The organism is Pseudomonas sp. B7 (assembly GCF_016735645.1).
GTDB lineage: Bacteria > Pseudomonadota > Gammaproteobacteria > Pseudomonadales > Pseudomonadaceae > Aquipseudomonas > Aquipseudomonas glycinae.
In genome coordinates this window covers 909097-964698 of record NZ_JAERRE010000001.1, presented here as the reverse complement: position 1 = coordinate 964698, position 55602 = coordinate 909097, and the positions used below count along the sequence as shown (strand labels likewise).

The 55602-nt window shown below is 60.2% G+C and carries 55 protein-coding genes, 1 pseudogene and 1 riboswitch (2 of these 57 cut by a window edge); of the genes and pseudogenes, 28 read left to right on the top strand and 28 right to left on the bottom strand.

The annotated features are described in order from the left end of the window. The 6 genes from hemA to JKA62_RS04535 form a co-directional block, all read left to right on the top strand. Positions 1 to 168, top strand: the end of a protein-coding gene (gene hemA, locus JKA62_RS04560; protein WP_007951716.1) for a glutamyl-tRNA reductase. It extends 1119 nt beyond the left edge of the window; only the last 168 of its 1287 coding nucleotides appear in the window; the start codon falls outside the window, past its left edge; it ends in the stop codon at positions 166 to 168. After that, complete coding sequence (gene prfA / locus JKA62_RS04555) at positions 165 to 1247, top strand: peptide chain release factor 1 (RefSeq protein WP_011335923.1); 1083 nt, start codon at positions 165 to 167, stop codon at positions 1245 to 1247. Before hemA ends, prfA begins: the two co-directional genes overlap by 4 nt. Beyond that, entirely contained in the window at positions 1248 to 2078 is an 831-nt protein-coding gene (gene prmC / locus JKA62_RS04550; RefSeq protein ID WP_201816494.1) for a peptide chain release factor N(5)-glutamine methyltransferase, read from the top strand. Next, a complete protein-coding gene (locus JKA62_RS04545) occupies positions 2072 to 2827 on the top strand; it encodes a molybdopterin-synthase adenylyltransferase MoeB (RefSeq protein WP_011335921.1) in 756 nt (251 codons plus the stop codon). The genes prmC and JKA62_RS04545 overlap by 7 nt, the downstream gene beginning before the upstream one ends. Continuing rightward, positions 2820 to 3611 (top strand): glutamate racemase, encoded by a 792-nt coding sequence (gene murI / locus JKA62_RS04540; protein ID WP_011335920.1) that lies wholly within the window; start codon positions 2820 to 2822, stop codon positions 3609 to 3611. The genes JKA62_RS04545 and murI overlap by 8 nt, the downstream gene beginning before the upstream one ends. Before the next feature lie 112 nt (positions 3612 to 3723). Further along, positions 3724 to 4242: an acyloxyacyl hydrolase gene (locus tag JKA62_RS04535; protein ID WP_011335919.1), complete on the top strand. Its 519-nt coding sequence runs from the start codon at positions 3724 to 3726 to the stop codon at positions 4240 to 4242. Positions 4243 to 4282: 40 nt separating this feature from the next. On the opposite strand, the gene JKA62_RS04530 is transcribed toward JKA62_RS04535, so the two are convergent. The 12 genes from JKA62_RS04530 to JKA62_RS04475 form a co-directional block, all read right to left on the bottom strand. Then, positions 4283 to 4588, bottom strand: a complete 306-nt coding sequence (locus JKA62_RS04530) for a YkgJ family cysteine cluster protein (protein WP_011335918.1) — start codon at positions 4586 to 4588, stop codon at positions 4283 to 4285. 52 nt (positions 4589 to 4640) lie between these two features. Beyond that, positions 4641 to 5132 carry a DUF2878 domain-containing protein gene (locus JKA62_RS04525; protein ID WP_011335917.1) on the bottom strand — a complete coding sequence of 164 codons (492 nt, stop codon included), beginning with the start codon at positions 5130 to 5132 and terminating at the stop codon, positions 4641 to 4643. Beyond that, complete coding sequence (locus tag JKA62_RS04520; RefSeq protein ID WP_011335916.1) at positions 5125 to 6396, bottom strand: SAM-dependent methyltransferase; 1272 nt, start codon at positions 6394 to 6396, stop codon at positions 5125 to 5127. Before JKA62_RS04520 ends, JKA62_RS04525 begins: the two co-directional genes overlap by 8 nt. Further along, entirely contained in the window at positions 6383 to 7198 is an 816-nt protein-coding gene (locus tag JKA62_RS04515; RefSeq protein ID WP_201816491.1) for a DUF1365 domain-containing protein, read from the bottom strand. Before JKA62_RS04515 ends, JKA62_RS04520 begins: the two co-directional genes overlap by 14 nt. Then, positions 7195 to 8442: an NAD(P)/FAD-dependent oxidoreductase gene (locus JKA62_RS04510; protein WP_201816488.1), complete on the bottom strand. Its 1248-nt coding sequence runs from the start codon at positions 8440 to 8442 to the stop codon at positions 7195 to 7197. Before JKA62_RS04510 ends, JKA62_RS04515 begins: the two co-directional genes overlap by 4 nt. Beyond that, entirely contained in the window at positions 8439 to 9221 is a 783-nt protein-coding gene (locus tag JKA62_RS04505) for an SDR family NAD(P)-dependent oxidoreductase (protein WP_064384001.1), read from the bottom strand. Before JKA62_RS04505 ends, JKA62_RS04510 begins: the two co-directional genes overlap by 4 nt. Continuing rightward, positions 9218 to 9640, bottom strand: coding sequence for a nuclear transport factor 2 family protein (locus JKA62_RS04500; protein WP_011335912.1), 423 nt, complete (start codon positions 9638 to 9640; stop codon positions 9218 to 9220). Before JKA62_RS04500 ends, JKA62_RS04505 begins: the two co-directional genes overlap by 4 nt. Continuing rightward, the gene (phrB, locus tag JKA62_RS04495) at positions 9633 to 11078 is read right to left on the bottom strand and encodes a deoxyribodipyrimidine photo-lyase (protein WP_201816485.1); all 1446 of its coding nucleotides are present in this window, start codon (positions 11076 to 11078) and stop codon (positions 9633 to 9635) included. The genes JKA62_RS04500 and phrB overlap by 8 nt, the downstream gene beginning before the upstream one ends. Before the next feature lie 20 nt (positions 11079 to 11098). Then, the gene (locus JKA62_RS04490) at positions 11099 to 12040 is read right to left on the bottom strand and encodes a MerR family transcriptional regulator (RefSeq protein ID WP_011335910.1); all 942 of its coding nucleotides are present in this window, start codon (positions 12038 to 12040) and stop codon (positions 11099 to 11101) included. Further along, the gene (locus tag JKA62_RS04485; protein ID WP_011335909.1) at positions 12040 to 13002 is read right to left on the bottom strand and encodes a YbgA family protein; all 963 of its coding nucleotides are present in this window, start codon (positions 13000 to 13002) and stop codon (positions 12040 to 12042) included. Before JKA62_RS04485 ends, JKA62_RS04490 begins: the two co-directional genes overlap by 1 nt. A 111-nt stretch (positions 13003 to 13113) precedes the next feature. Continuing rightward, positions 13114 to 13329, bottom strand: a complete 216-nt coding sequence (locus JKA62_RS04480) for a TIGR02450 family Trp-rich protein (protein ID WP_064383996.1) — start codon at positions 13327 to 13329, stop codon at positions 13114 to 13116. After that, on the bottom strand, positions 13326 to 14312 hold the full coding sequence (locus tag JKA62_RS04475) for an NAD(P)/FAD-dependent oxidoreductase (protein WP_011335907.1): 987 nt from the start codon (positions 14310 to 14312) through the stop codon (positions 13326 to 13328). Before JKA62_RS04475 ends, JKA62_RS04480 begins: the two co-directional genes overlap by 4 nt. Positions 14313 to 14509: 197 nt before the next feature. On the opposite strand from JKA62_RS04475, the gene JKA62_RS04470 reads away from it, so the two are divergent. Then, positions 14510 to 15412, top strand: a complete 903-nt coding sequence (locus JKA62_RS04470) for a TIGR01777 family oxidoreductase (protein ID WP_011335906.1) — start codon at positions 14510 to 14512, stop codon at positions 15410 to 15412. 13 nt (positions 15413 to 15425) lie between these two features. After that, on the top strand, positions 15426 to 16451 hold the full coding sequence (gene hemH / locus JKA62_RS04465) for a ferrochelatase (RefSeq protein WP_011335905.1): 1026 nt from the start codon (positions 15426 to 15428) through the stop codon (positions 16449 to 16451). Between the two features lie 98 nt (positions 16452 to 16549). Here the strand turns inward: hemH and JKA62_RS04460 are convergent, their stop codons facing one another. Both JKA62_RS04460 and upp read right to left on the bottom strand, forming a co-directional pair. Further along, complete coding sequence (locus JKA62_RS04460; protein WP_011335904.1) at positions 16550 to 17824, bottom strand: uracil-xanthine permease family protein; 1275 nt, start codon at positions 17822 to 17824, stop codon at positions 16550 to 16552. A 2-nt stretch (positions 17825 to 17826) separates the two neighbouring features. Next, complete coding sequence (upp, locus tag JKA62_RS04455; RefSeq protein WP_011335903.1) at positions 17827 to 18465, bottom strand: uracil phosphoribosyltransferase; 639 nt, start codon at positions 18463 to 18465, stop codon at positions 17827 to 17829. A 165-nt stretch (positions 18466 to 18630) separates the two neighbouring features. Here upp and JKA62_RS04450 point away from each other — a divergent pair, with 165 nt between their 5' ends. The 3 genes from JKA62_RS04450 (at position 18631) to JKA62_RS04440 (ending at position 20104) form a co-directional block, all read left to right on the top strand. Continuing rightward, positions 18631 to 19188, top strand: a complete 558-nt coding sequence (locus tag JKA62_RS04450; protein WP_007951681.1) for a hypoxanthine-guanine phosphoribosyltransferase — start codon at positions 18631 to 18633, stop codon at positions 19186 to 19188. A gap of 85 nt (positions 19189 to 19273) precedes the next feature. Beyond that, complete coding sequence (locus JKA62_RS04445) at positions 19274 to 19753, top strand: hypothetical protein (RefSeq protein WP_007951680.1); 480 nt, start codon at positions 19274 to 19276, stop codon at positions 19751 to 19753. A 63-nt stretch (positions 19754 to 19816) separates the two neighbouring features. After that, on the top strand, positions 19817 to 20104 hold the full coding sequence (locus tag JKA62_RS04440) for a PA4642 family protein (protein WP_007951679.1): 288 nt from the start codon (positions 19817 to 19819) through the stop codon (positions 20102 to 20104). A 74-nt stretch (positions 20105 to 20178) separates the two neighbouring features. Here the strand turns inward: JKA62_RS04440 and mqo are convergent, their stop codons facing one another. Then, positions 20179 to 21687 carry a malate dehydrogenase (quinone) gene (mqo, locus tag JKA62_RS04435; RefSeq protein WP_201816482.1) on the bottom strand — a complete coding sequence of 503 codons (1509 nt, stop codon included), beginning with the start codon at positions 21685 to 21687 and terminating at the stop codon, positions 20179 to 20181. Positions 21688 to 22387: 700 nt separating this feature from the next. After that, positions 22388 to 22621: a hypothetical protein gene (locus JKA62_RS04430; protein WP_011335901.1), complete on the bottom strand. Its 234-nt coding sequence runs from the start codon at positions 22619 to 22621 to the stop codon at positions 22388 to 22390. Positions 22622 to 22811: 190 nt separating this feature from the next. Here JKA62_RS04430 and JKA62_RS04425 point away from each other — a divergent pair, with 190 nt between their 5' ends. Next, positions 22812 to 23396 carry a YajG family lipoprotein gene (locus JKA62_RS04425; RefSeq protein ID WP_011335900.1) on the top strand — a complete coding sequence of 195 codons (585 nt, stop codon included), beginning with the start codon at positions 22812 to 22814 and terminating at the stop codon, positions 23394 to 23396. A gap of 55 nt (positions 23397 to 23451) precedes the next feature. Here the strand turns inward: JKA62_RS04425 and JKA62_RS04420 are convergent, their stop codons facing one another. Further along, entirely contained in the window at positions 23452 to 23658 is a 207-nt protein-coding gene (locus JKA62_RS04420) for a hypothetical protein (protein WP_039766399.1), read from the bottom strand. Positions 23659 to 23851: 193 nt separating this feature from the next. On the opposite strand from JKA62_RS04420, the gene JKA62_RS04415 reads away from it, so the two are divergent. Beyond that, positions 23852 to 24130, top strand: a complete 279-nt coding sequence (locus JKA62_RS04415) for a hypothetical protein (protein ID WP_011335898.1) — start codon at positions 23852 to 23854, stop codon at positions 24128 to 24130. A 49-nt stretch (positions 24131 to 24179) separates the two neighbouring features. Here the strand turns inward: JKA62_RS04415 and JKA62_RS04410 are convergent, their stop codons facing one another. Then, complete coding sequence (locus JKA62_RS04410; RefSeq protein WP_170928982.1) at positions 24180 to 25343, bottom strand: 1-acyl-sn-glycerol-3-phosphate acyltransferase; 1164 nt, start codon at positions 25341 to 25343, stop codon at positions 24180 to 24182. 142 nt (positions 25344 to 25485) lie between these two features. Between JKA62_RS04410 and JKA62_RS04405 the strand changes: the two genes are divergently transcribed. Genes JKA62_RS04405 through JKA62_RS04395 form a run of 3 tightly spaced genes read left to right on the top strand, consistent with a single transcriptional unit; the run spans position 25486 to position 26598 of the window. Beyond that, positions 25486 to 25668 carry a CPXCG motif-containing cysteine-rich protein gene (locus JKA62_RS04405; RefSeq protein ID WP_011335896.1) on the top strand — a complete coding sequence of 61 codons (183 nt, stop codon included), beginning with the start codon at positions 25486 to 25488 and terminating at the stop codon, positions 25666 to 25668. A gap of 9 nt (positions 25669 to 25677) precedes the next feature. After that, positions 25678 to 25938, top strand: coding sequence for a putative signal transducing protein (locus tag JKA62_RS04400; RefSeq protein WP_011335895.1), 261 nt, complete (start codon positions 25678 to 25680; stop codon positions 25936 to 25938). A gap of 36 nt (positions 25939 to 25974) precedes the next feature. Beyond that, the gene (locus JKA62_RS04395; protein WP_011335894.1) at positions 25975 to 26598 is read left to right on the top strand and encodes an SOS response-associated peptidase; all 624 of its coding nucleotides are present in this window, start codon (positions 25975 to 25977) and stop codon (positions 26596 to 26598) included. 44 nt (positions 26599 to 26642) lie between these two features. Here JKA62_RS04395 and JKA62_RS29175 read toward each other — a convergent pair whose 3' ends face one another. Next, positions 26643 to 27386 (bottom strand): methyl-accepting chemotaxis protein, encoded by a 744-nt coding sequence (locus tag JKA62_RS29175; RefSeq protein ID WP_373423139.1) that lies wholly within the window; start codon positions 27384 to 27386, stop codon positions 26643 to 26645. Between the two features lie 114 nt (positions 27387 to 27500). Next, positions 27501 to 27695, bottom strand: a pseudogene (locus tag JKA62_RS29170) (HAMP domain-containing protein); the annotation flags it as partial. A 1352-nt stretch (positions 27696 to 29047) separates the two neighbouring features. Between JKA62_RS29170 and JKA62_RS04385 the strand changes: the two are divergent. Then, the gene (locus tag JKA62_RS04385; RefSeq protein ID WP_011335892.1) at positions 29048 to 29866 is read left to right on the top strand and encodes a M48 family metallopeptidase; all 819 of its coding nucleotides are present in this window, start codon (positions 29048 to 29050) and stop codon (positions 29864 to 29866) included. Between the two features lie 44 nt (positions 29867 to 29910). Here JKA62_RS04385 and JKA62_RS04380 read toward each other — a convergent pair whose 3' ends face one another. The 3 genes from JKA62_RS04380 to JKA62_RS04370 all read right to left on the bottom strand — a co-directional run bounded on the left by JKA62_RS04380 (position 29911) and on the right by JKA62_RS04370 (position 32744). Then, entirely contained in the window at positions 29911 to 30495 is a 585-nt protein-coding gene (locus JKA62_RS04380) for a TMEM165/GDT1 family protein (protein ID WP_007956837.1), read from the bottom strand. A gap of 87 nt (positions 30496 to 30582) precedes the next feature. Further along, positions 30583 to 30707: riboswitch (yybP-ykoY riboswitch) on the bottom strand. 39 nt (positions 30708 to 30746) lie between these two features. Beyond that, the gene (locus tag JKA62_RS04375) at positions 30747 to 31745 is read right to left on the bottom strand and encodes a class I SAM-dependent methyltransferase (RefSeq protein ID WP_011335891.1); all 999 of its coding nucleotides are present in this window, start codon (positions 31743 to 31745) and stop codon (positions 30747 to 30749) included. A gap of 33 nt (positions 31746 to 31778) precedes the next feature. After that, a complete protein-coding gene (locus JKA62_RS04370; protein ID WP_011335890.1) occupies positions 31779 to 32744 on the bottom strand; it encodes a 2-hydroxyacid dehydrogenase in 966 nt (321 codons plus the stop codon). A gap of 91 nt (positions 32745 to 32835) precedes the next feature. Between JKA62_RS04370 and JKA62_RS04365 the strand changes: the two genes are divergently transcribed. The 5 genes from JKA62_RS04365 to JKA62_RS04345 all read left to right on the top strand — a co-directional run bounded on the left by JKA62_RS04365 (position 32836) and on the right by JKA62_RS04345 (position 41844). Further along, positions 32836 to 33465, top strand: a complete 630-nt coding sequence (locus JKA62_RS04365; RefSeq protein ID WP_011335889.1) for a LysE family translocator — start codon at positions 32836 to 32838, stop codon at positions 33463 to 33465. 156 nt (positions 33466 to 33621) lie between these two features. Continuing rightward, positions 33622 to 35304, top strand: coding sequence for a fatty acid--CoA ligase (locus tag JKA62_RS04360; protein ID WP_201816476.1), 1683 nt, complete (start codon positions 33622 to 33624; stop codon positions 35302 to 35304). Positions 35305 to 35640: 336 nt separating this feature from the next. Beyond that, positions 35641 to 37530, top strand: a complete 1890-nt coding sequence (locus JKA62_RS04355; RefSeq protein ID WP_011335887.1) for a DUF1302 domain-containing protein — start codon at positions 35641 to 35643, stop codon at positions 37528 to 37530. A 27-nt stretch (positions 37531 to 37557) separates the two neighbouring features. Then, positions 37558 to 38922 (top strand): DUF1329 domain-containing protein, encoded by a 1365-nt coding sequence (locus JKA62_RS04350; protein ID WP_011335886.1) that lies wholly within the window; start codon positions 37558 to 37560, stop codon positions 38920 to 38922. A 186-nt stretch (positions 38923 to 39108) separates the two neighbouring features. Next, positions 39109 to 41844 (top strand): LuxR C-terminal-related transcriptional regulator, encoded by a 2736-nt coding sequence (locus JKA62_RS04345; protein ID WP_201816474.1) that lies wholly within the window; start codon positions 39109 to 39111, stop codon positions 41842 to 41844. A gap of 89 nt (positions 41845 to 41933) precedes the next feature. Here JKA62_RS04345 and JKA62_RS04340 read toward each other — a convergent pair whose 3' ends face one another. Further along, on the bottom strand, positions 41934 to 45335 hold the full coding sequence (locus JKA62_RS04340) for a M10 family metallopeptidase C-terminal domain-containing protein (RefSeq protein WP_011335884.1): 3402 nt from the start codon (positions 45333 to 45335) through the stop codon (positions 41934 to 41936). Between the two features lie 218 nt (positions 45336 to 45553). Between JKA62_RS04340 and JKA62_RS04335 the strand changes: the two genes are divergently transcribed. Continuing rightward, on the top strand, positions 45554 to 46198 hold the full coding sequence (locus JKA62_RS04335; RefSeq protein ID WP_011335883.1) for an MBL fold metallo-hydrolase: 645 nt from the start codon (positions 45554 to 45556) through the stop codon (positions 46196 to 46198). A 114-nt stretch (positions 46199 to 46312) separates the two neighbouring features. Then, positions 46313 to 47026 carry an OmpA family lipoprotein gene (locus JKA62_RS04330; RefSeq protein ID WP_011335882.1) on the top strand — a complete coding sequence of 238 codons (714 nt, stop codon included), beginning with the start codon at positions 46313 to 46315 and terminating at the stop codon, positions 47024 to 47026. A 71-nt stretch (positions 47027 to 47097) separates the two neighbouring features. Here JKA62_RS04330 and JKA62_RS04325 read toward each other — a convergent pair whose 3' ends face one another. Both JKA62_RS04325 and JKA62_RS04320 read right to left on the bottom strand, forming a co-directional pair. After that, positions 47098 to 48279 (bottom strand): acyltransferase family protein, encoded by a 1182-nt coding sequence (locus tag JKA62_RS04325; RefSeq protein WP_111539347.1) that lies wholly within the window; start codon positions 48277 to 48279, stop codon positions 47098 to 47100. Positions 48280 to 48460: 181 nt separating this feature from the next. Next, positions 48461 to 48895, bottom strand: coding sequence for a YhcB family protein (locus tag JKA62_RS04320; RefSeq protein ID WP_011335880.1), 435 nt, complete (start codon positions 48893 to 48895; stop codon positions 48461 to 48463). A 144-nt stretch (positions 48896 to 49039) separates the two neighbouring features. On the opposite strand from JKA62_RS04320, the gene JKA62_RS04315 reads away from it, so the two are divergent. The 3 genes from JKA62_RS04315 (at position 49040) to zapE (ending at position 52234) form a co-directional block, all read left to right on the top strand. Beyond that, on the top strand, positions 49040 to 49669 hold the full coding sequence (locus tag JKA62_RS04315; RefSeq protein WP_011335879.1) for an alpha/beta hydrolase: 630 nt from the start codon (positions 49040 to 49042) through the stop codon (positions 49667 to 49669). 24 nt (positions 49670 to 49693) lie between these two features. Further along, positions 49694 to 51049 (top strand): tryptophan--tRNA ligase, encoded by a 1356-nt coding sequence (locus tag JKA62_RS04310; RefSeq protein WP_011335878.1) that lies wholly within the window; start codon positions 49694 to 49696, stop codon positions 51047 to 51049. A gap of 90 nt (positions 51050 to 51139) precedes the next feature. Continuing rightward, positions 51140 to 52234 carry a cell division protein ZapE gene (gene zapE, locus JKA62_RS04305; protein ID WP_011335877.1) on the top strand — a complete coding sequence of 365 codons (1095 nt, stop codon included), beginning with the start codon at positions 51140 to 51142 and terminating at the stop codon, positions 52232 to 52234. 62 nt (positions 52235 to 52296) lie between these two features. Here the strand turns inward: zapE and JKA62_RS04300 are convergent, their stop codons facing one another. Then, positions 52297 to 53193, bottom strand: coding sequence for a GlxA family transcriptional regulator (locus JKA62_RS04300; protein WP_170929381.1), 897 nt, complete (start codon positions 53191 to 53193; stop codon positions 52297 to 52299). A 246-nt stretch (positions 53194 to 53439) separates the two neighbouring features. Here JKA62_RS04300 and JKA62_RS04295 point away from each other — a divergent pair, with 246 nt between their 5' ends. After that, complete coding sequence (locus JKA62_RS04295) at positions 53440 to 54576, top strand: acyl-CoA dehydrogenase family protein (protein WP_011335875.1); 1137 nt, start codon at positions 53440 to 53442, stop codon at positions 54574 to 54576. A gap of 104 nt (positions 54577 to 54680) precedes the next feature. On the opposite strand, the gene JKA62_RS04290 is transcribed toward JKA62_RS04295, so the two are convergent. Beyond that, positions 54681 to 55602, bottom strand: partial view of an NADP(H)-dependent aldo-keto reductase gene (locus JKA62_RS04290; protein ID WP_011335874.1) — the 3' portion only. It continues 119 nt past the right edge of the window; 922 of the gene's 1041 nt are visible here — the last part of the coding sequence; the start codon falls outside the window, past its right edge; its stop codon occupies positions 54681 to 54683.

The following is a 55602-nucleotide window of genomic DNA, read 5'->3' as shown; positions in this document are numbered from 1 at the left end:
GTGCTCGGGCAACTGGCCCGTGGCCTGACCAACAAACTCCTGCACGCCCCGAGCGTGCAGTTGAAAAAGCTTTCTGCCGAAGGCCGCCTCGATGCGCTGGCCATGGCTCAGGAACTCTTTGCCCTCGAGGGCTCACCGGATAGCTTTTCGGATAAAAAACCGCAATGAAAGCGTCACTGCTCAATAAGCTGGACATTCTCCAGGACCGTTTCGAGGAACTGACCGCGCTGCTCGGCGACGGCGAAGTCATTTCCGACCAGACCAAATTCCGCGCTTATTCCAAGGAATACGCCGAACTTGAGCCGGTGGTACAAGGCTATAAAAAGCTGCTCGGCGTACAAGGCGATCTTGAAGGCGCACAGGCGCTGCTCAAGGACAGCGACCCGGACATGCGTGAAATGGCCGTGGAAGAAGTCCGCGAAGCCAAGGAATTGCTGATCACGCTGGAATCCGACCTGCAACGCATGCTGCTGCCCAAGGATCCCAACGACGGGCGCAACGTGTTTCTCGAAATCCGCGCCGGCACCGGTGGTGACGAGGCGGCGATCTTCTCGGGTGACCTTTTCCGCATGTACTCGCGTTACGCCGAACGCCGTGGCTGGCGCGTGGAGATCCTCTCGGAAAACGAAGGCGAACACGGTGGCTATAAAGAAGTCATCGCCCGCATCGAAGGCGACAACGTTTACGGCAAGCTGAAATTCGAATCCGGCGCGCACCGCGTACAGCGTGTACCCGCCACCGAATCCCAGGGCCGTATCCATACCTCGGCCTGCACCGTGGCGGTATTGCCCGAGCCGGACGAGCGTGAAGCCATCGAGATCAACCCGGCGGATTTGCGCGTCGACACTTACCGCTCCTCCGGGGCCGGTGGTCAGCACGTCAACACCACCGATTCGGCGATCCGCATCACCCACATACCGACCGGCACCGTTGTCGAGTGCCAGGAAGAACGTTCCCAGCACAAGAACCGTGCCCGGGCGATGGCCTGGCTGTCGGCCAAGCTCAACGACCAGCAGACCGCAGCGGCGGCCAACGCCATCGCCAGCGAACGTAAATTGCTGGTGGGTTCCGGTGACCGCTCCGAGCGTATCCGCACCTATAACTTTGCCCAGGGACGGGTCACCGACCATCGCGTCAACCTGACCCTGTATTCCCTCGACGAAATCCTCGCCGGTGGCGTCGAAGCGGTGATCGAGCCGTTGCTGGCCGAATACCAGGCCGACCAGCTCGCAGCGATAGGTGAGTAAATGACCATCATCGCCAGCCTGTTGCGCGCCGCCGAACTGCCGGACTCGCCCACCGCGCGTCTGGACGCCGAATTGCTTCTGGCTGCCGCGCTGGGCAAATCCCGCAGTTTTCTCCACACCTGGCCCGAGCGCATCGTGCCCAGCGAAGCCGCTCTGGTTTTTGCCGAGTACCTGCAACGTCGCCGCGGCGGCGAGCCGGTCGCCTACATTCTGGGTCAGCAGGGTTTCTGGAAGCTCGATCTGGAAGTCGCGCCGCACACGCTGATCCCGCGCCCGGACACCGAACTGCTGGTGGAGGCCGCACTGGAATTGCTGCCGGCGACTCCGGCAAAAGTTCTCGATCTGGGCACCGGCAGCGGGGCGATTGCCCTGGCTCTGGCCAGCGAGCGCCCGGCGTGGAAAGTCACCGCCGTGGATCGCGTGCTGGAAGCCGTGGCCCTGGCCGAACGCAATCGCCAGCGCCTGCACCTGAACAACGCGACGGTGCTGAGCAGTCACTGGTTAAGCGCCCTCGAAGGCAAGCGTTTCGAGTTGATCATCAGCAATCCGCCGTACATTCGCGCCGCCGATCCGCATCTGATGGAAGGCGATGTGCGTTTCGAGCCGGAAAGCGCCTTGGTGGCCGGCATCGACGGGCTCGACGATCTGCGCCTGATCATCGCCCAGGCGCCGGCCCATCTGGAAGCCGGCGGCTGGCTGATGCTCGAACATGGCTATGATCAAGCCGAAGCCGTGCGCGATCTGCTGCTGACGCAAGGTTTCGACGAAGTCCACAGCCGCACCGATCTGGGCGGCCATCAACGGATCAGCCTGGGGCGCCTGCCGTGCTGAATGATCAGGAATTGTTGCGCTACAGTCGGCAGATCCTGCTGCAACACATCGACATCGATGGCCAGTTGAAGCTCAAGGACAGTCGGGTATTGATCGTCGGTCTCGGTGGTCTCGGTGCGCCGGTGGCCTTGTATCTGGCGGCGGCGGGTGTCGGTGAATTGCACCTGGCGGATTTCGACACGGTCGACCTGACCAACCTGCAACGCCAGATCATCCACGACACCGATAGCGTCGGCATGACCAAGGTCGACTCGGCGCTCAAGCGCCTGAGCGCGATCAACCCTGAAATCCGACTGGTGCCCCATCGTCAGGCGCTGGACGAGGATTCCCTCGCCGCAGCTGTGGCGGCGGTAGATGTGGTACTCGACTGCTCGGACAATTTCTCCACCCGCGAAGCGGTCAACGCCGCGTGCGTGGCGGCGCGCAAGCCCTTGGTCAGCGGCGCCGCGATCCGCCTTGAAGGACAGCTTTCGGTGTTCGACCCGCGTCGCGCCGAAAGCCCGTGCTACCACTGCCTGTACGGTCACGGCAGCGAAGCCGAACTGACTTGCAGCGAAGCCGGCGTGGTCGGGCCGCTGGTCGGTCTGGTCGGCAGCTTGCAAGCGCTGGAAGCCTTGAAGTTGCTGGCAGGTTTTGGCGAGCCACTGGTGGGTCGTCTGCTGTTGATCGATGCACTGGGCTCGCGTTTCCGTGAGCTGCGGGTCAAGCGCGACCCCGGTTGCAGCGTCTGTGGTTCGCAGCATGCGTGAAGCGCCGATTGCCGTCTTCGATTCCGGCGTCGGCGGTCTGTCGGTGCTGGCGGAAATCCAACAACTGCTGCCGAATGAATCGCTGCTGTACCTCGGCGATTGCGGCCATATTCCTTATGGCGAGAAAACCCCGGAATTCATCCGCCAGCGTTGCAGCGTGATGGCCGGTTTTTTCCGCGAGCAGGGCGCCAAGGCGCTGGTGATCGCGTGCAACACCGCGACCGTGGCCGGCGTCGCCGATCTGCGCCGGGATTTTCCCGAGTGGCCGATCGTCGGCATGGAGCCGGCGGTCAAACCGGCGGCCGCCGCCACCCGCAGCGGTGTTGTGGGCGTACTCGCCACTACCGGGACCTTGCAGAGCGCGAAATTTGCGGCGCTGCTCGATCGCTTCGCAACGGATGTGCGGGTCATCACGCAGCCATGCCCTGGACTGGTGGAGCTGATTGAAAGCGGCGACCTGCACAGTCCCCAGTTGCGTGCCTTGCTCAAGCACTATGTCGATCCGCTTCTGGCCAACGGTTGCGACACGATCATCCTCGGCTGCACCCACTACCCGTTTCTCAAGCCGATGCTCAAGTCGATGATCCCCGAGAGCATCAGCCTGATCGATACGGGCGCGGCCGTGGCTCGACAACTGCAGCGACTTCTGGCCGAGCGTGACCTGCTCGCCGAAGGGCCGAACCGCCCGGTCAGATTCTGGACCAGCGCCGATCCCGAGTCTTTGCGCAGTACCTTGGTCCTGCTGGGCCAAGTCGATGGCGACGTCGAAAAATTCACCTTGTAAAAAAAATGTGAAATATCTAAAAAGTCAGCTGAACTTCTGACCAAGCGCAGATTTCTATAGCGCAGAGTGACCTAGAAAACCAAACGATCGTTCCGGAAAAGGAAGTTTCAAAGTGAAGCGACTATTCTGCTTGGCCGCGATTGCGGCTGCACTGATGGGGCAAAGTTTTACCGCACAGGCTGCTGGCGTCGAGTTTGCAGTGGGTGCTACCAGCGATTCGACCATGACTTATCGCCTGGGCATGAATTTCGACTGGGACAAGAGTTGGCTGCAAAGTGACGTCGGTCGTCTGACCGGTTACTGGAGCGGCGCCTACACTTATTGGGAAGGCGACAAGACGTCGAGCAACAACAGCCTGTCGTTCTCGCCGGTGTTTGTTTACGAGTTCGCCGGTCAGTCGGTCAAACCGTATGTCGAGGCGGGGATCGGCGTGGCGCTGTTCTCCAACACCGAATACGAAGACAACAAGCTCGGCGGTTCCTTCCAGTTCGAAGACCGCCTTGGTTTCGGCCTGCGCTTCAATGGCGGGCATGAAGTCGGGATCCGTGCGACGCACTATTCCAACGCCGGCCTGAGCAGCGACAACGATGGGGTCGAAAGCTACTCGCTGCATTACACGATGCCGTTGTAACCCCCATGAAAAAGGAGCGCCTGGCGCTCCTTTTTTGTATTCAGCGATACGCCGTGGCAATCCCCTGGCGTTCGTCGATGCATTCCGGCGCGCCCATTTCGAACTCGCGGCAGATCAGCGGACGCTTCTCGTAGATCGTGCACATCATCGTGTCGCGATCCAGCGCCGCGCACCAGCCGTCATCCAGACGCAGCATCACCTCTCCACCCCAATCGTCGGTATCGATAAAACGCTCGGGCACGCCGGTATCGGTGATCAGCATCACTTCGAGCTGACAGCAGCAGGCTGCACAGGTCGAGCAGGTGACAACGGGCTCGGCGATCTGCCGATGGGGAATGGTTTTCATGGCGCCAGTGTACGGTAGTGGCCGATGACCGTGTGAAAGGCCTGACAGGCGTTTACCTTGCCAGCCGCCGGGACAATTGGTGCAACAGCGGAAACAGCAATCCCCACAGCAGCGCGATGCCGATCAGGGTCGCGAGCTCTCCGAAGGGAAATTGCACGCCAGCCAGTCGTCCGCCGGCGCCATAGGACAACGCGCCCCCTGCCGCCCCCAGCAGACTGGCCAGCCACCATGGCCTCGCGCTCCATTGCAGGCAATGACGTAATGTCGTGGCAAACAACGCCCACAACAACATCAGCCACAGCGGAATCAGCGGCGACAGATCCTTGAACTCGAAGACCCCGAGACCGCGCAGCGTACTGTCCACCGTCGTGCCGATAATCACAACGCAGAGCAACAGGCGACCTTCCTGCGCCCAGCTGCTGATCCAGCGCAGATGAATCACCAGCACCGCCAGCGCCAGTAGCAGCCAAAGGCTGTCGCCACCGAGCACGCAGGCCAGCCAGCCGATCTGGAACAGCACCGCGTTGGCCAACCGCTCAAGCATCGAACCGGCCCAGCAAAGGCTCGGTCATCGCCGCCGGTTTGGCCAGCACCAGTTGTGCGGTGCCGATGGTGCGCTCGAGGAATCCGCCCTCGCAGTAACACAGGTAGAACTCCCACAACCTGAGGAAGTAATCGTCATAGCCCAGTTCGGTCAGACGGCCGTGAGCATGGCGAAAGTTCTCGTGCCACAGACGCAGGGTGCGGGCGTAATGCAGGCCGAAATCTTCCATGTGCAGCAGGTTCATGTCGGTGTCGCGGCCGACGATTTCGAGCATTTTCTGCACGCAGGGCAGGGCGCCGCCGGGGAAAATGTAGCGCTGGATGAAGTCCACGCCACGGCGGGCCTGTTCGTAACGCTGTTCGCGGATGGTGATCGCTTGCAGCAGCATCAGGCCGTTGCTCTTGAGCAGCTGCGCGCATTGCTTGAAGTAGGTCGGCAGGAAGCGGTGGCCGACCGCCTCGATCATCTCGATCGATACCAGTTTGTCGTACTGGCCGGTGAGGTCGCGGTAGTCCTTGAGTAGCAGCGTCACTTGATCCTGCAAACCGAGACGTTCGATGCGCGCGGCAGTGAAGGCGAACTGCTCCTTCGACAGCGTGGTGGTAGTGACTTTGCAGCCATAATGCTGCGCCGCGTAGAGCGCCATGCTGCCCCAACCGGTGCCGATTTCCAGCAGATGGTCGCCAGGCTTGAGCGCGAGTTTCTGGCAGATCCGCTCCAGCTTGTTCAGTTGCGCCTGCTCCAGGCTGTCGTCAGGGCTGAGGAACTGCGCGGCTGAATACATCATGGTCGGGTCAAGAAACTGCTCGAACAGGTCATTGCCCAGATCGTAATGAGCGGCGATGTTTTTCTGCGAGCCCTTGCGCGTATTGCGGTTGAGCCAGTGCAGCCCGCGCACCAGCGGGCGACCGAGCCGGGCCAGGCCACCTTCCATTGCGTCGAGCACTTCAAGGTTGCTGACGAAGACCCGCACCACGGCCGTCAGGTCCGGCGAGCGCCAGTAGCCATGGATGAAAGCTTCACCCGCACCGATCGAACCATTGCCGGCGACCAGGCCCCAGACGGCCGGATCCAGAACTTGAATCTCGCCCACCAGGGCGCTGCCCGGCGTGCCGAAGACGTGGCGCTCGCCGTCCTCGATGACGATCAGTTGACCCTGCTTGAGCTGCTCCAGCTGGCGCAGTACTCCCCGGCGCAGCAGCGAACCGCTCAGGCCGTGAGGGCTGAACAGGCTGGCTTTGGCCGAGACGCTAGTGGATTTCATGGTGGCGTTCCTCGGTCGGTACAGTGGCGGTTCGAAAACGGTCGTCGGCGCGTTGGTGGTCATACACCGGGGTGCGCTTGAGCAACAGGCGCAGCGCCTGCCAATAGATCGCCAGCGCGGTCTTGGCAGTCATCCAGGGAAAGCGCCACAGGTGTCGGTGCAAGTGGCTTCGATCAAGGGGTTCGCGTTGCAGGTCGAGGGTGGCGTCGAACAGTTTTTGCTCACCCTGCCAGTCGGCCATGTGTACGCCCAAAGTCTGCGCGGCCGGGCTGAAGCTCATGCGGTATTCCAGGTCCGGCGGCAGGAACGGCGACACGTGAAAGGCCTTGGTCACGGCAAAGTGCTGATGAAAGTCCCGCAGATGAGTCGGCGTTCGAGCCGGCAGCACGTAGTGATAACGCTCGCGCCATGGCGTGTTGCGGACCTCGCAGAGAATCGCCGCCAGTTGGCCGTCGGCCTCGTGGCAATAGAAAAAGCTCACCGGGTTGAACGACAGGCCCCAGCTGCGCGGTTGGGTCAGCAGGCAGATCGAACCTTGCGGCGCATGGCCCAGGGCTTCGCCGACCAACTGGCGCACCGCATCGCTCAGGCGCACGCCCCGGTCGGTGAAGGTTTTCAGGTAATCGGTTTCGCGAAATGAAAACGGCGCAAAGCGGCTGGTGCCCGCCAGTCGGGACAGGCCCAGCACCGCTTCCTGTTCAGCCAGATCCAGATACAGCATGCCGATCCGGTAACGGAATTGATGACGGCGCGGTGCGAATCGCCGATGGGCAATCCAGCCACTGTAGAGCGCGCTGTTCACAGACTTTCTCCGAAGGCTGCGGCCACGCGCAGGGCGCTGACCACGCCGTCCTCGTGAAAACCGTTGGCCCAATAAGCGCCGCAATAATGCGTGTGTTGCGCGCCGTCGATTTCAACCCAGCGCTGCTGTGCCGCCACGGCCGCGAGGCTGAATTGCGGGTGGGCATAGGTGAAGCGCGCCAGCACTTTGGACGGCGTGATGCCAGCGCTCTGGTTGAGGCTGACGCAGAACGTGGTGTCGCTGTGGATGCCTTGCAGAATGTTCATGTCGTAGGTCACGGCCGCCCGGGTATGACCGGCTCCGCCGAGGCGATAGTTCCAGCTGGCCCAGGCCCGCTTGCGCGTGGGCAGCAGACGGGTGTCGGTGTGCAGCAGCACTTCGTTGTCGGCGTAGGGCAGGGCGCCGAGGATTTCCCTTTCTTTATCGTCAGGACTTCCCAGCAGTCGCAGGGCCTGGTCGCTGTGGCAGGCCAGCACCACTTTGTCGAAACGTTCGATGCCGGCCGGGCTGTGGATAACCACGCCGTGCGCATCGCGATCGATCCGGCCCACCGGGCAATTCAGGCGGATACGCTCCTTGAACGATGCGGTCAACGGCGCAATGTAAGCGCTGGAACCACCCTCGATGACCTGCCATTGCGGACGGTTGCTGACCGACAGCAACCCGTGGTTCTCAAAAAACCGCACAAAGAACTGCAACGGAAAATTGAGCATCTCGGCCATCGGCATCGACCAGATCGCCGCGCCCATCGGCACGATGTAATGCAGGATGAAGCGCTCGCCGTAAGCGCCGGCCTTGAGGTAATCGTCGAGTGTGGTGTCCGCGGTGATCCGCTGTTCGGCAAGGTCGCGCCGGGCTTCTTTATTGAATCGCAGGATGTCGCGCAACATGCCCCAGAATCCGGGCGACAGCAGATTGCTGCGCTGGGCAAACAGGCTGTTCAGGTTGTTGCCGTTGTATTCCAGACCGGTGTCCGGATCGTTGACCGAAAAGCTCATCTCGGTGGGTTTGAACGTCACACCCAGTTGGCCAAGCAAACGGATGAAGTTGGGATACGTCCAGTCGTTGAACACGATGAAGCCGGTGTCCACCGCATACTCGCGCCCGTCCACGGTCACAGGCACGGTGTGCGTGTGGCCGCCGATCCGGGCGTCGGCTTCGAACACCGTAATGTCATGCCGACGAGCGAGCAGATAGGCACAGGTCAAACCGGCGATGCCGCTGCCGACAATGGCGATCTTCATGTTGCGTCCTTGAGCGGAGGGTTGCTGCGCACCATGCGTTTGCCAATTGCCAGTTGTACCCGCGCAGGCATTTTCGACAGTGGCCACAGAACCGCCATGAACAGTGCCGGAAAGGCGATTTCCAGCGGTCGATCTTTCAGCTTGGCGAAGATGTGCCGTGCGGCTTTATCCACAGGCCAACTGAGCGGCATCGGGAAATCATTTTTGGCGGTCAGCGGTGTCTCTACAAAACCGGGGCTGATCACGGTCACTTCAATGCCTTCGTCCGCCAGATCGATACGCAGGGACTCGAACAGATAGCGCAGCCCGGCCTTCGATGCGCCATAGGCTTCGGCGCGGGGCAGCGGCACATAGGTCACCGAGCTGGCCATGCCCACCAGATGCGGTGCCGTCCCTTTGCGCAGCAAGGGCAACGCGGCTTCAATGCAATAGCTGCTGGCGAGCAGGTTGGTGCGCACCACGTGCTCGATGATCGAGGCGTCGAACTGCCGGGCATCGACGTACTCACAGGTGCCGGCGTTGAGGATCACTGTGTCCAGCGCGCCCCAGTCCATGGCGATTTTCTCGCCTATTTCCCGGACAGTCTGGCTGTTGGTCAGGTCTCCCGGCACTACCAGCACCTGGCCCGGATAGCGCTGTGCCAACACTTTGAGCGGCGCGACCTGTCGGGAACTGACCGCCAGATGTGCGCCGCTCTTCAGAATTTCTTCCGCGAGTGCCGCGCCGATGCCACTGCTGGCACCGGTCAGCCAATAACGCCGTGGAGCTGTACGACTCATCCCAATCTCCTTTTCAGCCAAGCGATCACCCGACCCAATATGGGTAAATGTTCATAAAGCAGTGCTCCGGCATCGAAGTAATCCCGATGACGGTAAACCTTGTCGCGCCAGAGCAGGTGAGAGCAGCCGGAGACTCGAATCAGTTGCCCGCTGGCCAGGCGCGGGTGGCGGTAGCTCATGACCCAGCGCAAATAACCTTCCCCGTCGCCGATCTGGTCGAAACCGTGGAAATCGAAGCGCAGTTCGTTGACGTTGGCGTACAACTCGCGGAAGTAAGCGCGCAGGTTCGTCAGCCCCTGCACTTCGTGCAGCGGATCGGTGAAATGAATGTCCTCGCTGTACAGTTCGTCCAGTTTTCGCAAGTTGTCTTTATTCAACTGTGCGAACCGCCGGGCGAAACCGCGCAGAAATTCACTCATCGCTCTCTCCTTGAGACGACCGCGACGGCAGGTTCTTGAAGGCTGCCAGCGCCCGCTCCCGCGATGTGCTCAGATTGACGATCGGCGGCGGATAGTCCGCGACGCCGAACAGCCCGCCGGCACTGGCCGGGTTGTGTACGTCTTTTTTGTTCAGTCCGGCCAGCTCCGGCAGCCAGTGCTTGATGAACAAGCCTTCGCTGTCGAATTTTTCCGACTGGCTGACCGGGTTGAAGATGCGAAAGTACGGCGCCGAGTCGGTGCCGGTCGAGGCGCTCCACTGCCAGCCGCCGTTGTTCGCGGCCAGGTCGCCGTCGATCAGGTGGCGCATGAAGAAACGCTCGCCTTCGCGCCAGTCGATCAACAGGTTCTTGGTCAGAAACATCGCCACCACCATTCGCAGGCGGTTGTGCATCCAGCCGGTTTCCAGCAGTTGGCGCATGGCCGCGTCGATGATCGGCAAGCCGGTGCGGGCCTCTTGCCAGGCGGCCAGGTCCTCGGGGGCATTGCGCCAGGCCAGGTCTTCGGTTTCCGGACGGAATGCGCGATGCCGTGAAACCCGCGGATAGCCGACGAGGATGTGTTTGTAAAACTCACGCCACAGCAGTTCGTTAATCCAGGTGATGGCCCCGACTTTGCCGCTTTCGAATTCGCCCTGATTGCTTTGCAGGGCAGCGTGCAGGCACTGGCGCGGCGAGATCACACCCGCGGCCAGATAAGGCGAGAGCTGGCTGGTGCCGGGTTTGGCCGGGAAGTCACGTTCGCTCTTGTAATAGTCGATCTGTGCATCGGCGAACGTGTCGAGGCGTCGCCGGGCCTCGGTTTCACCGGCGGGCCACAGGGCGCGCAGGGATGCGCCGGGAGTCGGGAATCCTTCGATGGCTTCTGGAACGGGGTCGCTGGCGATGTTCAGCGCTGACTGTTTGCCCGGCGCCTGTTTCAGCGAAGGCATCGAACGGTGCAGGTGCTCGTAGCAGACTTTGCGGAACTGACTGAACACCTGAAAGTAAGTGCCGGTGCGGGTCAGCACGCTGCCGGGCTTGAACAGCAATTGGTCGAGGTAGCTATGGAACGTTATGCCTTCGGCTTGCAGCGCCTTGGCAACGGCTGCGTCGCGACGGCTTTCGTTGATGCCGTATTCCTCGTTGACGTGCACTGCCTCGATCTTCAGTTGCCGACACAGCTCGAGCAGCACCGCCGGTGCCTGATCCCAGTGAGGCGCGGTGCGGATCAGGAGCGGGATGTTCAGGTCGCCGAGGCTTTTGCTCAGCTCGTGCAGATTGCGCAGCCAGAAATCGATCTTGCACGGCGCGTCGTCATGTTCCTGCCATTGCTGCGGGCTCAACAGGTACACGGCCACGCTCGGGCCACGCTCGGCGGCGGCTGCGAGGGCAGTGTTGTCATGTTGGCGCAAGTCGCTGCGCAGCCAGATCAATTGCATGTCGGTTTCTGTCTGAATCATTAAATCAACCCACGCTGAACGAGTGCCCGATGCGCCGAAAGAGGATCTTCGGCCAGCAGCAGATCTGCGATTTCGGAAGTTCTGGCGGACAACTCGGCGTGGTGAATGCACACCGTGGGTCCGGCAATCAGTTTCGGGCAACTGATGCCATTCAACAGTTTCGGCAGTTGGGCAAGGTTCAGGGCTTTGCTGGAATACAGCAGTACGCCACGGGCTTGCAGGGTATCGGTTGCCAATGCCAGTTCGCCGGCCGGCAGCGGCCAGTCGAGTACTTGTACCGGGCAATCGGCGCTGCTGATGAGCCAGGCGCAGAGCCACAGATGCGGCTCCAGCGCCAGATCCGATTGATTGACCAGCAGCAGCGGCGCAGTGCGCAACTGACGGTTGTTATGGTAGATGCGTGCGCCGAATTTGCTGCGCAACCAGGCATAAAAGAACACGCGCTCCATCTGCGCGCCGAACTGGCCCTGCCAACGTTGTTCGAGATCGCTCAGCAGCGGCAGCAACAATTGCTCGCACAGGGTGCGTGGCGGATACAGCGCCATCGCCTGGTTGACGCTGTCGTCAAGGCTGCGCTCGTTCAGTTGAGTGACCGCCAACAGGGCGGCCTGACGCAGGGGATGCCATTCGTCTTCCACCGGTTCGTTCAAGGCCTGCGCCGTGTCGAGCAGCGGTTTGACCTGGCTGACCGCTACGCCACGGTTGAGCCAGGTGAGAATATTCTGGATACGCAGCACATGATCGGCGTTGTACAGGCGATGGCCCTTGGGCGTGCGTTGCGGCACGATCAGCCCGTAGCGCCGTTCCCAAGCGCGCAGGGTGACGGCATTGACGCCGGTCTGACGCGCGACTTCGCGGATCGGCAGCCAGCCTTCGTCGAGGGCTTTCTTGAAGTCGGCGCCGAGGTCTTCCCGGGCGCTGGTGTCGGGTGAGTCGTTCATCAAATGGCGTTTCGCAGACTGAGGTTTTCCGGATGCGGCTGCAGGTACACCTGCTGCGCAATGTAGGGATCCGGGTGGAGGCGAAAGTGATGCTTGAGCAGCGTCAGCGGTACCACCAGCGGCACGATGCCGTGTCGGTATTGGCCGATGATGTGCTGCACTTCCTGTTTGTCTTCTGGGCTGATGGCCTGCTTCAGGTAGCCACTGATGTGCTGCAGGACATTGCTGTGGGTGCGGCGGGTGGCGCATTTCTTGAGTGCCGCCATCAGTTCACTGAAATAGCGTGGGCCCAGTTCGATCGGGTCGGTCCGGCCCATGTTGCCCAGCAGATTGCCCAGCGCCTTGTATTGCACCGGATTGTGAGCCATCAGCAGGTATTTGTAGCGCGAATGGAAGTCGGTGAGCGCGCGGCGGCTCAAGCCTTGCTGGAGCACTTGCTGCCATTCGCGGTAGGCGAGTACGCGGGTGATGAAATTTTCCCGCAGCACCGGATCATTAAGACGCCCGGCTTCTTCCACCGGCAGGTCCGGATGCCGTGCACAGAACGCGTCGGCGTAAATGCCGCGCCCGCCACCATTCACCGGTGCGCCGTTGGCGTGGTAGACCTTGACCCGCTCCAGTCCGCAGGACGGCGATTGCTGCATGAAGATGTAGCCGCAGATGTCACTGAGTTCCCCGGCCATTTTCTCGCCGTAAGCGGCCAGTGGCTGGGTAACATTGATCGATGGATTGACGGTGCCGACCGCATCAGGCTTTTGCGGGTCGCCCACCAGACGAATCGGCTCGCGGGGTATCCCGAGACCAATCGCTACCTCAGGACAGACGGGAACGAACTCAAAATGCTCGGCCAGGGTGCGGCTGCACAAACGCGATTCCTTGTGGCCGCCGTTGTAGCGAACTTCGGCCCCCATCAGGCAGGCGCTGATGGCGATTTTTGGCAGGGACGTCGATGAGTCGGACATGCAACAACCTCGAATCTGATCCTGTACAGACGAATAGATCTGTACAACATTCTCTCAGCATAGATTCATGGGTGTACAAGTCAAACTTTTTGTATAAGTTTTTTGAGGTTTTTAGCGCCAGCCCATTTTCCAGTGTGAGTCATCCTGCAAAGCGCGCCAGTCGCATTGCTCGGTACGCCGGGTGAGCACAGCCTGCAATTCGATTTCCAGCACCGTACCGTCCTCGTCACGGAACAGTTCGGTCACCAGAAAATGCTTTTCACGGTTTTGCGGGTGGGCTGCTGTCCATTTCGACAGCAGCAATTTGCGCGGATTGATACGGTTCACAGCAAGTGTTCGTGCAAGCGTCTTGCCGCCTCCTGACCACTGAGCCATGCCCCTTCGACCCGACCCGACAGGCACCAGTCACCACAGGCGTACAGACCCAGGTCGGCGTCGGCCAGGGTGCCCCATTCATGACTGCTGGCCGGCCGGGCATAGAGCCAGCGGTGGGCGAGGCTGAAGGTCGGGGCCGGCATGGCGCTGTGCAGCAATTCGGCAAAGGCGCCGTGCAATTGTTCGATCACCGCTTCCTTGGGCAGGTCAATGTGCTGCCGGCTCCAGGCACTGGTGGCGTGCAGGACCCAGGTGTCGCAGGTGGTCTCGCGTCCCGGTTTGCTGCGGTTGCGGGCCAGCCAGTCGAGGGCGCTGTCCTGGACGAAGCAGCCTTCGATCGGCGTATCCAGCGGTGTGTCGAAGGCGAGGGCGACGGCCCAGGTCGGGTCCATTTTCACTCCGGCGGCGGCACCGGCGAGTTTCGGCGCAGCGGCCAGCAGGGCTGTGGCCTGCGGCGCCGGTGTGGCGATGACGACATGGCTGAACGGCCCGTGGGTGAAACCTTCGGCGTCCTGCAGGTGCCAGTGTTCTTCACCGCGATAGACCTCGGTGATCCGACAAGCAAAGTGCACTTCCAGTCCGTCGAGCAGACCCCGGGTGATGGCGCTCATGCGCGGCGTGCCGACCCAGCGGGTCTGTTCGTCCGGCGACAGGTTCAACTGCCCGCCATGAAAGGTGTAGAGCTGCGGTGCCCATTCGGCGACCCAGCCTTTGCTTTGCCAGCGCTGGACTTCGGTCACGAAGCGTCGGTCACGGGCAGTGAAGTATTGCGCGCCCATGTCCAGCGAGCCGGCATCGCTGCGCTTGCTCGACATGCGCCCGCCGCTGCCGCGGCTTTTATCGAACAACTGGACGGTATGCCCGGCATCCGTAAGAGCCTGGGCGGCGGAGAGTCCGGCGATGCCGGTGCCAATGATTGCGATAGGTACAGTCATAGGGGCCTCGTTTACCTTTCTGTACAGACTACGCCGTGGATGAAACCTGTACAATTCTGTTTTTTGGTATAACTTCCAGCGTTCTGGTTCTGACAGCTTGGCCTATGGTTAAACAATAGAGCCTGCCCGATAGAAAAGATCCCTGTTTATAAAAATAGACTAGTGATCAGGGTAAAACGCCACGCGAGGAAGAAGTCATGCGCATATTGCTGACCGGCGGTACTGGATTGATCGGACGCCAGCTTTGCCGGCACTGGTCCGGGCAGGGGCATCGCCTGACGGTCTGGAGTCGTCGTCCGGAAAAAGTCGCGAACATCTGTGGTGCCCAGGTGCGTGGCATTGCGCGTCTGGAGGACCTTGGCGACGAGCCGGTCGACGTGATCGTCAACCTCGCCGGCGCGCCAATTGCCGACCGGCCGTGGACCCATCGACGCAAGGCGCTGTTGTGGAGCAGCCGGATCTCGCTGACCGAATCGTTGCTGGCGTGGCTGGAAAAACGCGGGCAGAAACCGTCACTGCTGATCTCGGGTTCGGCCGTGGGTTGGTACGGTGACGGCGGCGAGCGCGAGTTGACCGAGGACTCGCCGCCGGTGATCGACGATTTCGCCAGCCAGTTGTGTATCGCCTGGGAAGAAACTGCGCAACGCGCCGAAGCAATGGGTATTCGCGTGGTGCTGGTGCGCACCGGGCTGGTGCTGTCGGCCGAGGGCGGCTTTTTGTCGCGCCTGCTGCTGCCGTTCAAGCTCGGGCTGGGCGGGCCTTTGGGCAACGGTCGGCAGTGGATGCCGTGGATTCATATCGACGATCAAATCGCCCTGATTGATTTTCTTCTGCACTGCAATCAGGCGAGCGGTCCTTATAATGCGTGCGCGCCGAAACCGGTGCGCAATCGCGAGTTCGCCAAGACGCTGGGCAGTGTGCTGCACCGCCCGGCGTTCATGCCGATGCCGGCCCTCGCCTTGAAGGTCGGGTTCGGCGAGATGTCATTGCTGTTGCTGGGTGGCCAACGGGCCATGCCCAAGCGCTTGCTGGAAGCGGGATTCACTTTCCGGTTCACGGATTTACGCGCGGCCCTGGACGATCTTTCCAGCCGCCTCTGAAATAGGACGTTGCATGACCGATCACGCCTTGCTTCTGGTCAACCTGGGTTCGCCGGCCTCCACTTCGGTGGCCGACGTGCGCCGCTATCTCAATCAATTCCTGATGGATCCTTACGTGATCGACCTGCCGTGGCCGGTGCGGCGTCTGCTGGTGTCGCTGATCCTGATCAAGCGCCCCGAGCAGTCGGCCCACGCCTACGCCTCGATCTGGTGGGATGAAGGCTCGCCGCTGGTGGTCCTCAGTCGTCGCCTGCAGCAGCAGATGAAGGCGCAATGGACCCACGGCCCGGTTGAGCTGGCCATGCGTTACGGCGAGCCGTCCATCGAGACAAATCTGCTGAAACTGGTCGCGGCGGGACACAAACGCATCACCCTCGCGCCGCTTTATCCACAGTTTGCCGACAGCACCACGACCACCGTGATCGAAGAAGCCAAGCGTGTGGTGCGCGAGAAAAAACTCGATGTGCAGCTGTCGGTGTTGCAGCCGTTCTACGATCAGCCGGAATACCTCGACGCGCTGGTGGCGAGCGCCAGACCGCACTTGCAGCAGGATTACGATCACCTGTTGCTGAGCTTCCATGGTTTGCCGGAGCGGCACCTGACCAAGCTTGACCCGACCGGTAACCATTGCTTCAAGAATGAAGATTGCTGCAAGAATGCTTCGGCTGCTGTATTGGCCACCTGTTATCGCGCCCAGTGCCTGCGCACAGCGGCGCTGTTCGCAGAACGCATGGGCCTGCCGGACGGCAAATGGTCGGTGTCGTTTCAGTCGCGGCTGGGCCGGGCGAAATGGATCGAACCCTACACCGAAGCGCGGCTGGATGAGCTGGCCAAAAGTGGCGTGAAGAAGATTCTGGTGATGTGCCCGGCGTTTGTCGCCGATTGCATCGAGACCCTGGAAGAGATCGGCGATCGCGGCAAGGAGCAGTTCCGCGAGGCGGGGGGAGAAGAGTTGGTGCTGGTGCCGTGTCTGAATGACGACCCGCAATGGGCGAAGGCGTTGGCAACGTTGTGTGAACGGGCGCCATTGGCCCTCTAAAAGCATCGCCAGCAGGCTTGCTCCCACAGGAAAGCGCATTTCAATGTGGGAGCCAGCCTGCTGGCGATAGCGGTCTTTCAGGCGATGAAGCTAAGGGCTTAGATCAGCGGCTCATCCGCCTTCTTCTGTTTCCAGCTGTCGTTACCCGGCAGCAGCAGGTTCAGCGCAATCGCCACCACCGCGCACAGCGCGATGCCTTTGAGGCCGAAGTCGTCCGGGCCGGTCCCGGTGCCGACCAGCACACCGCCGATACCGAACACCAGGGTCACCGAAACGATTACCAGATTGCGCGCTTCGCCCAGGTCGATCTTGTGACGGATCAGGGTGTTCATCCCCACCGCCGCGATCGAACCGAACAGCAGGCACAGAATCCCGCCCATCACCGGCACCGGAATGCTTTGCAGCAGGGCGCCGAACTTGCCGATGAACGCCAGGCTGATGGCGAAGATCGCCGCCCAGGTCATGATTTTAGGGTTGTAGTTCTTGGTCAGCATCACCGCGCCAGTCACTTCCGCGTAGGTCGTGTTGGGCGGACCGCCGAACAGGCCGGCAGCCGTGGTGGCGATACCGTCACCGAGCAGGGTGCGATGCAGGCCCGGCTTCTTCAGGTAGTCGCGACCGGTCACGCTGCCGACCGCAATCACGCCGCCGATGTGTTCGATGGCCGGGGCCAGCGCCACCGGGACGATGAACAGGATCGCCTGCCAGTTGAACTCCGGCGCGGTGAAATGAGGAAGTGCAAACCATGGGGCCGCCGCAATCTTCGCGGTGTCGACGACACCGAAATAGAAGGACATGGCAAAGCCCACCAGCACCCCGGAAATAATCGGCACCAGACGGAAAATGCCTTTGCCGAACACCGCCACGATCAACGTGGTCAGCAGTGCCGGCATCGAGATCATCATTGCGGTCTGGTAATGGATCAGCTCGGAACCGTCACCGGCCTTGCCCATCGCCATGTTCGCGGCAATCGGCGCCATGGCCAGGCCAATGGAGATGATCACCGGGCCAATTACGACTGGCGGCAGCAGACGGTCAATGAACCCGGTGCCTTTGATCTTCACGGCCAGGCCGAGGAAGGTGTAGACGAAACCGGCCGCCATCACGCCGCCCATGGTCGCGGCGAGGCCGAACTGGCCCTTGGCGAGAATGATCGGGGTGATGAAGGCGAAGCTCGATGCCAGGAACACCGGCACCTGACGCCCGGTGACGATCTGGAACAGAATCGTGCCTAAACCTGCGGTAAACAGTGCCACGTTCGGGTCCAGGCCCGTGATCAGTGGCATCAGCACCAGGGCGCCGAAAGCCACGAACAGCATCTGTGCGCCGGACAGCACCGTACGCCAGAGCGGATCGTTGAACTCTTGCTGCATGCTTACGCGTCCTTCTGCTTGGTGCCGAAGATCTTGTCACCGGCGTCGCCAAGCCCAGGAATGATGTAACCGTGCTCGTTGAGTTTCTGATCGATGGACGCGGTGTAGATGATCACGTCCGGGTGGGCTTGCTCGACAGCGGCAATGCCTTCCGGCGCGGCAACCAGCACCATCGCACGGATGTCCTTGCAACCGGCCTTCTTCAGCAGGTCGATGGTCGCGACCATGGAGCTGCCGGTGGCGAGCATCGGGTCGATGATCATCGCCAGGCGTTCGTCGATTTCCGGAACCAGTTTTTCCAGATAGGTGTGGGCCTGCAGGGTTTCTTCGTTACGGGCAACGCCGACGGCGCTGACTTTCGCACCCGGGATCAGGCTCAGCACGCCTTCGAGCATGCCGATGCCGGCACGCAGGATCGGCACGACGGTGATCTTCTTGCCGGCGATTTTCTCGACCGACACGGTGCCGCACCAACCTTCGATATCGTAGGTTTCCAGCGGCAGGTCTTTGGTAGCTTCATAGGTCAACAGGGCACCGACTTCCTGAGCGAGCTCACGGAAATTCTTGGTGCTGATGTCTGCACGGCGCATAAGGCCAAGTTTGTGACGGATCAGCGGATGGCGGATCTCTTGGATGGACATGGGGAAAGGCTCCGGCGGCGGGCAAAAAAACCGGCCTAGATTAATCTATCCGAGGGTGATGTCCTATAGGACATACAGTACGTTAGTCCACAAATGCTTGATTCGGCCGTGCGGGATGCGTACCTTTGCCCGCTTTTCCGAAACAGACCCCCCTTGGAGAGCGCCATGTCCGCTGATCTCGAGCATATCCGTCAAATCATGCGAGAGGCTGACTGCCTGTACACCGAAGCTGAAGTCGAGGCTGCCATTGCCCGCGTCGGTGCACAAATCAACGAACAACTGGCCGACAGCAACCCGGTGGTGTTCTGCGTGATGAACGGCGGCCTGATCTTCTCCGGCAAACTGCTGACGCATCTGCAGTTCCCGCTGGAAGCGTCCTACCTGCACGCCACCCGTTACCGCAACGAAACCAGCGGCGGCGACCTGTTCTGGAAAGCCAAGCCGGAAGTCTCGTTCATCGACCGTGACGTGCTGATCATCGACGACATCCTCGACGAAGGTCACACCCTGGGCGCGATCATCGACTTTTGCCGTCACGCCGGTGCACGTAAAGTGCACACCGCCGTGCTGATCGACAAGGATCACGATCGCAAGGCCCGTCCTGACCTGAAAGCCGATTTCGTCGGTCTGCCGTGCATCGACCGTTACATCTTCGGTTACGGCATGGACTACAAAGGCTACTGGCGCAACGCCAACGGGATCTTCGCCGTCAAAGGCATGTAAGAACCCCTGAAAGATCGCAGCCCCGGGCTGCGATCTTTTGCTTTAAAGGCTGCTAAAGTGCTCGGCCCCGCCCCCGGAGCCTGTCATGAGCCTCTTGATCCGCAGCTGCGCCGCCCTGTTGCTGACCCTCAGCCTGCCCCTGGCCGCCGCCCCGATGCACAGTCAATTCCTGCCGCCGGACGACCTGACCCTGCGCGATGCCGAACCCGAGCAGCAGCAACTGTTGCAGGTTACCGACTATTCCGTGGTGGTCGGCGCCCAACGCCAGTCCAATCAGCAGCCGATCCCGGTGACCTCGCCGTTGATGATCCGCCTCAAGGGCAAATCCCTGAACAAGGGCGCGACGATCAATCAGGTGCTGGTCAACTTCGATGGCGAAAGCAAAAGCCTGAAAAAGCCGGTGTATGACGACAAGAGCAAGACCCTGACGCTCTTTTATCCGCTGGCGCAGTACCGGGTGGTGATCGATCTGTTGCGCAACGACACCGTGTATTGCCAGTTTCTGACCTACGCCAACGGCCACATCTGGGCTGATTTGCACACCGGCAGTACGCGCTCGCGTTGAGCCTTGTGCCTGCGCAGGGGTAAACTGCCCGCCCCGTGAAATGTCTGCGAGCTGGAGTCGGCAATGCGTAAAGATAAGAAGCAAGTGATTGGTGACGAGATCGGCGATGAGCAGATCAAGCTGTTCCTCGATTTTGAGCCGGTCGACGCCACCTCGCCGTCGCTGCACAAACTGGTCAAGGCTTACCGTGGCCTGCGCATCGACGATTTCGAGCGTTTCCTGACGTTCTTCGTTGCCGCCGGTTATGACGTGGACGGCAAGGACGAGCACGGCAAGACCTTCGTCGATCAGATCCGCGATCAGCGCAATGCCCCGGAATACATCGAGCTGATCGAGAAAGCACGCGGCTGATAGCCCGAAGTTTTCCACAGGCATAAAAAACGCCCCGCACTCACCGAGTGCGGGGCGTTTTTCATGGAGCCGAATCAGGCGTAGCTTTCGGTCTCGTTGCTGGCTTCAACCAGTTCCAGCGCGACGTTGTTCTGCGTGTTGATCTTGCGATACAGCGCAGCGTCGGTTTCCAGGACCTTTTCGCGGGCCGGGAAGATTTCCGCCAGTTTGGCAGCCCACTCACCCTTGGCCTTGGCCGGGAAGCACTTCTCGATCAGTTCCAGCATGATTGAGACGGTCACCGAAGCGCCTGGCGAAGCGCCGAGCAGGGCGGCGAGGGAGCCGTCCTTCGCTGCCACCAGTTCGGTACCGAACTGCAGGATGCCGCCTTTTTTCGGGTCTTTCTTGATGATCTGCACCCGTTGGCCGGCTACTTCCAGGCGCCAGTCTTCGGCTTTCGCCTCCGGGTAGAAACGGCGCAGGGATTCCAGACGCTGTTCCATCGACTGCATCACTTCGCTGACCAGGTACTTGGTCAGGTCCATGTTGTTTTTCGCCACGGCCAGCATCGGCCCGATGTTGCCGGCGCGAACCGACATCGGCAGGTCCATGAAGGATCCGTGCTTGAGGAACTTGGTGGTGAAACCGGCGTATGGCCCGAACAGCAGGGATTTCTTGCCGTCGACCACGCGGGTGTCCAGGTGCGGCACGGACATCGGTGGCGAACCCACGGCGGCCTGGCTGTAAACCTTGGCCTGGTGATGCTTGACCACTTCCGGGTTGTCGCAACGCAGCCACTGGCCGCTGATCGGGAAGCCGCCGAAGCCTTTGCTCTCTTCGATGCCCGAGGCTTGCAGCAGCGGCAGGGCCGCGCCACCGGCGCCGAGGAATACGAACTTGGCGTCGACTTCACGGCTGCTGCCGCTGTTGACGTCCTTGATGCTGACGGTCCAGCCGTTGGCGTTACGCTTGAGGCCGGTCACGCGCTTGCAGTACTTGACCTGGGCATCGGGTGCGCTGGTCAGGTGCTTGAGCAGCTGATTGGTCAGGGCGCCGAAGTTGACGTCGGTGCCGTTGATCACGCGGGTGGCGGCGAGCACCTGGTCTTTCGGACGACCCGGCATCATCAGCGGCATCCACTCGGTCATCTTCGCCTTGTCTTCGGTGTATTCCATGTCGGCGAAGGCGTGATGCTTGCGCAGCGTATTGAAACGTTCCTTGAGGAACGACACGCCTTTCTCACCCTCGACGTAACTCAGGTGCGGCACCGGGCTGATAAAGGATTTGCACGAGCCGAACGTGCCTTTCTTGGTCAGGTACGACCAGAACTGCTTCGACACCTCGAACTGGGTGTTGATGTGCACGGCCTTCTTGATGTCGACGGTGCCGTCGGCAGCCTGCGGCGTGTAGTTCAGCTCGCACAGGCCGGCGTGGCCGGTACCGGCGTTGTTCCAGGGGTTGGAACTCTCCGCGGCACCGGAATCCATCAACTCGACGACTTCCAGCTTGATCGCCGGGTCGAGCTCTTTGAGCAGTACTGCGAGGGTGGCACTCATGATGCCGGCCCCAACCAGAACTACGTCGACTGCTTCGTTATGCGCCATTTAACGCGTCTCCAAAATCTGCAGCACCAAATTGTCGGCATGGCTGCCAGGCGTCCAGGGCAGGTCAGTTGAGCCCCGGGTATCCTTGGTCAGGTGTGCCATGTCCGAATCTTCGCAATTTTTCGCAACTTCGACGGATGCGTGCGGCCTGGCTTAAAGAGTCCCATGAACTCATTTCGGCACGGGGCTGGCAATTCGACTTATGGTCGAGACATCCGTTTGTGCAACCAAATCCGTAGCGGACAGGCTTCAGGCTCCGGTAGTCGAGGCGTTCCCGTTCCTGTGTCGTTGGGCTGTTTCAGACGCTAATGGTGCATGTTCAGACGCAAAACTATTCATTTGCTCGCCACACTCTTGTGAAGTTGTGAAAACCCGTTTTTTTCACGCTCTTTTGAAGACGTGAACCTCAAAAAGGGCTGTCCGGGGCTGGCACCGTGCCCGGAGGGGCAAACAACTCAGTGGCCGAGCGTCATGACAGCTCTGCAGATTCGCGAAAAGCGGGATTTGCCAGGGAAACAGCAAGCACGCCAGCTTCACTCGATCTGTGTGGGCGGCTCTCTGTGGGCGATTTGGATGCCAATGCAAGCGCATTGACGCTGTTGCGGGGCCCGATCAGGAGACGTCCTTATAATCGGGGGGAGATTGTATCGAAGAAATGCGCGGAGTTGGTCGAGTTTAATGACTTTTATTAGGCATCCGGTCAGATGCTCAACATCGCCTGAGCCCGTGCGCGTGGGCGCTGCTGTTCGACCCGGGCGCTGGCGGGCAGTGGCTGGTGCAGCCAGTTGAGACGGATTTCCTCGATTTCCACCCAGCCGTCACCCATCGGTTGCAGGCTGCATTGCTTGAAGGCCTGGCAATGGCCGTTGTGGTCGAGCAGGGCGAAGCTGCGGTGCAGTGGGCGTGGGGCGAACAACGAGATCAGATAGCGCATGGCTGTGCTCCTTTTAGGGATCTGTGAGCAAGATTGGCAAAGGGCCGTGACGCGCACGTGTATGGGGGGTGACGAATGTGTGACAGGAACCGTTGGCAGCGGGTTTTGTCTGAGATTTCAGTGCTGGTGACCCACAGTGGCCCACCGCTATACTGCCGGCCTGTCTGTGCCTGATTCTGGAGAGAAGAGCATGTTGCAACGCCTGTTGTTCGGTTTGATCACTGTGACCAGTTTGACCCTGGTTGGCTGCGCCCACAGCCCGCAACAACTGAGCCCGGAACCGAAGCTGACCACTCAGCTGGCACCGGTCGGCCATGGCCAGCCTGTCGTGGTCCGCGTGGTCGACGGTCGTCCGTCGCCAACCCTCGGCACCCGTGGCGGCCTGTACCCGGAAACCAGCGCCATCACCGTGCAGCGCGAGCAGATCCTGCCGAAGTTGCAGGCTCAGGCCGAAGCGGCCGTACGTCTGCTGGGCTTCACCCCGTCCAACGGCGCGATGAATGCTCCACAACTGACCGTGACCCTGACTGAACTGAAATACCAGTCGCCGAAAGAAGGCATGTACGTGACCGAGGCCACCATCGGCGCGACCTTCCGCTCCGACGTGCAGAGCGGCAACCGTCGCTACAGCGGCCGTTACGGTGCCTCGCTGGACCAGCGTTTCGGCATGGCGCCGAACCAGGAAACCAACACCAAACTGGTCAGCGACGTGCTGAGCGATGCGCTGACCCGTCTGTTCAAGGACCCGACCGTGGGTCAGGTCCTCGCCGAGTAAGTGTTCGGTTGATGTGAAAAAGCCCGGGGCCAGTGATGGCTCCGGGCTTTTTCGTTCAGGCGGCTTGTGAATAGAAGTCGAGAACGCTGACGCCGGTCAGCAAATCAGTCTCGGGCAAGTCCGCATGCTGATGGCCGCCGAGGGCGCAATACACCAGCCAGTGGCGGTCCTGAACATTGAAGGCCAGGCTGCCGACGAGGGTCTGCTGTTCGTCGGACGGGGAGATGAGGTACAGGCGATCCTGGTTTTCAGCGTGAAGCATGTCGCGTTCCATGTCGGTTTCGAGGCGCGCAGGGTGACTGAAACAAATGACGATGCCGTGACACAGGACAGCCATCGGTCGATTGATGGGTTATTTGTCGCAAAGGCTAGGGCCGTCAGGGAGTGTTTCGGTAGAATCCGCGTCGCGGTCGTCGGTCTGGCGTTCGCCATACCGGTTTAGATTGAGGTCTGTGATGTCGCTGCATTTGATGACGCTGTTTACCGCCCATCCCGCCAAACTGATCAACCTGCTGGCCCTGCTGTTGGCCTTCCCCGGCAGTTGGCTGCTGCACGCGACCCGCCGCCGTGAACAACGGGCGATGGCCAGTATCGCGGCCCAGCGTCAGAGTCAGCCGGATCAGGAACCGGTGCTCGATTGGGCGACCCTGCGCATGAACCGCTTCTTCTATCGCTTCGGTTTTGCCTGCCTGGGCCTGGCGTTGCTGGTGTCCTGGATCAGCACCCGCTTCTGAACGAAGAACGGCGCCCGAAGGCGCCGTTTTTGTCTCTTGCCGAAACCGCTTACAGCGGCAGGCCAGCCTTGACCCGGTACTGATTGCGCACCGGCGTCGCATATTGCAGTACCAGATACGGACGATGCTCTTGCGGGCAAGCGTCCAGACGGCTTTGCCATTCTTCCTGGGCCTTGGCCAGTTCCTCGGCACCGAACACTTCGGCAGCCTTCGGTACGTTCAACTGCGGATCGGCATCAGCCCACTGCGCGTATGCCAGGTAATGCACCGGGAACAACCGGTAGCCGCCGAGAATCTGCTTGTCCATTTCGACCGCCAATTGCTTGGTGTCCTCGAACAGCTCGGTGATCGGCGCGGCGAAGTTCACGTGCACCCGGCCCTTGTAGCCGGTGATGCCCTTGGCAATGCTCACGTCATCCTCGCCCGGTGCCTTGCTGTAGGTGCCGGTGGTAGCGCGGATGTACAGCTCGCGGGCCTTGGCCTGGTCGCACGGGTCGTATTCGTAGCTGATCGACACCGGGGTCAGGTTCAGCGACTGAATGACTTCGCCGAACGGCTCGTCCTTGCGGCTCATGTGGAACATCTTGAGGATCGCCGACTCGGTACGGTCGTCGCCGTCCTTCGCGCGGCCTTCGGCCTGGGCGATCCAGATCGAGGCGCAATCGTTGCGGATCGAGTGGTTGATGTACGCCGACAGCAGTTGATACGCCGCCATTTTCTCGCGGCGCCCGGTGATCGAACGGTGCACGATGAAGCTCTTGTTCAGACGCATCAGATCGCTGACGAACGGCTTTTGCAGCAGGTTGTCGCCAATTGCGATGCGTGGGGTCGGCAGGCCGGCGTGGTACACGGCGTAGTTGACGAAGGCCGGGTCCATCACGATGTCGCGGTGGTTGGCGATGAACAGATACGCGCTGCCGGACTTGAATTGCTCGACACCGGTGTAGGTCACGCCATCGGTGGCGCGCTCGATGGTGTGGTCGACGTAGAACTCGACCTTGTCCTGCAAAGTGGCCACGGAGGTCACGTCGGCGAACTCACGACGCAGCCGATGGGCTATAAGTGGTTTGAGCATCCAGCCGAAGGCACCGGCAAAACGCGGGAAGCGGAAGTGGGTGAGGATATCTAGAAACGCCTTGTCGCCGAGCAGTCGCGCCAGTACCGCAGGTACTTCGCTGTCGTCGTAAGGTCGGATGGCATCGAATTCGCCCATCATGCTCTCTTGTTGGAAACGGCTAGGGTAAGTAAAGGTTTTGATCGAAAACCAACGGGGCACGGTCTGAAAAAGTAGCCAGACAAAAATAGCCCTGCAAATAGACCGGCGATTATACGCACAAGTCACCCGGGAGACCGCGATGCTGGAAAGCGCAGTATATGAATGTCCGTATTGTGGTGAAGAGGTCGAGACGACCGTGGATCTCTCCGCTGGCGACCAGACCTATATCGAAGACTGTCAGGTGTGTTGTCGGCCGATCACCTTTGTATTGCAGGTCCATGGAGAGGACTGGTTTCTGGAAGTCTTCAGCGAAAACGAGTGAGGCGCGGCCATGCAGCGAATCTACGAGCCGGAAAACCTGATGGAAGGCGAGATGCTCAAGGGCATGCTCGCCAGCGAAGGCATCGAGGCGCATCTGGTCGGGCGCGATCTGCTGGGCGGCACGGGGGAGTTGCCGATTTTTGGCCTGTTGGGTCTGTCGGTGGATAACGACCAGGCCGAATACGCCCGCGAGCTGATCAGTGCGTACAATGCCGCGCTGCCGCTGCCCGGCGATGAACCGGACAGCTATCCCGGGACGCTGGTCTGTTAGGCTGGCGTTCGTTTTATTTGTGAGTCGTGCTGCCCCATGTGTGGACGTTATGCCCTGTTTCGCTGGAACCGCGATTTTGCGAACCTGCCAGGTTTTCCCGCCGATCAGCAGGCGCAGTGGAACATTTCCCCCAACGATTCGGTGCTGATGCTGCGCGCCGAGCCCGACGGCCAGCGCACGCTCGCCCGTGCCCGTTGGGGGCTGACACCGCCGTGGCTGACCGACCTGTCGCGCACGCCGGCCCACGCTCGGGCCGAAACCGTCGCCGAACAGCCGATGTTCCGCGAGGCCCTGCGGCTGCGGCGCTGCCTGCTGCCGGCCAACGGTTTCTACGAATGGCGCGGCAACGTGCGCAAACGGCCGTACTGGCTGACACCGGGAGAAGGGGCTTCGCTGTTTTTTGCGGCGATCTGGGAGGCGTATCCGGTGCAGGAACAGGTGTGGCTTAGCACGGCTGTGATCACCCAGTCGGCGGCCAGTCAGCGCCGGCCGTTGATTCTTGATGAGGCGGGGCAGGCGGCGTGGCTTGATCCCGAGACGCCACTGCATGTTCTGCAAGGCCTGCTTGCCAGCGAGCCCGCCGCCTTGCGCGAGCGGGTGCTGGCGAATCTGGTCAATGATCCGAAACTCAACGGGCCGGAGTGTCTGACTCCGGCCTGATGTGTCGCTGCTCGCGATAAGGTCCGAAGGACCTTCCGGCGTCTTTACACCTTGAACTGATTGATCAACCGCCGCTGCTGCTCCGCCAGTTTGGTCAGATCCGCACTCGCCGAACTCGACTCATCCGCACCACCCGCCACTTCATTGGCCACCTGACCGATATTGATCACGTTGCGGTTGATGTCGTCGGCCACCGCGCTCTGTTCTTCGGCAGCACTGGCGATCTGGGTGTTCATGTCGTTGATCACCGACACTGCCTGGGTGATGGTTTCCAGCGCTTCGGCTGCCTTGGCCGCGTGTTGCACGCTTTCGTCGGTGCGGTTCTGGCTGTCTTCCATGACCCGCACTACATCGCGAGTACCCTGTTGCAGTTGCTGAATCATGCTCTGGATTTCTTCGGTGGCCTGCTGGGTTTTCTGCGCCAGGTTGCGCACTTCATCGGCCACCACCGCAAAACCGCGTCCTTGTTCACCCGCGCGGGCCGCTTCAATCGCCGCGTTGAGGGCCAGCAGGTTGGTCTGCTCGGCGATCCCGCGAATGGCGATCAGGATCGCGTTGATGTTTTCGCTGTCCTTGGCCAGGGTCTGCACCACGTTCACGGCCTTGCCGATTTCCACGGCCAGCACGCCAATCGAGTTGGAGGTGTCACGCACGATCTGCATGCCCTGACTGGCGGCCTGATCGGCATGGCTGGCGGCTTGTGCCGCCTGGGTCGCGTTGCGCGCGACGTCCTGGGCGGTGGCGGTCATTTCCTGCACGGCGGTGGCCACCTGATCGATCTCGGCCATCTGTTTCTGTATGCCGATATTGGTACGGATCGCGATGTCCGCGGTGTGTTCCGAGGAATCGCTGACGCTCTGTACCGACGCCACCACCTGCGTGATCATCCCCTGCAATTTGGCGAGGAAGGTATTGAAGCCTTTGGCGATGGAGCCGAGTTCGTCTTTGCGATCACTGGTCAAACGACGGGTCAGGTCACCTTCGCCCTGAGCGATGTCATCGAGCATGGTCACCATTTGCTTCAGCGGACGGGCGATGCCGTGGCCCACCAGCCAGATCACCAGCAGGCCGAGGCCGGCGATGATCAGGCCGACCATGGCCATGCCGAAGGTGTCGGATTTGCGCTGGGCATCGAGGTCGCCTTGCAGCTTTTGCAGATCAGCCATCACCGCGTCTAGCGGCAGTTGCAGCATCAGTGTCCAGCGCGCGTCGGTCTGGCCGATGCCGAACGGCAGATACAACTCGATCCGGCCTTGCTCTTTATTGACGGTGTAAGTCACTTCGCCGCGCTTGAGATTGGCCATGTTGGCAATCTGTTGGGCGTCGAGAATGTCGCTGACCTTCTCGCCGAATTTGCTCGGGTCCTTGGTATAGGCGACGATCCGGCCGTTGCTGCCGATCAGGGCCATTTGCCCGGCGCCGCTGTAAAGCTTTTGGTTAGCGCCCAGGAGCATTTCCTGGATGAAGTTCACCGACAGGTCGGCGCCGACGATGCCCTGGAAGGCGCCGTTGAGCATGATCGGTTCAATAAAGGAGGCGAGCATGACGATCTTGTCGCCGACCTTGTACGGGGCGGGATCGATCACGCAGGACTTTTTGGTTTCTTTCGAGCACAGGTAGTACTCGCTGGCGCGCACGCCGGTGGACAGGACTTTCTGGTCGTCGACGTCCACCAGTTTGTCCAGGCCCAGGGTGCCGTCGTCGTTGCGGAACCACCACGGCAGGAAGCGCCCGTTGGCGGGATCGATCCCGACAACCTGAGTGCCGACGTAGGCCGCGTCATTGTGGTCCAGTGCGTTCTTTTCCCAGCCGATGTAGGTGCCGAGAATCTTCGGATTCTTCTCGACGTTTTCCTTGATCAGGCTGATCAGTTGCTCGCGGCTGACGTTCAGGCGTGGCTGGCCGTCGGCGCCCGGTGTGCCGAGCAGGGCGTTGACGCGCACCAGTCCGCCGGCAATCAGCAGCGGCGCTTCCAGTTCGCGCTGGATCTGGCTGACCTGAGTCTGCGCCAGCGACGTCAGGCGCTGTTCGATGACTTGCTCGAACTGGGCCTGAGTCCGTTGCTGGACCATTTCCTGGGTGCGGGCACCGGAGAACAGCGCATACAGCACCAGCGCAGCGACTACGCTGAGCACGATGGCGCCGGCCAGGGCTGCCACGGAAAACTGGATCGACTTGAACTTCATGGGAGCTCCGCACGCGAGAGGACGTCTGCGCTGTTGTATCGGCAGCCACTATTGAGCCATGAGGTATAGAGAGAGTAATTGCAGCGCAATGTCGCAAATGGATCAGTGAGCGACGCAGTTGCAGCGGGTTTGTCGGTGGATATGAATGTTTTCCTACAGGTCAGAAGGAGGTCTTCTGAAATCAGGTGCAACACGTCCGTTGTATCTGGCGTCGATACCATTACCCGCCTAGGATACGCGGCAGGTTTTCAGGGAGCTTTTGAATGAACAAGACATTGGTTGTAAGTGCACTGAGCGCAGCGCTGTTGCTGGCCGGTTGTCAGTCGGTCAACACCACCAGCGGCGGTGCCGTGGGCGTCGAGCGCAAGCAGTACATGTTCAGCATGCTGTCCTCGCAAGAGGTCGACCAGATGTATGCCCAGTCCTATCAGAAGACCGTGGGCGAAGCGTCCAGCAAAGGCGTGCTGGACAAGACCAGCAACGATGCCAAACGTGTTCAGGCGATTGCCAACCGCTTGATCGCTCAGGCGCCGAACTTCCGTCCGGATGCGGCGCAATGGCAGTGGGAAGTGAACCTGATCAAGAGCGACGAGCTCAACGCCAATTGTGGTCCTGGCGGCAAGATCATTTTCTACACCGGTCTGATCGACAGCCTGAAACTCACCGACGATGAAATCGCCGCGGTCATGGGTCATGAAATCGCCCACGCCCTGCGCGAGCATGGTCGTGAAGCCATGTCCAAGGCTTATGGCATCGAAATGGCCAAGCAGGGCGCCGGTGCGTTGCTCGGCCTGGGGCAGGACAGCCTGGCGCTGGCCGACACCGTGGCCAACTACGGCATGACGCTGCCCAACAGCCGCGCCAACGAGAACGAGGCCGACCTGATCGGTCTGGAACTGGCCGCGCGTGCCGGGTACAACCCGAATGCTGCCATTACCCTGTGGAACAAGATGAGCAAGGCCTCTGAAGGCGCGCCGCCGGAGTTCATGAGCACTCACCCGTCCTCCAGCAGTCGCACCGCTGCCTTGCAGGCGGCGATTCCGAAGGTCATGCCGCTTTACGAGAAAGCGCCCAAGTCCTGAGGCCAGGACCGCTCCCGCACTCAGTGCGGGAGCGGTCAGCGGAATCAAACCCAGCCGCTGCTCTGCATCGCCTTGTACACCGCGACGATCGCCAGGATCAGGAACGCCGAGGCGGCCAGTCGACGGATCAGGGTCAGTGGCAGTTTCTCCGCTGCAAAATTACCCGCCAGTACCACCGGCACGTTGGCGATCAGCATGCCCGCCGTCGTACCGATGATCACCAGCCACAGCTCCGGGTATTGCGCCGCCAGCATTACGGTAGCGATCTGAGTCTTGTCACCGATTTCCGCGAGGAAGAACGCAATCAGCGTGGTCAGGAATGGCCCGAACTTGCGGGCGGTGCTGGCTTCATCGTCATCCATCTTGTCCGGCACCAGCGTCCACAGGGCGGTGGCGGCGAAGCTCGCGGCGAGAATCCAGTGCAGGACCGAATCGGAGAAGAAACTGCCGAACCAGGCGCCGACCGCACCGGCTGCCGCGTGGTTGGCCAGGGTCGCAGCCACGATACCGGCGATGATCGGCCAGGGTTTGCGGAAGCGAGCGGCGAGAATCAGCGCGAGCAGTTGCGTCTTGTCGCCGATTTCGGCCAAGGCAACGATTGCGGTGGGAACGAGTAACGAGTCCAGCATCAGGATTTCCTAAGGGGCGGGTCGACACGGCTATGACACGTACAGCCTTCCCGCCCCGGGTAAGGTGTGCGTGTCATAGGTCTTGTCAAACCCTGCGATCCGTCTGGTGCGGACGCTTGGGTCGCATACGCCATGATCTGAGGATCAAGTATGTTGACGTATGCCGGACGAGCTTGGCGCTCGTGGGAGACTACTCCCCTAGGACGGAGCGGATTCTGCCTAGGCGTAATCCATTCGGCAAGTGCTAATTTTCAGCCGCGCTTGGCCCGGTAAATCCGGAAACCATTGCCTTCGGCCTTGATCGCACAGACTCCGAGATGCTCCTCGATCAGCGGCTGGTATTTCAGGAAGCTGTTGGCAACCAGACGAAGTTCGCCGCCGTTTTTCAGATGTTTGGCCGCTTTTCGCAGCAAATTCTCGGTGGCGAAATAATCGGTGTGGACGCCGACATGGAACGGTGGATTGCTCAGAATCGCGTTCAAACCCATCGGCGCGGCGTCGATGCCGTCACCGGTCAGCACCTCGGCTTCCAGACCGTTGGCTGCCAGAGTCAAACGGCTGCTGGCGGCAGCGAAGGCATCAACGTCGAGCAACGTGACCTGATTGTGCGGGTAACGACGCTTGACCGCCGCGCCAAGTACGCCGGCGCCGCAACCGAAGTCCAGCAAATGACCGCTCGGCAGTTTGTCCAGGTGTTCCAGCAGCAGGGCGCTGCCGCGATCCAGTCGGCCATGGCTGAACACGCCCGGCAGGCTGATGACTTTCAACGGGCCTTCGGCCAGCGGCAGTTCGTAGGTTTGCGCCAGGCTTTCCAGCGGTTTGGCTTCAGGTGCGTTGGCCACCGTCACTTGCCACAGCTGACAGTGTCGTGCGCTGTCGAGCTTGCGTGGTTTGCCGAACGGGTTGAGCTGTTTGGACGCGCCCTCGATGCCGCTGCGCTTTTCCCCGACCAGATACACCTCACGTCCGGCCAGACGCGAAGCCACGGCATTGAGGATGTAATCGGTCAGATCCTTGGCCTTGGGCAGGAACACCACGGCGGTGTCGAACGAGCGCTCCGGCACGTTCACGCCAAAATGGCTGCGCCCTTCGAAGCGCGCATCGAGTGCAGCCTGATCGCCGGCGTGCCAGCACCAGCCAAACGCATCGGGCAGGCGCCCCAGCAGATCATCGGCAGGCAAACCGGCCAGCAACACCGAACCCTGGAATAACTCGGCCTGACGAAGCAGTACTTCACTGCGCGGATCCATAACTGCTCCTGTGAAAAAAAGTGCCGCAGTTTATCAACTGACGACCCGCAGCGCCTTACCGCTGAAGAACGCCTGGGTGTTTTCGACCAGTTGGCCGACGATTCGCTGCCGCGCCTCGCGGCTGCCCCAGGCGTTGTGCGGGGTGACGATCAGGCGCGGGATGTCGGCGGCCAGCAGCGGATTGCCGTTGGTCGGCGGCTCGACGCTCAGCACATCGGTGGCCGCGCCGCCCAGATGACCGCTGCGCAGGGCGTCGGCCAGAGCCTGTTCGTCAATCAGTCCGCCACGGGCGGTGTTGACCACGAACGCGCCGGGTTTCATCGAGGCGAGTTCGCGGGCGCCGATGAAGTGCCGGGTGTGTTCGTTGAGCGGGCAGTGCAGGGTGAGGGCGTCGATTTGCGGCAGCAATTCTTCCAGTGGCAGGCGATCCGGACGGGCCGGGCGCCCCGGAATCTGCCCCAGCAACACGCGCATGCCGAAGGCTTCGGCCAGTCGCGCGACCGCGCCGCCGAGTTCGCCATGACCGAGCAAGCCAAGGGTTTTGCCTTCCAGCTCGACGATCGGGTAATCCAGCAGGCAGAACTGTTTCGCTTGCTGCCAGCGGCCTTGGCTGACGGCTTTTTGATAATCGGCCAGGCGCGTGGCGAGGTTGAGCAACAGCATGATCGTGTGCTGCGCCACCGACGGCGTGCCGTAACCCTGACAGTTGCACACGGTGATGCCGTGGGCGCGGGCGGCGGCCAGATCGACGTTGTTGGTACCGGTGGCGGTGATCAGGATCAGCTTCAGCTGTGGGTTGGCGGCCATGGCGGCGGCGTCGATCAGGACCTTGTTGCTGATCGCCACGGTCGCACCTTGCAGGCGTTCGGCAACCTGCGCAGGCAACGTCTGGGCGAACAGTTGCAGATCGCTGAAGCAGTCACGCAAAGGGCTCAGATCGAGATCGCCAAGATCCAGCGACGGGTGATCGAGGAATACGGCGCGGTGGGCGTTCGTCATCAACTGTACCTGTTGTGCTTTGAAGGGAAGGCGTAATCTGCCGAGCCTACCAGATGAAACAACTCGTTACGCTTGGCCGAAAGGAGCCCCCATGTACTGGACCGAATTCTTGACCGTTGCCCTGATCCACCTGCTGGCCGTCGCCAGCCCCGGTCCTGATTTCGCCGTGGTGGTGCGCGAAAGCGTGACCCATGGTCGACGCGCCGGGACCTGGACCGCGTTGGGCGTGGGCACGGCGATTTTCCTGCACGTGGGTTATTCGCTGCTAGGGATCGGGCTGATCGTTTCCCAATCGATCGTGTTGTTCAACGCCCTTAAATGGGCCGCCGCCGCTTATCTGCTGTACATCGGCTTCAAGGCCCTGCGCGCGCAACCGGCGAAAACCGTCACCGATGATCTGCACAAAGAGGTCGGCGAACGCACCGCTCGTGGCGCGTTCACCTCGGGTTTCGTGACCAACGGCCTGAACCCGAAAGCCACGCTGTTCTTCCTGTCGCTGTTCACCGTGGTGATCAACCCGCACACCCCGCTGACAGTCCAGGCTGGTTACGGGATCTATCTGGCTGTCGCGACCGCGACCTGGTTCTGCCTGGTGGCCATGTTGTTCAGCCAGCAGCGCGTGCGCGCCGGTTTCGCCCGTATGGGCCACTGGTTCGACCGCACCATGGGCGCTGTACTGATCGCGATTGGCGTGAAACTCGCGTTCACCGAGATGCACTGATCCTTCTGCGCTGTCATCTGTTTCGGCAAATGCTGGCGCAAAGCTAGCATTTGTACGGCTCTGCAAATCATTCCTTTGGCTGATTTGGCTGACGTATAAGGGTTCTAGAGTACGAAACTCCAAAGCCAACACCGTGCAGTCAGAAAAGGGATTCTTATGTTGCAGACTCGCGTTATTCCGCCCGCCGAAGGGGCGTACCAGTATCCACTGCTGATTAAACGGCTGCTGATGTCCGGTGCCCGTTACGAGAAAACCCGCGAGATCATCTACCGTGACCAGCTGCGCTACAGCTACCCGACCCTGATCGAGCGGGTCGCGCGGCTGGCCAACGTACTGACGGCTGCTGGCGTAAAGGCCGGTGACACCGTGGCGGTGATGGACTGGGACAGCCATCGCTACCTGGAGTGCATGTTTGCGATCCCGATGATCGGCGCGGTGATTCACACCATCAACGTGCGCCTGTCGCCGGAACAGATCCTCTACACCATGAACCACGCCGAGGACCGCTTCGTGCTGGTCAACAGCGAGTTCGTCGGGCTGTACCAGGCTATTGCGCCACACCTGACCACGGTGGAGAAAACCCTGCTGCTGACCGATCTGCCGGAAAAAACCGCGGATCTGCCGAATCTGGTGGGCGAGTACGAGCAACTGCTGGCGGCCGCGAGTCCGCAGTACGACTTCAAGGATTTCGACGAAAACTCGGTCGCCACCACGTTCTACACCACGGGTACCACCGGCAATCCGAAAGGCGTGTATTTCACCCATCGGCAACTGGTGCTGCACACCATGGGCGTGTCGACCATCATGGGCGCCATCGACAGCGTGCGGCTGCTGGGCACCAACGACGTGTACATGCCAATCACCCCGATGTTCCATGTGCATGCGTGGGGCCTGCCTTACGTGGCGACCATGCTCGGGCTGAAACAGGTTTATCCGGGGCGTTACGACCCGGAATTCCTGGTCGAGTTGTGGCGCAAGGAAAAGGTCACGTTCTCCCATTGCGTGCCGACTATCCTGCAGATGGTGCTCAACGCCAAGGGCGCGCAAGGCACCGACTTCGGCGGCTGGAAAATCGTCATCGGCGGCAGCGCGCTCAATCGCACGCTGTATGAAACGGCCAAGAGCAAGGGCATTCAGCTGACGGCTGCCTATGGCATGTCGGAAACCGGGCCTCTGGTTTCATGTGCGCATCTGAACGATGAATTGATGGCCGGCACCGAAGACGAGCGCACCACCTACCGGATCAAGGCCGGTGTGCCGGGGCCATTGGTCGAAGCGGCGATCGTCGACACCGAGGGCAATTTCCTCCCGGCAGACGGCGAGACCCAGGGCGAACTGGTACTGCGCGCACCGTGGCTGACCGAGGGCTACTTCAACGAACCGCAGAAGGGCGCCGAGCTGTGGGCCGGCGGCTGGCTGCACACCGGCGACGTAGCGACGCTCGACGCCATGGGTGTGATCGATATCCGCGACCGGATCAAGGACGTGATCAAGACCGGCGGCGAATGGATCTCCTCGCTGGACCTCGAAGACCTGATCAGCCGCCACGTCGCGGTACGTGAAGTAGCAGTGGTGGGCATCGCCGATCCGCAGTGGGGCGAGCGCCCGTTTGCCTTGCTGGTGGTCCGTGAAGGTCACGCCATCGGGGCGCGCGAGCTCAAGGAACACCTCAAGCCGTTCGTTGAACTGGGGCACTTGAGCAAGTGGGCGATACCTAGTCAGATCGCCCTTGTTACTGAAATTCCCAAGACCAGTGTCGGCAAGCTCGACAAGAAGCGCATCCGCCTCGACATCACCGAATGGCAGGCCAACAACAGCACCTTCCTCTCGACGCTCTGAGCGTCCCCTGGCGCGCCGAAAACGGCGCGCCAGGCCCACCAAGCAAGCGCTTGGCTTGTGAAATTCGAATTTTCAGCCATCCTTGCCGTGCCGACATGTGTCGGACTGGCGAAAGGACTGTTCCAGAGTGGCCGGCAGCTGCAAATCACACTTTAGAGGGATCAAGCAGTACCACCTGCTGGCTATAGTCCGCTCAAGGATTTTTAAGAACGGGGCACACGCACAAACGGGGCGATGCAACATTGAAGCGATTTCGGGAAGCCTCTGGCACCCGGTCCTTCAGGCGTTTTTAAAAGTACTCACTGCCATAACAATAATGCACATGGAGTAGCGTCGATGACCTCAGTAAACCAGTTCTGGCGCCGGGCAAAGCTGCCTCTGGCCGTCAGTCTTGCTTCTTCGCTCGCCGGGCCCGCATTCGGCGTCAGTTTCAACGTCGGTGAAATCGAAGGCCAGTTCGACTCCTCCCTGTCGATCGGTGCCAGCTGGTCCACCCAGAGCCCGAACAAGAACCTCATCGGCGTCAACAACGGCGGTCACGGTCTGTCCCAGACTTCCGACGACGGCCATGCCAACTTCAAGAGCGGCGAAACGTTCTCGAAGATCTTCAAGGGCATCCATGACCTCGAACTGAAATACGGCGACACCGGCGTATTCGTCCGAGGCAAGTACTGGTACGACTTCGAACTGAAGGACGAGAGCCGCGAGTTCAAGGACATCAGCGACAGCAACCGCAAGGAAGGCGCCAAGTCCGCCGGCGGTCAGATCCTCGATGCCTTCGTTTACCACAACTACGCGATTGCCGATCAGCCGGGCTCCGTGCGTCTGGGCAAGCAGGTGGTGAGCTGGGGTGAAAGTACCTTCATCGGCGGCGGCATCAACTCGATCAACCCGATCGACGTGTCTGCGTTTCGTCGTCCGGGCGCCGAGATCAAGGAAGGCCTGATCCCGGTCAACATGTTCTACGTGTCCCAGAGCCTGACCGACAACCTGTCCGCCGAAGCGTTCTATCAGCTTGAGTGGGACCAGACCGTCGTCGACAACTGCGGCACCTTCTTCTCCCAGCCGGACATCATTGCCGACGGTTGCGACAGCAACCTGCGCGTGCTGAACAAGCGTTCGACGATTCCTGCCATTGCTTTGGGGCCATTGGCGGCCAACGGTGTGGACGTCAACCAGGAAGGCGTACTGGTGCGTCGCGGAGGCGATCGCGATGCACGGGACAGCGGCCAGTGGGGCGCGTCCTTCAAATACATGTTCGACCCGCTCGATACCGAGTTCGGCGCGTACTTCATGAACTACCACAGCCGTGCGCCGATCTTCAGCGCTACGGGGGCGCCACAGTCGGTCTACAACACCGCCAGGGGATTGCCGGGGCCGTTCGCTGCGCTTGCACCACTGCTGGTGGCCGGCAATTCGCAGTACTTCGTTGAATACCCTGAAGACATTCGCCTGTATGGCCTGAGCTTCTCCACCACCCTGCCTACCGGTACGGCTTGGAGTGGCGAAATCAGCTACCGTCCGAACGCGCCGGTGCAACTGAATTCCACCGACATCCTGTTTGCCGGTGTACGTCCGCTGGGTGGTGCATTGTCCAATGCTTCGCTGCTGACCGGTGTGCCTGGCCAGGACCTGCACGGTTACCGTCGCAAGGAGATCACCCAGTTCCAGACCACCCTGACGCACTTCTTCGATCAGGTCATGGGCGCCAGCCGTCTGACCCTGGTGGGCGAAGTGGGTGTGACTCACGTCGGCGGCCTGGAAAGCACCTCCGACGTCCGTTACGGCCGTGACCCGGTCTACGGTCCGGGCGAGTTGCCGGCCACGGGCGGTGCCAACACCTGCGCCAACATCCTCAACGCCAGCACCATCAATGGTGCGGGTCCCGGCTCGCCGCAGAACAACCGCAGCCGCAACTGCACCGACGAAGGCTTCACCACCTCGACTTCGTGGGGCTATCGCGGTCGCGCCATCTGGGAATACAACGACGTGTTCGCCGGCGTGAACCTCAAGCCGAACGTGGCCTGGTCCCACGACGTCAGCGGCTACTCGCCAGGCCCTGGCGGCAACTTCGAAGAAGGTCGCAAGGCGGTGAGCCTGGGCGTCGATGCCGAGTACCAGAACACCTACACCGCGAGTCTGGCCTACACCAACTTCTTCGACGGCAAGTACACCACCGTGGATGACCGCGACTTCGTGGCGCTCAGCTTCGGCGTGAACTTCTAAGCACTGCATTTCAGGACGAACGAATTTATGAAAATAACAAAGAGTCTGTTCCACGCCGGTGTTCTGGGCCTGTCGCTGCTGGCGACCGGTGTCATGGCGGCGGTGCCTGCCGCCGAAGCGGACAAACTGGGCAAGAGCCTGACCCCGATGGGCGCCGAAATGGCCGGCAACGCCGACGGCTCGATCCCGGCCTGGAAACCGATGCCGAAGAATGCCGGCACCGTCGACAGCAAAGGCTTCCTGTCAGACCCGTATGCCAGCGAAAAACCGCTGTTCACCATCACCAAGCAGAACGTCGATCAGTACAAGGCCAAGCTCGCGCCGGGTCAGTACGCGATGTTCCAGCGCTACCCTGACACCTTCAAGATGCCGGTCTACCCGTCCCATCGCGGCGCCACCGTGCCGGATGAGGTATTCGCCGCCATCAAGAAGAACGCCACCACCACGACCCTGGTGTCGGGTGGCAACGGTCTGGAAAACTTCGATACCGCCGTGCCGTTCCCGATTCCGAAAACCGGCGTGGAAGTCATCTGGAACCACATCACCCGCTATCGCGGCGGCAGCGTGACCCGTCTGGTGACCCAGGCCACGCCGCAACCGAACGGCTCGTTCAGCCTGGTGTACTTCCAGGACCAGTTCGTGTTCCGCGACAAGATGAAGGATTACGATCCGGCGAACCCGGGCAACATCCTGTTCTACTTCAAGCAGAAAGTGACCGCGCCGGCACGTCTGGCCGGTGGCGTGCTGCTGGTGCACGAAACCCTCGACCAGGTGAAGGAACCGCGTTCGGCGTGGGTCTACAACGCCGGTCAGCGTCGTGTGCGCCGCGCACCACAAGTGTCCTATGACGGCCCGGGTACTGCGGCGGACGGGCTGCGTACCTCCGACAACCTGGACATGTTCAACGGTGCGCCGGACCGTTACGACTGGAAACTGGTCGGCAAGCAAGAGATGTACATCGCCTCCGACAGCTACAAGCTCGACGATCCGAAACTCAAGTACACCGACATCATCAAGGCCGGGCACATCAACCAGGATCTGGCGCGTTATGAACTGCGTCGCGTCTGGCATGTGACCGCGACGCTGAAGGAAGGTCAGCGCCACATCTACGCCAAGCGTGACTTCTTCATCGACGAGGACACCTGGCAAGCGGCGGTGATCGATCACTACGATGGTCGCAACCAACTGTGGCGCGTGGCGGAAGCCCACTCCCAGAACTACTACAACGTGCAGGTGCCTTGGTACACCCTGGAAACCCTCTACGATCTGCAATCCGGTCGCTATCTGGCGCTGGGCATGAAGAACGAAGAGAAGTCGGCGTATGACTTCGGCTTCACTGCCACCACCAGCGACTTCACCCCGGCCGCCCTGCGTCAGGATGGTGTTCGCTAAGCTCCTGTAAATCGAGGCCGCATCCTCGTGAAAACGCCCCGACAGGTTCGGGGCGTTTTTTGTCTGTCGCTTTTTTCGTAGCCTTTTTGTAGCCATTTGTAGCAACGACCTTCATAACCGCTCCGTTTAAGGCTAGTCTGCGGGCATCTGCTACGCCGCCAACAGCCATACGAACAAGAGCCGGCCATGACTGATCTGTCCCCACTTCCGGGTCCCGCAAGCGTTGCCGTCGCGGCACTGGACGGGCGTTTTTTTCGCCCGCCACTGCCTGACGGCTACGTCATGCGGCCACGACTGTGCGAGCGCCTGCAAGCCGGGCTCGGTGGACGTCTGTTGCTGGTCAGCGCCCCGGCCGGGTTCGGCAAAAGCTCGCTGGCCGTGGAGTTCTGTCAAAGCCTGCCGGCGAACTGGCACAGCCTGTGGCTGGGGTTGAGCCCGCGGGACAACGACCCGGGGCGTTTTCTCGAGCGTCTGCTCGAAGGTTTGCAGGATTACTTTCCGCAACTGGGCAGTCGGGCACTGGGGCTGCTGAAAATGCGCCAGCGTCATCAGCCGTTCGCCTTCGAGGAATGGCTCGACGGCCTGCTCGATGAGCTGGCTCAGCATCTCGAACCGTGCTCACCCCTGTTGCTGGTGCTGGACGACTATCACCTCGCACAAGGGCCGGTACTCGACCGTTGCCTGCAATTTTTCCTCAACCATTTGCCCGACGGTCTGCTGGTCATGGTCACCAGTCGGCAACGGCCGGACTGGCACCTGGCTCGCCTGCGCCTGTCGCGGCAATTGCTGGAACTGCACGAACAGGACCTTCGCCTGACCCACGACGAAGCCTCGGCATTACTCGACCGGCACCGTAGCTCCCTTCGTGGCGAGGCGCTGGAAAACCTGATACAGCGCAGTGAAGGCTGGGTCGCCGGCCTGCGATTCTGGCTGCTGGCCGAGTCCGAAGCCGGAGGGGACTCGGTGTTGCCTCAGGCGCTGAATGGCGGGGAAGGGCTGATCCGCGATTACCTGCTGGAGGAAGTCATCGATTGCCTGCCAGCCGAAGTGCAGGCGTTTCTCTACGACACCGCGCCGCAGGAGCGTTTTTGCAGCGAGCTGTGCGACGCTGTGCGCGAAGCCCATGACAGTGCTGAAATCCTGCGTTTCCTGCTGGCGCATCAGGTGTTTCTGGTGCCCTTGGACGAGCACGGGCACTGGTATCGCTATCACCATCTGTTTTCCGATCTGTTGCGCAGTCGTCCGATCACCGGGGCGATAGTCCCGGCTGCCACGCTGCACTTGCGCGCCTGTCGCTGGTTCAATGCGCAGGGGCTGCTGGATGAAGCCGTGGAGCAGGCCTTGCGCGCAGGGCATCTGGACGTGGCGGCGAACCTGGTCCAGAACCTGTCCGAAGAACAACTGCTCGCCGAGCAGAATGTTGGAATGCTGCTTCGCTGGAAGATGGACTTGCCCGACAGCCTGTTGATCAGCACCCCGCGTCTGATCGTGCTGTACAGCTGGGCGTTGGGGTTGGCGTGTCAGCTCGATGCTGCCGAAGAACTTGCCAGTCATCTGAGCCGGTTTCTGCCGGCACCCTCAGCGACAGCGCAGAAGTCGATGCTTGCCCAATGGCTGGCGCTGAAGGGGATCATCGCCCGTGGGCGAGGGCACCGCCAGCAGACCATCGAGTATTGCAGTGAAGCGCTGGAAAGCTTGCCGGCCAAGCGTTACGGCCAGCGTCTGATGTGCCTTTCCACTTTATCCAACCTGGCGATCGCCGATGGCGATCTGTGGCGTGCCCGAGGCTTGAACCGCGAATCCCTGGAACTGGCGCAGCGGGTCGGCAATCCGTTGTTCGAGGCGTTGGCACATTACGATCGCGCCCGCGTCCTGCAGGCTCGCGGCGAGATTCTGCGTGCGCTCGATGAAGTGCGTCAGGGACTGGAACGTCTGCGGGGGCTGTCGGCACAACGCTTGTACGCAGTCCGTGCCCGGCTGACGCTGTATGAAGGTTTCCTGCTGGCCATGCGTCTGCAGCCACAAGTGGCACGGGCGCGATTGCAGGCTGGCTTGAGCGAAGCACGGGCCTGTCGTGATATCAGCGTATTGATCGGCCACTGCGTGATCGCCCGGCTCGAGGGCAGCAGCGGAGATTTTGCCAAGGCCTTCGCCGAGCTGGCAGAAGCCGAACGCCTGATGCACATCTGGGACGTTCCACCGATCTACTATCTGGCGATGATCACGCTGGTCAAATGCGAACTGTGGCTGTCCCAGGGGCGCATTGATCTGGCCGAGGCCTGGCTGGCGCGGTTGGGTCAGACCTATACCGGCGAGCGCGCGGCCGCCCCGCCGGAGTTCCACCCTCAATTGCCGTTGCACGTCGAATTGCAGCAGGCGCTGCTGGATGTCATTCAGGGACAACCCATGCTCGCCGAAGGGCGATTGAATGTCTTGCTGGAAAACGGTCAGCAAACCGGACGACAACTGCTCAGCGTGATGGCGTTGACGCAAAAGGTTGTGCTTTTACTGGCAGGCGGGCGCGAGTCCGAGGCTCGCAAGGCTTTGGGGCAGGCGCTGGAGGCGGCTGCAGGCGGTGTGCTGCAACCTTTCGAAATCTTGCTCAAAGAGCATTCGGAGTGGTTGCGCGGGCAATTGCAACTGAACGCAGCGACCGCGTTTTGCCAGCAGTTGCTGGAGCACTTTCCGCAGGCGAGCGTCCGCTCGCAAGCGGAATCCGTTGCGACCGAGCAGCTCAGTTCCCGTGAATTGGCCGTATTGCGGTTGATTGCACAAGGCTGCTCGAACCAGGAAATCAGCGATCAGCTGTTTATTTCCCTGCATACCGTGAAGACCCATGCCAGCCACATCAACAGCAAACTCGGAGTCGAGCGACGTACGCAGGCAGTGGCACGTGCCAAGGATCTGGGGGTCTTGAATTGATCGGTACAGGCACCTACCAAACAAAACGCCCCGAACCAGTCGGGGCGTTTTGTTTTACGGGCTGACCTGTTTCAGATCATGTTTGCAGATCAGGCCACCAGATCATTGGCGCTGAAACTGTTCACACCCACCAGCTGGATTTCAAAGTCCGCACCGGCGTTGCCGCTGACGTTGCCTGACAGCACGTGATCGACAAAGCGCAACTGGCCTGCGCCGGTGAAGTCATTCGCGCCGATGAAGCTGAAGCCGTTGAAACCGGCACTCAACAGGTTGGCGTCGAATTTGCTCAGGTCGATCTTGTCGCCCTGCAGGCTGCTGAAGTCCGTGATGACGTCACGGTTGGCACCGGTTCCCATCTCATTGACTGCCGAGAACACGAAGGTGTCGGCACCGGCTCCGCCGGTCAGCAGGTCGGCCCCAGCTCCGCCGTTGAGAACGTTATTTCCTGCATTGCCGATCAAGGTGTTGTTCAGCGCATTGCCAGTAACGGTGAACGGGCTGGTGTTGCCAGGATCCAGTGTGACGTTTTCGAAGTTCAGCAGGTTGCTGTTGTTCAGGTCAATAACGGTGGTGCCGAAGCCTGCGGTGTAGGCGACATAAAGGGTGTCAGTGCCTTCGTTGGCCTGTTCCTTCACCAGTGCTAGCTCGCCGAACTGGTCAAGTACATAGGTGTCGTTTCCTGTGCCGCCGATCATGGTGTCCAGGCCTGCCATTCCGTTGAGTACGTTGTTGCCGGCATTGCCGATCAGCACGTTGTTCAGCCCGTTGCCGTTGCCGTTGAGGTTGTTATTGCCGGTCAGGGTCAGGTTCTCGACGTTGGCGCCAAGCTGCCAGCTCACCGACGACTGAATGGTATCGATTTCGTTAGGATCGGTGCTGGTTTCCAGTACCACATCGTATTGGTTGTCCACGATGTAAGTGTCATTGCCGGTGCCACCGATAAGGTTGTCGATCCCTGCCCCGCCATTGAGAACGTTATTGCCTGCGTTGCCAAACAACGTGTTGTTCTGGGCGTTGCCGAGAATGCTGAACGGACTGGTATTGGCAGGGTCCAGCGTGACGTTTTCGACGTTCTGCAAGTTGCTGCCGTTAAGGTCAATGACGGTGGTGCCGAAACCCGCCGTGTAGGCAATGTAAAGGGTATCGGTGCCTTCGCTGGCCTGTTCCTGCACCAGTGCCAGCTCACCAAACTGGTCAAGTACGTACGTGTCGTTGCCTGCGCCGCCAATCATGGTATCCAGGCCGCCCATGCCGTTGAGCACGTTGTTGGCGGCATTGCCGACCAGCACGTTATTCAACTCGTTGCCATTGCCATTGAGGTTTGTATTGCCGGTCAGGGTCAGGTTTTCCAGGTTGGTGCCAAGCTGCCAATTGACCGATGCACGAACGGTGTCAATCTCGTTAGGATCGTTGCTGGTTTCCACAACCACATCCAAAGCGTTATCCACGATGTAGGTATCGTTGCCGAAACCGCCAATAAGGGTGTCGGCTCCAGCGCCGCCGTTGAGGATATTGTCGCCGATGTTACCGACCATATAGTTGTTCAGGGCATTACCGGTACCGTTGAGGTTATTGGCACCGAGAAGAGCCAGAACTTCAACGTTGTTGCCCAGGGCGTAGCTGACGGTAGACAGCACCGTGTCGATTTCAGTCAGCGAGTTACCTGTCTCGACAACAGTGTCGCCAATATTGTCCACATAGTAAGTGTCATTGCCTGCGCCGCCGGCCATGTAGTCGGCGCCGATGCCGCCGTCCAGAACGTTATTGCCGATATTGCCGATCAGAACGTTGCTCGATGTGTTGCCCAGCACCGTGAATGGTCCGGTGTTGATATTATCGAGCGTGACGTTTTCCACGTTGAGGAGGTTGTTCCGGTTGAGGTCGATGACGGTTGTGCCTGCACCTGCGACGTAGCTGATATAGAGCGTATCGGTGCCTTCATTGGCCTGCTCTTGTATCAGTCCCAGCTCGCCGGCCTGATCCAGAATATAGAGGTCGTGTCCTGCACCACCAATCATGGTGTCCAGGCCGCCCATACCATTGAGGACATTGTTACCGGCGTTGCCGATCAGAACGTTGTTCTGCGCGTTTCCGTTGCCATTGATGTCGGCAGTGCCAAGAAGTGTCAGGTTTTCCAGGTTAGCACCCAACGCGAAATTTACCGCCGAAAGCACGGTATCGATTTCAGTTGGCAGGTTGCTGGTTTCGATCACGGTATCCAGCAGGCTGTCAACGACATAGGTATCGTTGCCCAGACCACCGATCATGATGTCGGCACCAGTGCCACCATCCAGAAGGTTGTTGCCTGCGTTGCCTCTCAGCGTGTTGTTCAGGGCATTGCCCGTGGCATTGAGGTTTTCTGCTCCGCCTTGGAGTATCAGGTTTTCGACGTTGGCACCCAACGTATAGCTGATCGTAGAGATGACCGTGTCAATTTCAGACAAGGAACTTCCGCGTTCGATAACGACATCACCGACGTTGTCGACGTAGTAAGTATCGTTGCCTGCTCCACCTTCCATGGTGTCGGCACCACCTCGTCCATTAAGAACATTGTCCAGTGCGTTGCCGATCAGCCAGTCACCGAAATCCGAACCCACGGCGTTTTCGATTTTGGCGCCATACGCAATCCCCAGACCTTCATTGAAGGCGGCATTGGTCGTCAGATTAGTGAACGCCTTGCCGATCTGGCTGTATTGTCCTTCATTTAGGTTGATCCGAACCGAAGCCAGTTGATTGCTTGCGTCAATGGTGTCATTGCCGCCGGCATCCCAGATCGTTTCAAAAATTTGCTGATTGGGAGCCCAGCTATAGGTGGTATTGCCGCTTTGCCAGAGTCCGTTTGCACCGTAGAGCGACTGGATGGCCAGAATGTCCAGAACCATGGGCGTCGTGGGCTGATACGAATAGTTGTCGTTGTAGCTCATGACCGTGTACTTGACGTCGTCCAGAAGCGGCTGGAGCACTGTCGGATTAAGTGTGCCGGCCGAGAACGGATGCTTGAGGCCGATCGCATGACCGATTTCGTGCACGAAGGTCAGGTAGTCGTAAGAGCCTTTCGACGGAAAGAGTTCATCGGTGGACGGACCGATCCATACATCTCCACCCTTGGGGGTATTGTCAGGGAGGTATGCCCAAGCAGCGGTTTTGTTATCCATTCCCGAATAGCCGCCAAATCGCAGATCTCCAACGCTCGCAGCACTTTCGCGGACCATTGTGAAGGTGACGTTGGCAACTGCGCTCCACGTCGAGAGTGCATTGGAAATTGCAGTCTTCTGACCGGTGTAAAGGGAGAATACTGCGTTGTACTCATTGACCGAGCTGTAGGCATTGGCAAAGTAGGACGTGCGCGGAGCGATAAAACTGTACGTCAGATCAACGGTCGGAGACGAGCCGAATGGAAGCCATTGAGTCCCGGAAATCAAGCTGTTGACGTCAGGGTTACCGGTGAGGAAAGAGATGCGGCTTTCGGTGTTACCAAGTGGAGTGGGCATACGGGGGTTCCTGTTGGGGCTGCGACCCTTCCGTAATGCGGTCGCTACAAAAGTGTAATTTTGCACGAAAAAATAATAAGTGACATCAATTGGCCATTATTTTGATTTTTCTGGCGCCAATTTGTCGACCTGATGCCCTGTATCGACGCGTCACGTACAATCCTTAGTAATTCGTCATGTGTTTAGTGACCGTCTGTCGACTCTTCTCAGGAACCTTTATGAATATCCAAGGCTCCGCCCTTCTGCGCGAAACCTTTCCTGTCGGTCCTCTGCAGTGCAACTGCACGATCATCGGCGATCCGATCACCAAAAAAGCCATCGTTGTCGATCCGGGCGGCAATTCTGACCTGATCATGGCTCGCCTCGATGCGCTCGGTCTGAAAGTGGTCAGCATCATTCACACCCACGCGCACCTCGATCACTTCCTGGCTTCCGGCCAGATGAAAGAGAAGACCGGCGCCACGTTGCACCTGCATAAAGAGGATCAGTTCCTGTGGGACAACCTCGAGATGCAATGCCAGATGTTTGGTGTGCCTTATACCCCGGTGCCGTCACCGGATCGCTGGTTGAGCGACGATGAAGAGCTGGCCTGTGGCTGTGGCGTGGCGTTGCACACGCCGGGGCATACGCCAGGTTCCATGAGCTTCTGGTTTTCCGAGGCTAAGCTGTTGATTGCCGGCGACACGCTGTTTCGTCGCGGAGTAGGGCGCACGGATTTGTGGGGCGGCGATCAGGCGACCATCGTGCGATCGATCAAGCAGCGGCTGTACACCCTGGATGAAGACGCGACCGTTGTGGCCGGGCATGGTCCGGATACGCGTCTTGGGGATGAAATGCGCGAGAACCCGTTTGTGCGTGCCTAAACATTTTGTCACGGGTGCCCAGCGGAATTTTTGTGCATTGTCATGATCCAACGCCCGCACGGGCCAATTGCCAATGGCCGCGGCATCACAGAATGCAAAATGTAGGAGCACTCCATGTTCACCACGCGTCGTTTGATTATTGTCGCTACTGCCGTGGCCGTCTTGTCCGGCTGCGCCTCGCCCAACCCGTATGACAATCAGGGTCAGGCCGACAGTGGCTCCCAGGGCATGAGCAAAACCGCCAAGTACGGTGGCCTCGGTGCACTGGCCGGCGCGCTGGCCGGTGCCGCCATCGACCACAACAACCGCGGCAAGGGTGCGCTGATCGGTGCAGCCGTCGTCGGTGCCTCGGCCGCCGGTTACGGCTACTACGCTGACCAGCAGGAGAAAAAACTGCGCGCCAGCATGGCCAACACCGGGGTTGAAGTGCAGCGTCAGGGCGACCAGATCAAGCTGATCATGCCGGGCAACATCACCTTCGCCACCGATTCGGCGAACATCGCTTCCAGCTTCTATCAGCCGCTGAACAATCTGGCCAACTCGCTCAAAGAGTTCAACCAGAACCAGATCGAAATCGTCGGCTACACCGACAGCACCGGCAGCCGCCAGCACAACATGGACCTGTCCCAGCGTCGTGCGCAGAGCGTGGCGACCTACCTGACTTCGCAGGGTGTAAGCGGTGCCAACCTGAGCGCCCGCGGTGCCGGCCCGGATAACCCGATCGCCAGCAACGGTGACGTCAACGGCCGGGCGCAGAACCGCCGCGTCGAGGTGAACCTGAAGGCGATCCCTGGTCAGCAATATCAGCAGGGTCAGCAATATCAATGATCTGATTGCCGGTGAAAAAACTGGCATGCATAAAAAAACCAGCGTGAGCTGGTTTTTTTATGGCCGGAGTATCAGGCGGTTTGAGGCTTGGCCATCTTTCGGTTTTTCATCGGTGCAGCCTGCATGAACCGACGCTCGATAAAGACAAAAGACAAGGTGGATACGATAGAAGCAAAGGCCAGTGTGCATCCTGCCAGTACGGCGAATCGAGCAAGGGAGAGCTCACTGATTTCAACCCAGTACAAATGCACCGCGCCGAATACCAGGAACAACAACATAGCGTGCAGCAGATAAAAGCTGTAGCTGACCGAGCCCATTGCCACTAGCGTACGCAAGGTCAGTAATGAGGGACGAGCAATTGTCAGCGCGGCAAAAATGACCGAGACATTCAGGAACTGTTCCAGGCCGAAGATGCCCTTGTCACCAAATCGATAGAACATCAGCGATATCGTGGCAATCGCCAGAACCAGCGCGCCCCGCCGCAAGTTCTTGCTGAACTCTCTGGTGCTGAACATTGAGCAGAGCGCCCCTGGAATGAAAAACACCCAGGCACTGGCGCCGTTGAGGATCAGGTCAAGAATGGCAAAAATGATGATGGACAACAGCGTAAAGTTGCGACTCTTCCTGAGGGCAATGTAGACCAGCGGCAGGACTAGGTAAAACCGCCATTCGATGGCCAGCGACCAGGAAACGCCCAAGAGACGTGCAAAGTTGAATTCGTTCAGCGTTGGAAGCGGAAGCAGTCCGAAGCCAAACAAAGCCGGAATTGCCGCGACCATTGAAGCAATGTCCTGATGAATCGGCCAGGAGAACCAGAAGCCGATGGCGATGGCCAGGAGGGCGGCAGCAAAATAGGCCGGGACAATACGGCGTACACGCTTAACGAAGAAATCTGACCAGTCAACCGGTTTTTCCGACAGGATTTTGCTGGCAAACAACAGCCCGGTAATGCAGAAAAATACCTGTACACCGATGGCTCCCAGAAACTTCAGCAACTCACTGTCGGCAGGATCGAAGTAAAAAACCTTCGGCACCACTGCAAGATTGATCAGTACAAAAGGGGCGTGGTTCAGGGAAACCATAATGGCAGCCAACCCACGCAATCCATCCAGCCAGCGCGATTTCGGATGGTCTTCAGGCACGAGTGAGGGCGTGGTCCACTGAAAGATGAACATCGGCAGCGCCGCGCAAGCGAACAGAAATGCCAGAAGTATCAGGATTTCTGGTGTGTGCACTACGTAAAGGGGATTCATGGTGGGGCTCGGAAAAATTTTGCGGATTCTACCAGACCCGACTTTGCAGTCTACTCAGGGCGGCCAGCATAAGTCGGTTCGAAATATGCCCTGATAAAATGATCGCCCCTGCACATCCTGCAAAAAACAGAAAAGCCCTTGGCCAATTACTGGTCCAAGGGCTTTCGCTGGTGCGAAGATTTTACTTCTTCAGGCCGTAATGCTCGTCAAGCATGCCCGGCGAGTTCGGGGTCTTCGGCGCGTAGTCACGCGGAGGTTCCTGATCCCGTGGTGGTGTCAGGCGTTCCCGTGGGGCCTGTGCTGCTTCAGAGTGCAGCGAGGCGAGCAAGCGTTGACGGGTCTGCTCGTCCAGGGCCAGGCGGTTGGCGCCGTCGGCGAGGTGATCCTGCACTTCCTGATAGCTCTGGGTCAGTTTCTTGACCAGATTGGCGGTGCTGTTGAAGTGGGTCACCACTTCGTTCTGATAACTGTCGAAACGTTCCTGAATATCATCCAGTTGACGCTGCGTGCGGCTGGGCGCGGCGTTCGGCGCAACGCGAGCGATCAGGAAACCAATGGCGACACCCACAACCAGGGCAAGAGTCGGTAACAACCAAACTAAGAGCGAGTGTTCCACGAGTCCTTCCTCTATAAACGGCTTTGCTTTACGTTAACGGCTCGAACCTGCGCTGTATACCGCGATTCACTCGCAATAGACTGGCACAGACAATTTGCTAGACGAGTCGACCCGATCCGAGGTCACGGAGTTCCTTCCTTGCTGATGCGTGAAACCCCTGTAGTGATTGATGGCCCGGTGGGGCAACTTGAGTCTTTGTATCTGGACAATGAGCAGCCACGCGGCATCGCGCTGATCTGCCACCCGAACCCGGTGCAGGGCGGCACCATGCTCAACAAGGTCGTCTCGACCCTGCAGCGCACCGCGCGCGACGCGGGTCTTATCACCTTGCGCTTCAACTATCGCGGCGTCGGTGCCAGCGAAGGTTCCCATGACATGGGCACTGGTGAGGTCGACGACGCCCAGGCCGCTGCCGCCTGGTTGCTGGAAAAGCATCCGGAGCTGCCGTTGACCCTGTTCGGCTTCTCTTTCGGCGGATTTGTTGCAGCAAGTCTCGGCGGTCGTCTCGAAGCCCAAGGCATTCAGCTCAAGCACCTGTTCATGGTCGCGCCGGCGGTGATGCGCCTGGGCGAGCAGGATCAACTGCCGCAGCAGGGCGAGTTGACCGTGATCCAGCCGGAAACAGACGAAGTGATCGATCCGCCGCTGGTCTACGACTGGTCTGAAAAACTCCCGCGCCCCCATGAGCTACTGAAAGTGGCAGAATGCGGACACTTTTTTCATGGCAAGCTGACCGATCTCAAGGATCTGATCCTGCCGCGTCTCTCGAATTGATTGCAGTCTGACAAGCGATTACCCATGACGAACCGTACCCGCATCCTCACCGGCATCACCACCACCGGCACCCCGCACCTGGGCAACTACGCCGGTGCCATTCGCCCGGCGATTCTCGCCAGCCGCGACAGCAATGCCGACTCGTTCTACTTCCTGGCCGACTATCACGCCCTGATCAAGTGCGATGACCCGCTGCGCATCCAGCGCTCGCGTCTGGAAATCGCCGCGACCTGGCTGGCCGGTGGCCTGGATGTGGATCGCGTGACCTTCTACCGTCAGTCCGACATTCCGGAAATCCCCGAGCTGACCTGGCTGCTGACCTGCGTTGCCGCCAAAGGCCTGCTCAACCGCGCCCATGCTTACAAGGCTTCGGTGGACAAGAATGTCGAGACCGGCGAAGACCCGGATGCCGGCATCACGATGGGTTTGTACAGCTATCCGGTACTGATGGCGGCGGACATTCTGATGTTCAACGCGCACAAGGTGCCGGTCGGTCGCGATCAGATCCAGCACGTGGAAATGGCCCGTGATATCGGCCAGCGCTTCAACCACCTGTTCGGCCAGGGCAAGGAGTTCTTCACCATGCCCGAAGCGCTGATCGAGGAAAGCGTGGCCACGTTGCCGGGCCTGGACGGTCGCAAGATGTCCAAGAGCTACGACAACACCATCCCGCTGTTCACCAGCGCCAAGGACATGAAGGACGCGATTTCACGGATCGTTACCGACTCCCGTGCGCCAGGCGAAGCGAAAGATCCGGACAACTCGCACCTGTTCACCCTGTTCCAGGCGTTCGCCACACCGGCGCAGGCTGATGAGTTCCGCAGCGAGCTGCTGGGCGGTCTGGGTTGGGGCGAGGCGAAGAACCGTCTGTTCCAGTTGCTCGACAACGAGCTGGGCGAATCCCGCGAGCGTTATCACCAGTTGATCGAGCGTCCGGCAGATCTGGAAGACATCCTGCAACACGGCGCCAAGAAGGCTCGTGCGGTGGCGACGCCGTTCCTCAACGAGTTGCGCGAAGCGGTCGGCCTGCGCTCCTTCGTCAGTCAGGTTCAGGTGGCTGCGACCACCAAGAAGAAAGCTGCGAAAGCCGCACGTTTCGTCAGCTTCCGTGAAGACGACGGCAGCTTCCGTTTCCGTCTGCTGGCGGCTGACGGCGAGCAACTGCTGCTGTCGCGCAACTTTGCCGACGGTAAAACCGCCGGTCAGGTGACCAAACAACTGCAATCGGGTCAGGCGCTGGATGTACGCAGCGAAGACCTGAGCTTCAGCGTCTGGCTGGAAGGCGAGTGCGTCGGCGACAGCCCGGCGTTCGTCGACGTGGCTGCGCGGGATGCGGCTGTCGAGGCCTTGCGGATCGCTCTGACACCGGTTCAGGAATAATCAACGGCTCGGCCCGACCAAGGGCCGATTGCCATTCCCACGGGCCATCGCTACAGTGACGGCCCGTTTTTGTTGCCTTGCTAACGAATTATGACGCCCCTAGAACGATATCAAGCTGATCTGAAACGCCCGGATTTCTTCCATGATGCGGCGCAGGAAACTGCCGTGCGTCATCTGCAACGCCTGTATGACGATCTGATCGCGGCCGAGCAGAACAAGCCGGGTTTGCTGGGCAAGCTGTTTGGCAAAAAGGATCAGACGCCGGTCAAGGGCCTGTACTTCTGGGGCGGCGTGGGTCGCGGCAAGACTTACCTGGTGGACACCTTCTTCGAAGCGCTGCCATTCAAGGAAAAGACCCGCACTCACTTCCACCGCTTCATGAAGCGTGTACACGAAGAGATGAAAACCCTCGGCGGCGAGAAAAACCCGCTGACCATCATCGCCAAGCGTTTTGCGACTGAATCGCGGGTCATCTGCTTCGATGAATTTTTCGTTTCCGACATCACCGACGCCATGATCCTCGGCACGCTGATGGAAGAGCTGTTCAAGAACGGCGTGACCCTGGTCGCCACGTCGAACATCGTGCCGGACGGCCTGTACAAGGACGGCCTGCAACGCGCGCGCTTCCTGCCGGCCATCGCGCTGATCAAGCAGAACACCGAGATCGTCAACGTCGACAGCGGCGTCGACTACCGTCTGCGCCACCTCGAACAAGCGGAGCTGTTCCACTATCCGCTGGACGAAGCCGCTCACGAAAGCCTGCGCAAGAGCTTCCGCGCGCTGACGCCTGAGTGCACGGCGGCGGTGGAAAACGATGTGCTGATCATCGAGAACCGCGAAATCCGTGCCCTGCGTACTTGCGATGACGTGGCCTGGTTCGACTTCCGCGAACTGTGCGACGGCCCGCGCAGCCAGAACGACTACATCGAACTGGGCAAGATCTTCCACGCCGTGCTGCTCAGTGGCGTGGAGCAGATGAGCGTCACCACCGACGACATCGCCCGACGCTTCATCAACATGGTCGACGAGTTCTACGACCGTAACGTCAAACTGATCATTTCTGCCGAAGTCGAGTTGAAAGACCTGTACACCGGCGGGCGTCTGACGTTCGAGTTCCAGCGTACCCTCAGCCGTCTGCTGGAGATGCAATCGCACGAATTCCTGTCCCGGGCGCACAAGCCTTAAGCGGATTCGGCAAACAAAAAGGGCCTGCAGATGCAGGCCCTTTTTTGTGTCTGGTCGAATCGTCAGGCAGCTTGCTGGAACTGCTGCCGGTACTGGTTCGGCGACAGTTCGGTGTGCTGGCGGAACAGCCGTGCGAAGAAACTCGCATCGTCGTAGCCGACTTCGTAGCTGATGGTCTTGATGCTCTTGCGACTGCCGGAGAGCAAGCCCTTGGCAGTCTCGATGCGCAGCCGTTGCAGGTAGTGCAGTGGCTTGTCACCGGTGGCGGTCTGGAAGCGGCGCATGAAGTTACGGATGCTCATGCCGTGCTCGCGGGCCACGTCTTCGAAGCGGAACTTGTCGGCGAAATGCTCTTCGAGCCAGTGCTGGATCTGCAGGATGATCACGTCCTGATGCAGTTTCTGGCCACCGAAACCAATGCGACCCGGTGCATAGCTGCGTTGGACTTCATAGAGAATGTCGCGGGCCACAGCCTGAGCCACATTGGCGCCGCAGAAGCGCTCGATCAGATAAATGTAGAGATCGCAGGCTGAGGTCGTACCGCCGGCGCAGTACAGGTTGTCGGCGTCGGTCAGGTGCTTGTCCTGATTGAGATAGACCTGCGGGAAACGCTCGGCGAAGGCGTTGAAGAAACGCCAGTAGGTGGTCGCTTCCTTGCCGTTGAGCAACCCGGCCTCGGCCAGCCAGAACACCCCGGTGGCCTCGCCGCAGAGCACCGCGCCCCGGGCATGCTGTTCGCGCAGCCACGGCAGGATCTGTGGGTAACGTTGGCACAGCGTATCGAAATCGTCCCAGAACGCCGGGAGGATGATGACGTCGGCGTTTTCCAGGCCGCCGTCCACCGGCATGACCACGTCACTGAAGCTGTTGACCGGTTTGCCGTCGGGGCTGACCAAGCGGGTTTCGAACGCCGGAGTCAGGCCGTGGCCCAGTTGTTTGCCGTAACGCAGGCTGGCCAGATGGAAGAAATCCTTGGCTTGCATGAGGGTGGAAGCGAAAACCCGGTCGATCGCCAGGATGCTGACGCGCCGCAAGGGCGTGGAGACTTGCTTGGACATAATTCAACTTTTGTTTTTATAAGGGAAAGTGGTCACCAGACGGCTGGATCGTCTTATTTTTTGTCGGATGTGTCCAGTGTCCTGTATCGGAAGCGAGGCTTAGTCTCTGAAGGTCTGATCCCTCCAACAATAAATAAAAGGTGCCGCATGATTCCCAGAACCTTGTTCAGCTCCGAGCACGAATTGTTCCGCGACAGCGTACGAACCTTCCTCGAAAAAGAGGCCGTGCCGTTCCATGGGCAATGGGAAAAACAAGGCTACATCGACCGCAAACTGTGGAACAAGGCAGGGGAGGCGGGGATGCTCTGCTCGAACCTGCCGGAGGAATACGGCGGGTTGGGGGCGGACTTTCTTTACAGCGCGGTCGTGATCGAAGAAGTCGGGCGGCTGGGTTTGACCGGTATCGGTTTTTCACTGCATTCGGACATCGTCGCGCCGTACATCCTGCATTACGGCAGCGAAGCGCTGAAGCAGAAATACCTGCCGAAACTGGTGTCTGGCGAGATGGTTACCGCGATCGCCATGACCGAGCCCGGCGCCGGTTCCGACCTGCAAGGGGTCAAGACCACGGCGGTACTGGATGGCGACGAATATGTGATCAACGGTTCGAAAACCTTTATCACCAACGGCTTCCTGGCGGATCTGGTGATTGTCGTGGCCAAGACCGATCCCAAGGCCGGTGCCAAGGGTACCAGCCTGTTTCTGGTGGAGGCGAACACACCGGGCTTCGACAAGGGCAAACGCCTGGATAAGGTCGGAATGAAGGCTCAGGACACGTCGGAATTGTTCTTCCAGGACGTGCGCGTGCCGAAAGAAAACCTCTTGGGTCAGGCCGGGGCGGGATTTGCCTATCTGATGCAGGAACTGCCGCAGGAGCGTCTGACTGTGGCGATTGGCGGTCTGGCTTCAGCCGAGGCGGCGCTGCAATGGACGCTGGATTACACCCGCGAGCGCAAGGCGTTCGGCAAGTCGATTGCCGACTTCCAGAATACCCGCTTCAAACTGGCGGAAATGGCCACCGAGATTCAGATCGGCCGGGTGTTCGTCGACCGCTGCCTTGAGCTGCATCTGCAAGGCAAGCTGGATGTGCCGACGGCGGCGATGGCCAAGTACTGGGGCACCGACCTGCAATGCAAGGTGCTCGACGAGTGCGTGCAACTGCATGGCGGTTACGGTTTCATGTGGGAATACCCGGTGGCCCGGGCCTGGGCGGATGCGCGGGTGCAGCGCATCTATGCCGGCACCAATGAAATCATGAAGGAGATCATTGCGCGGTCGCTTTGAGTTTTGCAGTGAGTTGACTGGCCCCTTCGCGAGCAGGCTCGCTCCCACAATCATCACGCTGTACCTGTGGGAGCGAGCCTGGTCGCGAAGCTTTTAGCGGCTGATCACGGCGCCGGGTTCGGATAATCCTTGTGAATCGCTTCGATCCCTTCCAGCACTTCCTTCGACAGTTTCAGCTCGTAGCTCGCAATGTTGCTGTCCAGCTGTTCCAGCGTCGTCGCCCCGATGATGTTGCTGGTGACGAACGGTTGCTGATTCACAAAGGCCAGGGCCATTTGTGCCGGATCCAGGCCGTGTTCACGGGCCAGCGCCACGTAACGGCTGCATGCTGCTTCCGATTGCGGGTTGAAATAGCGGCTGAAACGGCTGTAGAGGCTCAGGCGGCCTTTCGGTGGACGCGCCCCACCTTCGTACTTGCCCGACAGGAAACCGAACGCCAGCGGCGAATAGGCGAGCAGGCCGCATTGTTCACGGATGGCGATTTCCGCCAGACCGATCTCGAAACTGCGGTTGAGCAGGTTGTACGGGTTCTGGATCGAGACAGCGCGCGGCCAGCCACGGGCTTCGGCCAGGGCGAGAAATCGCATGGTGCCCCACGGCGTTTCGTTGGACAAACCGATGTGGCGGATCTTGCCGGCCTTCACTTGCTCATCGAGCGCCTCAAGGGTGTCTTCGAGCGGCGTCAGGTTGGCTTCGGTCTGGTGCTTGTAGCCCAGCTGTCCGAAAAAGTTGGTGCTGCGCTCCGGCCAGTGCAACTGGTAGAGGTCGATGTAGTCGGTCTGCAGGCGCTTGAGGCTGGCGTCCACGGCCTCGGTGATGTGCTGGCGGTTGTGGCGCAGGTTCTTGTCGCGGATGTAGTCGATGGTGTTGCCGGGGCCGGCGATCTTGCTGGCGAGAATCCAGTCGGCGCGGTCGCCACGGCTCTTGAAGTAATTGCCGATGTAGCGCTCGGTGGTGGCGTAGGTGTCGGCTTTTGGCGGCACCGGGTACATTTCGGCAGTGTCGAGGAAATTGATCCCGGCCTCT

What these genes read in the sequence shown, in the direction of transcription:
- prfA (WP_011335923.1), top strand. Translation starts at nt 165, where the DNA reads ATGAAAGCGTCACTGCTCAATAAGCTGGACATTCTCCAGGACCGTTTC.
- prmC (WP_201816494.1), top strand. Translation starts at nt 1,248, where the DNA reads ATGACCATCATCGCCAGCCTGTTGCGCGCCGCCGAACTGCCGGACTCG.
- murI (WP_011335920.1), top strand. Translation starts at nt 2,820, where the DNA reads ATGCGTGAAGCGCCGATTGCCGTCTTCGATTCCGGCGTCGGCGGTCTG.
- JKA62_RS04530 (WP_011335918.1), bottom strand. Translation starts at nt 4,588, where the DNA reads ATGAAAACCATTCCCCATCGGCAGATCGCCGAGCCCGTTGTCACCTGC.
- JKA62_RS04525 (WP_011335917.1), bottom strand. Translation starts at nt 5,132, where the DNA reads ATGCTTGAGCGGTTGGCCAACGCGGTGCTGTTCCAGATCGGCTGGCTG.
- JKA62_RS04520 (WP_011335916.1), bottom strand. Translation starts at nt 6,396, where the DNA reads ATGAAATCCACTAGCGTCTCGGCCAAAGCCAGCCTGTTCAGCCCTCAC.
- JKA62_RS04510 (WP_201816488.1), bottom strand. Translation starts at nt 8,442, where the DNA reads ATGAAGATCGCCATTGTCGGCAGCGGCATCGCCGGTTTGACCTGTGCC.
- JKA62_RS04505 (WP_064384001.1), bottom strand. Translation starts at nt 9,221, where the DNA reads ATGAGTCGTACAGCTCCACGGCGTTATTGGCTGACCGGTGCCAGCAGT.
- JKA62_RS04500 (WP_011335912.1), bottom strand. Translation starts at nt 9,640, where the DNA reads ATGAGTGAATTTCTGCGCGGTTTCGCCCGGCGGTTCGCACAGTTGAAT.
- phrB (WP_201816485.1), bottom strand. Translation starts at nt 11,078, where the DNA reads ATGCAATTGATCTGGCTGCGCAGCGACTTGCGCCAACATGACAACACT.
- JKA62_RS04490 (WP_011335910.1), bottom strand. Translation starts at nt 12,040, where the DNA reads ATGAACGACTCACCCGACACCAGCGCCCGGGAAGACCTCGGCGCCGAC.
- JKA62_RS04485 (WP_011335909.1), bottom strand. Translation starts at nt 13,002, where the DNA reads ATGTCCGACTCATCGACGTCCCTGCCAAAAATCGCCATCAGCGCCTGC.
- JKA62_RS04475 (WP_011335907.1), bottom strand. Translation starts at nt 14,312, where the DNA reads ATGACTGTACCTATCGCAATCATTGGCACCGGCATCGCCGGACTCTCC.
- JKA62_RS04470 (WP_011335906.1), top strand. Translation starts at nt 14,510, where the DNA reads ATGCGCATATTGCTGACCGGCGGTACTGGATTGATCGGACGCCAGCTT.
- hemH (WP_011335905.1), top strand. Translation starts at nt 15,426, where the DNA reads ATGACCGATCACGCCTTGCTTCTGGTCAACCTGGGTTCGCCGGCCTCC.
- JKA62_RS04460 (WP_011335904.1), bottom strand. Translation starts at nt 17,824, where the DNA reads ATGCAGCAAGAGTTCAACGATCCGCTCTGGCGTACGGTGCTGTCCGGC.
- upp (WP_011335903.1), bottom strand. Translation starts at nt 18,465, where the DNA reads ATGTCCATCCAAGAGATCCGCCATCCGCTGATCCGTCACAAACTTGGC.
- JKA62_RS04450 (WP_007951681.1), top strand. Translation starts at nt 18,631, where the DNA reads ATGTCCGCTGATCTCGAGCATATCCGTCAAATCATGCGAGAGGCTGAC.
- JKA62_RS04445 (WP_007951680.1), top strand. Translation starts at nt 19,274, where the DNA reads ATGAGCCTCTTGATCCGCAGCTGCGCCGCCCTGTTGCTGACCCTCAGC.
- JKA62_RS04440 (WP_007951679.1), top strand. Translation starts at nt 19,817, where the DNA reads ATGCGTAAAGATAAGAAGCAAGTGATTGGTGACGAGATCGGCGATGAG.
- mqo (WP_201816482.1), bottom strand. Translation starts at nt 21,687, where the DNA reads ATGGCGCATAACGAAGCAGTCGACGTAGTTCTGGTTGGGGCCGGCATC.
- JKA62_RS04430 (WP_011335901.1), bottom strand. Translation starts at nt 22,621, where the DNA reads ATGCGCTATCTGATCTCGTTGTTCGCCCCACGCCCACTGCACCGCAGC.
- JKA62_RS04425 (WP_011335900.1), top strand. Translation starts at nt 22,812, where the DNA reads ATGTTGCAACGCCTGTTGTTCGGTTTGATCACTGTGACCAGTTTGACC.
- JKA62_RS04420 (WP_039766399.1), bottom strand. Translation starts at nt 23,658, where the DNA reads ATGCTTCACGCTGAAAACCAGGATCGCCTGTACCTCATCTCCCCGTCC.
- JKA62_RS04415 (WP_011335898.1), top strand. Translation starts at nt 23,852, where the DNA reads ATGTCGCTGCATTTGATGACGCTGTTTACCGCCCATCCCGCCAAACTG.
- JKA62_RS04410 (WP_170928982.1), bottom strand. Translation starts at nt 25,343, where the DNA reads ATGGGCGAATTCGATGCCATCCGACCTTACGACGACAGCGAAGTACCT.
- JKA62_RS04405 (WP_011335896.1), top strand. Translation starts at nt 25,486, where the DNA reads ATGCTGGAAAGCGCAGTATATGAATGTCCGTATTGTGGTGAAGAGGTC.
- JKA62_RS04400 (WP_011335895.1), top strand. Translation starts at nt 25,678, where the DNA reads ATGCAGCGAATCTACGAGCCGGAAAACCTGATGGAAGGCGAGATGCTC.
- JKA62_RS04395 (WP_011335894.1), top strand. Translation starts at nt 25,975, where the DNA reads ATGTGTGGACGTTATGCCCTGTTTCGCTGGAACCGCGATTTTGCGAAC.
- JKA62_RS29175 (WP_373423139.1), bottom strand. Translation starts at nt 27,386, where the DNA reads ATGGCCGAGATCGATCAGGTGGCCACCGCCGTGCAGGAAATGACCGCC.
- JKA62_RS04385 (WP_011335892.1), top strand. Translation starts at nt 29,048, where the DNA reads ATGAACAAGACATTGGTTGTAAGTGCACTGAGCGCAGCGCTGTTGCTG.
- JKA62_RS04380 (WP_007956837.1), bottom strand. Translation starts at nt 30,495, where the DNA reads ATGCTGGACTCGTTACTCGTTCCCACCGCAATCGTTGCCTTGGCCGAA.
- JKA62_RS04375 (WP_011335891.1), bottom strand. Translation starts at nt 31,745, where the DNA reads ATGGATCCGCGCAGTGAAGTACTGCTTCGTCAGGCCGAGTTATTCCAG.
- JKA62_RS04370 (WP_011335890.1), bottom strand. Translation starts at nt 32,744, where the DNA reads ATGACGAACGCCCACCGCGCCGTATTCCTCGATCACCCGTCGCTGGAT.
- JKA62_RS04365 (WP_011335889.1), top strand. Translation starts at nt 32,836, where the DNA reads ATGTACTGGACCGAATTCTTGACCGTTGCCCTGATCCACCTGCTGGCC.
- JKA62_RS04360 (WP_201816476.1), top strand. Translation starts at nt 33,622, where the DNA reads ATGTTGCAGACTCGCGTTATTCCGCCCGCCGAAGGGGCGTACCAGTAT.
- JKA62_RS04355 (WP_011335887.1), top strand. Translation starts at nt 35,641, where the DNA reads ATGACCTCAGTAAACCAGTTCTGGCGCCGGGCAAAGCTGCCTCTGGCC.
- JKA62_RS04350 (WP_011335886.1), top strand. Translation starts at nt 37,558, where the DNA reads ATGAAAATAACAAAGAGTCTGTTCCACGCCGGTGTTCTGGGCCTGTCG.
- JKA62_RS04345 (WP_201816474.1), top strand. Translation starts at nt 39,109, where the DNA reads ATGACTGATCTGTCCCCACTTCCGGGTCCCGCAAGCGTTGCCGTCGCG.
- JKA62_RS04340 (WP_011335884.1), bottom strand. Translation starts at nt 45,335, where the DNA reads ATGCCCACTCCACTTGGTAACACCGAAAGCCGCATCTCTTTCCTCACC.
- JKA62_RS04335 (WP_011335883.1), top strand. Translation starts at nt 45,554, where the DNA reads ATGAATATCCAAGGCTCCGCCCTTCTGCGCGAAACCTTTCCTGTCGGT.
- JKA62_RS04330 (WP_011335882.1), top strand. Translation starts at nt 46,313, where the DNA reads ATGTTCACCACGCGTCGTTTGATTATTGTCGCTACTGCCGTGGCCGTC.
- JKA62_RS04325 (WP_111539347.1), bottom strand. Translation starts at nt 48,279, where the DNA reads ATGAATCCCCTTTACGTAGTGCACACACCAGAAATCCTGATACTTCTG.
- JKA62_RS04315 (WP_011335879.1), top strand. Translation starts at nt 49,040, where the DNA reads ATGCGTGAAACCCCTGTAGTGATTGATGGCCCGGTGGGGCAACTTGAG.
- JKA62_RS04310 (WP_011335878.1), top strand. Translation starts at nt 49,694, where the DNA reads ATGACGAACCGTACCCGCATCCTCACCGGCATCACCACCACCGGCACC.
- zapE (WP_011335877.1), top strand. Translation starts at nt 51,140, where the DNA reads ATGACGCCCCTAGAACGATATCAAGCTGATCTGAAACGCCCGGATTTC.
- JKA62_RS04295 (WP_011335875.1), top strand. Translation starts at nt 53,440, where the DNA reads ATGATTCCCAGAACCTTGTTCAGCTCCGAGCACGAATTGTTCCGCGAC.